The 55,015-nt window shown below is 71.9% G+C and carries 54 protein-coding genes (2 of these 54 only partly in view); 31 read left to right on the top strand and 23 right to left on the bottom strand.

The features are described from left to right. Positions 1-513 carry the 5' portion of an SDR family NAD(P)-dependent oxidoreductase gene (locus ACGFIE_RS10190; RefSeq protein WP_393293076.1) on the bottom strand. It extends 279 nt beyond the left edge of the window, so only the first 513 of its 792 coding nucleotides appear in the window; it begins with the start codon at positions 511-513; the stop codon falls past the left edge of the window. Positions 514-910: 397 nt separating this feature from the next. Here ACGFIE_RS10190 and ACGFIE_RS10185 point away from each other — a divergent pair, with 397 nt between their 5' ends. From ACGFIE_RS10185 to ACGFIE_RS10170, 4 genes are read left to right on the top strand one after another with little or no spacing between them, the layout of a single operon-like run. Continuing rightward, positions 911-3,700, top strand: coding sequence for a CHAT domain-containing protein (locus ACGFIE_RS10185; RefSeq protein WP_393293074.1), 2,790 nt, complete (start codon positions 911-913; stop codon positions 3,698-3,700). A 1-nt stretch (position 3,701) separates the two neighbouring features. Next, a complete protein-coding gene (locus tag ACGFIE_RS10180) occupies positions 3,702-3,881 on the top strand; it encodes a hypothetical protein (protein WP_393293072.1) in 180 nt (59 codons plus the stop codon). Between the two features lie 9 nt (positions 3,882-3,890). Then, positions 3,891-4,631 carry a DUF6338 family protein gene (locus ACGFIE_RS10175; RefSeq protein WP_393293069.1) on the top strand — a complete coding sequence of 247 codons (741 nt, stop codon included), beginning with the start codon at positions 3,891-3,893 and terminating at the stop codon, positions 4,629-4,631. Continuing rightward, on the top strand, positions 4,603-5,718 hold the full coding sequence (locus ACGFIE_RS10170) for a tetratricopeptide repeat protein (RefSeq protein ID WP_393293067.1): 1,116 nt from the start codon (positions 4,603-4,605) through the stop codon (positions 5,716-5,718). Before ACGFIE_RS10175 ends, ACGFIE_RS10170 begins: the two co-directional genes overlap by 29 nt. 4 nt (positions 5,719-5,722) lie before the next feature. Here the strand turns inward: ACGFIE_RS10170 and ACGFIE_RS10165 are convergent, their stop codons facing one another. Continuing rightward, positions 5,723-8,521 (bottom strand): CHAT domain-containing protein, encoded by a 2,799-nt coding sequence (locus ACGFIE_RS10165; protein WP_393293065.1) that lies wholly within the window; start codon positions 8,519-8,521, stop codon positions 5,723-5,725. A 72-nt stretch (positions 8,522-8,593) separates the two neighbouring features. Between ACGFIE_RS10165 and ACGFIE_RS10160 the strand changes: the two genes are divergently transcribed. The 6 genes from ACGFIE_RS10160 to ACGFIE_RS10135 all read left to right on the top strand — a co-directional run bounded on the left by ACGFIE_RS10160 (position 8,594) and on the right by ACGFIE_RS10135 (position 13,824). Next, complete coding sequence (locus ACGFIE_RS10160; protein WP_393293064.1) at positions 8,594-8,995, top strand: hypothetical protein; 402 nt, start codon at positions 8,594-8,596, stop codon at positions 8,993-8,995. Further along, entirely contained in the window at positions 8,992-9,894 is a 903-nt protein-coding gene (locus tag ACGFIE_RS10155) for a hypothetical protein (RefSeq protein WP_393293062.1), read from the top strand. The genes ACGFIE_RS10160 and ACGFIE_RS10155 overlap by 4 nt, the downstream gene beginning before the upstream one ends. Before the next feature lie 88 nt (positions 9,895-9,982). Further along, entirely contained in the window at positions 9,983-10,324 is a 342-nt protein-coding gene (locus ACGFIE_RS10150; protein WP_393293059.1) for a GlsB/YeaQ/YmgE family stress response membrane protein, read from the top strand. 175 nt (positions 10,325-10,499) lie between these two features. Continuing rightward, positions 10,500-11,084 carry a winged helix-turn-helix domain-containing protein gene (locus ACGFIE_RS10145; protein ID WP_393293056.1) on the top strand — a complete coding sequence of 195 codons (585 nt, stop codon included), beginning with the start codon at positions 10,500-10,502 and terminating at the stop codon, positions 11,082-11,084. Between the two features lies 1 nt (position 11,085). Next, positions 11,086-12,342, top strand: a complete 1,257-nt coding sequence (locus tag ACGFIE_RS10140) for an MFS transporter (protein ID WP_393293053.1) — start codon at positions 11,086-11,088, stop codon at positions 12,340-12,342. A 462-nt stretch (positions 12,343-12,804) separates the two neighbouring features. Further along, on the top strand, positions 12,805-13,824 hold the full coding sequence (locus ACGFIE_RS10135) for a hypothetical protein (RefSeq protein ID WP_393293051.1): 1,020 nt from the start codon (positions 12,805-12,807) through the stop codon (positions 13,822-13,824). Between the two features lie 102 nt (positions 13,825-13,926). Here the strand turns inward: ACGFIE_RS10135 and ACGFIE_RS10130 are convergent, their stop codons facing one another. Further along, positions 13,927-14,688, bottom strand: a complete 762-nt coding sequence (locus ACGFIE_RS10130) for an SCO2525 family SAM-dependent methyltransferase (RefSeq protein WP_363685751.1) — start codon at positions 14,686-14,688, stop codon at positions 13,927-13,929. A 175-nt stretch (positions 14,689-14,863) separates the two neighbouring features. On the opposite strand from ACGFIE_RS10130, the gene ACGFIE_RS10125 reads away from it, so the two are divergent. Together ACGFIE_RS10125 and ACGFIE_RS10120 are read left to right on the top strand one after the other, a co-directional pair. Continuing rightward, the gene (locus tag ACGFIE_RS10125) at positions 14,864-15,760 is read left to right on the top strand and encodes an SCO2523 family variant P-loop protein (RefSeq protein ID WP_393293049.1); all 897 of its coding nucleotides are present in this window, start codon (positions 14,864-14,866) and stop codon (positions 15,758-15,760) included. Next, on the top strand, positions 15,757-16,725 hold the full coding sequence (locus tag ACGFIE_RS10120) for an SCO2522 family protein (RefSeq protein WP_393293047.1): 969 nt from the start codon (positions 15,757-15,759) through the stop codon (positions 16,723-16,725). Before ACGFIE_RS10125 ends, ACGFIE_RS10120 begins: the two co-directional genes overlap by 4 nt. Here ACGFIE_RS10120 and ACGFIE_RS10115 read toward each other — a convergent pair. The 4 genes from ACGFIE_RS10115 to ACGFIE_RS10100 form a co-directional block, all read right to left on the bottom strand. Further along, positions 16,704-17,648, bottom strand: coding sequence for an SCO2521 family protein (locus ACGFIE_RS10115; protein WP_393293045.1), 945 nt, complete (start codon positions 17,646-17,648; stop codon positions 16,704-16,706). The two genes, ACGFIE_RS10120 and ACGFIE_RS10115, sit on opposite strands and share 22 nt — an antisense overlap. 25 nt (positions 17,649-17,673) lie before the next feature. Next, entirely contained in the window at positions 17,674-18,558 is an 885-nt protein-coding gene (locus ACGFIE_RS10110) for a S41 family peptidase (RefSeq protein ID WP_393293043.1), read from the bottom strand. 82 nt (positions 18,559-18,640) lie between these two features. Further along, complete coding sequence (locus ACGFIE_RS10105; protein WP_393293041.1) at positions 18,641-19,339, bottom strand: DUF4396 domain-containing protein; 699 nt, start codon at positions 19,337-19,339, stop codon at positions 18,641-18,643. Between the two features lie 94 nt (positions 19,340-19,433). Continuing rightward, entirely contained in the window at positions 19,434-20,525 is a 1,092-nt protein-coding gene (locus tag ACGFIE_RS10100; protein WP_393293039.1) for a winged helix DNA-binding domain-containing protein, read from the bottom strand. A 235-nt stretch (positions 20,526-20,760) separates the two neighbouring features. On the opposite strand from ACGFIE_RS10100, the gene ACGFIE_RS10095 reads away from it, so the two are divergent. After that, a complete protein-coding gene (locus tag ACGFIE_RS10095; RefSeq protein WP_393293036.1) occupies positions 20,761-21,141 on the top strand; it encodes a hypothetical protein in 381 nt (126 codons plus the stop codon). A 13-nt stretch (positions 21,142-21,154) separates the two neighbouring features. Further along, positions 21,155-22,714, top strand: a complete 1,560-nt coding sequence (locus ACGFIE_RS10090) for a hypothetical protein (protein ID WP_393293034.1) — start codon at positions 21,155-21,157, stop codon at positions 22,712-22,714. A 19-nt stretch (positions 22,715-22,733) separates the two neighbouring features. On the opposite strand, the gene ACGFIE_RS10085 is transcribed toward ACGFIE_RS10090, so the two are convergent. Further along, complete coding sequence (locus tag ACGFIE_RS10085) at positions 22,734-23,117, bottom strand: hypothetical protein (RefSeq protein ID WP_393293033.1); 384 nt, start codon at positions 23,115-23,117, stop codon at positions 22,734-22,736. 155 nt (positions 23,118-23,272) lie between these two features. On the opposite strand from ACGFIE_RS10085, the gene ACGFIE_RS10080 reads away from it, so the two are divergent. Together ACGFIE_RS10080 and ACGFIE_RS10075 are read left to right on the top strand one after the other, a co-directional pair. After that, complete coding sequence (locus ACGFIE_RS10080; protein WP_393293030.1) at positions 23,273-23,743, top strand: hypothetical protein; 471 nt, start codon at positions 23,273-23,275, stop codon at positions 23,741-23,743. 71 nt (positions 23,744-23,814) lie between these two features. Then, positions 23,815-24,258, top strand: coding sequence for a DUF5990 family protein (locus ACGFIE_RS10075; RefSeq protein WP_393293028.1), 444 nt, complete (start codon positions 23,815-23,817; stop codon positions 24,256-24,258). Positions 24,259-24,576: 318 nt separating this feature from the next. Here the strand turns inward: ACGFIE_RS10075 and ACGFIE_RS10070 are convergent, their stop codons facing one another. Continuing rightward, the gene (locus ACGFIE_RS10070) at positions 24,577-25,395 is read right to left on the bottom strand and encodes an alpha/beta fold hydrolase (RefSeq protein ID WP_393293025.1); all 819 of its coding nucleotides are present in this window, start codon (positions 25,393-25,395) and stop codon (positions 24,577-24,579) included. A 26-nt stretch (positions 25,396-25,421) separates the two neighbouring features. After that, entirely contained in the window at positions 25,422-26,087 is a 666-nt protein-coding gene (locus tag ACGFIE_RS10065) for a DUF4097 family beta strand repeat-containing protein (protein ID WP_393293022.1), read from the bottom strand. A gap of 239 nt (positions 26,088-26,326) precedes the next feature. On the opposite strand from ACGFIE_RS10065, the gene ACGFIE_RS10060 reads away from it, so the two are divergent. Next, on the top strand, positions 26,327-27,055 hold the full coding sequence (locus ACGFIE_RS10060; protein WP_393293019.1) for a helix-turn-helix domain-containing protein: 729 nt from the start codon (positions 26,327-26,329) through the stop codon (positions 27,053-27,055). Here ACGFIE_RS10060 and ACGFIE_RS10055 read toward each other — a convergent pair whose 3' ends face one another. The 4 genes from ACGFIE_RS10055 to ACGFIE_RS10040 all read right to left on the bottom strand — a co-directional run bounded on the left by ACGFIE_RS10055 (position 27,056) and on the right by ACGFIE_RS10040 (position 31,333). Beyond that, the gene (locus ACGFIE_RS10055) at positions 27,056-29,098 is read right to left on the bottom strand and encodes a glycogen debranching N-terminal domain-containing protein (protein WP_393293215.1); all 2,043 of its coding nucleotides are present in this window, start codon (positions 29,096-29,098) and stop codon (positions 27,056-27,058) included. A gap of 5 nt (positions 29,099-29,103) precedes the next feature. Continuing rightward, positions 29,104-29,475, bottom strand: coding sequence for an SCP2 sterol-binding domain-containing protein (locus tag ACGFIE_RS10050; protein ID WP_393293016.1), 372 nt, complete (start codon positions 29,473-29,475; stop codon positions 29,104-29,106). 102 nt (positions 29,476-29,577) lie between these two features. Next, positions 29,578-30,774 carry a WD40/YVTN/BNR-like repeat-containing protein gene (locus ACGFIE_RS10045; RefSeq protein ID WP_393293013.1) on the bottom strand — a complete coding sequence of 399 codons (1,197 nt, stop codon included), beginning with the start codon at positions 30,772-30,774 and terminating at the stop codon, positions 29,578-29,580. Next, positions 30,761-31,333 carry an RNA polymerase sigma factor gene (locus tag ACGFIE_RS10040; RefSeq protein ID WP_393293010.1) on the bottom strand — a complete coding sequence of 191 codons (573 nt, stop codon included), beginning with the start codon at positions 31,331-31,333 and terminating at the stop codon, positions 30,761-30,763. Before ACGFIE_RS10040 ends, ACGFIE_RS10045 begins: the two co-directional genes overlap by 14 nt. Before the next feature lie 126 nt (positions 31,334-31,459). On the opposite strand from ACGFIE_RS10040, the gene ACGFIE_RS10035 reads away from it, so the two are divergent. From ACGFIE_RS10035 to ACGFIE_RS10015, 5 genes are all read left to right on the top strand, one after another. Beyond that, positions 31,460-31,966: a DUF6584 family protein gene (locus ACGFIE_RS10035; protein WP_393293007.1), complete on the top strand. Its 507-nt coding sequence runs from the start codon at positions 31,460-31,462 to the stop codon at positions 31,964-31,966. A gap of 152 nt (positions 31,967-32,118) precedes the next feature. Next, positions 32,119-33,069, top strand: a complete 951-nt coding sequence (locus ACGFIE_RS10030) for an SRPBCC family protein (RefSeq protein WP_393293004.1) — start codon at positions 32,119-32,121, stop codon at positions 33,067-33,069. A 30-nt stretch (positions 33,070-33,099) separates the two neighbouring features. Next, complete coding sequence (locus tag ACGFIE_RS10025) at positions 33,100-34,272, top strand: zinc-dependent alcohol dehydrogenase (protein ID WP_393293001.1); 1,173 nt, start codon at positions 33,100-33,102, stop codon at positions 34,270-34,272. Positions 34,273-34,323: 51 nt separating this feature from the next. After that, positions 34,324-34,884 (top strand): GNAT family N-acetyltransferase, encoded by a 561-nt coding sequence (locus ACGFIE_RS10020; RefSeq protein WP_393292998.1) that lies wholly within the window; start codon positions 34,324-34,326, stop codon positions 34,882-34,884. A 145-nt stretch (positions 34,885-35,029) separates the two neighbouring features. Next, on the top strand, positions 35,030-35,416 hold the full coding sequence (locus ACGFIE_RS10015; RefSeq protein ID WP_363685648.1) for a DUF2267 domain-containing protein: 387 nt from the start codon (positions 35,030-35,032) through the stop codon (positions 35,414-35,416). 13 nt (positions 35,417-35,429) lie between these two features. Here ACGFIE_RS10015 and ACGFIE_RS10010 read toward each other — a convergent pair whose 3' ends face one another. Then, a complete protein-coding gene (locus tag ACGFIE_RS10010; protein WP_363685650.1) occupies positions 35,430-36,908 on the bottom strand; it encodes a glutamate--cysteine ligase in 1,479 nt (492 codons plus the stop codon). Between the two features lie 185 nt (positions 36,909-37,093). Between ACGFIE_RS10010 and ACGFIE_RS10005 the strand changes: the two genes are divergently transcribed. Beyond that, on the top strand, positions 37,094-37,432 hold the full coding sequence (locus ACGFIE_RS10005; RefSeq protein WP_393292994.1) for a DUF3817 domain-containing protein: 339 nt from the start codon (positions 37,094-37,096) through the stop codon (positions 37,430-37,432). A gap of 4 nt (positions 37,433-37,436) precedes the next feature. On the opposite strand, the gene ACGFIE_RS10000 is transcribed toward ACGFIE_RS10005, so the two are convergent. Together ACGFIE_RS10000 and ACGFIE_RS09995 are read right to left on the bottom strand one after the other, a co-directional pair. Then, a complete protein-coding gene (locus tag ACGFIE_RS10000; protein ID WP_393292992.1) occupies positions 37,437-38,297 on the bottom strand; it encodes an alpha/beta fold hydrolase in 861 nt (286 codons plus the stop codon). A gap of 48 nt (positions 38,298-38,345) precedes the next feature. Then, on the bottom strand, positions 38,346-38,894 hold the full coding sequence (locus tag ACGFIE_RS09995) for a hypothetical protein (RefSeq protein WP_363685755.1): 549 nt from the start codon (positions 38,892-38,894) through the stop codon (positions 38,346-38,348). 142 nt (positions 38,895-39,036) lie between these two features. Here ACGFIE_RS09995 and ACGFIE_RS09990 point away from each other — a divergent pair, with 142 nt between their 5' ends. From ACGFIE_RS09990 to ACGFIE_RS09980, 3 genes are read left to right on the top strand one after another with little or no spacing between them, the layout of a single operon-like run. Continuing rightward, entirely contained in the window at positions 39,037-40,161 is a 1,125-nt protein-coding gene (locus ACGFIE_RS09990) for a Vms1/Ankzf1 family peptidyl-tRNA hydrolase (protein ID WP_363685654.1), read from the top strand. Next, positions 40,154-41,908 carry a thiamine pyrophosphate-binding protein gene (locus ACGFIE_RS09985; RefSeq protein ID WP_393292989.1) on the top strand — a complete coding sequence of 585 codons (1,755 nt, stop codon included), beginning with the start codon at positions 40,154-40,156 and terminating at the stop codon, positions 41,906-41,908. The genes ACGFIE_RS09990 and ACGFIE_RS09985 overlap by 8 nt, the downstream gene beginning before the upstream one ends. Positions 41,909-41,957: 49 nt before the next feature. Beyond that, positions 41,958-43,100 (top strand): iron-containing redox enzyme family protein, encoded by a 1,143-nt coding sequence (locus tag ACGFIE_RS09980; protein ID WP_393292987.1) that lies wholly within the window; start codon positions 41,958-41,960, stop codon positions 43,098-43,100. Positions 43,101-43,175: 75 nt separating this feature from the next. On the opposite strand, the gene ACGFIE_RS09975 is transcribed toward ACGFIE_RS09980, so the two are convergent. Next, a complete protein-coding gene (locus ACGFIE_RS09975; RefSeq protein ID WP_393292984.1) occupies positions 43,176-43,463 on the bottom strand; it encodes a CDGSH iron-sulfur domain-containing protein in 288 nt (95 codons plus the stop codon). A 164-nt stretch (positions 43,464-43,627) separates the two neighbouring features. Between ACGFIE_RS09975 and ACGFIE_RS09970 the strand changes: the two genes are divergently transcribed. Together ACGFIE_RS09970 and ACGFIE_RS09965 are read left to right on the top strand one after the other, a co-directional pair. Beyond that, positions 43,628-45,040 carry a hypothetical protein gene (locus ACGFIE_RS09970; protein WP_393292982.1) on the top strand — a complete coding sequence of 471 codons (1,413 nt, stop codon included), beginning with the start codon at positions 43,628-43,630 and terminating at the stop codon, positions 45,038-45,040. A 221-nt stretch (positions 45,041-45,261) separates the two neighbouring features. Next, entirely contained in the window at positions 45,262-46,404 is a 1,143-nt protein-coding gene (locus tag ACGFIE_RS09965) for a SigB/SigF/SigG family RNA polymerase sigma factor (protein WP_393292980.1), read from the top strand. A 73-nt stretch (positions 46,405-46,477) separates the two neighbouring features. Here the strand turns inward: ACGFIE_RS09965 and ctaD are convergent, their stop codons facing one another. The 5 genes from ctaD to ACGFIE_RS09940 form a co-directional block, all read right to left on the bottom strand. Beyond that, a complete protein-coding gene (ctaD, locus tag ACGFIE_RS09960; protein WP_393292977.1) occupies positions 46,478-48,469 on the bottom strand; it encodes a cytochrome c oxidase subunit I in 1,992 nt (663 codons plus the stop codon). A gap of 125 nt (positions 48,470-48,594) precedes the next feature. Further along, positions 48,595-49,323, bottom strand: coding sequence for an ATP-binding protein (locus tag ACGFIE_RS09955; protein ID WP_393292975.1), 729 nt, complete (start codon positions 49,321-49,323; stop codon positions 48,595-48,597). A gap of 112 nt (positions 49,324-49,435) precedes the next feature. After that, positions 49,436-49,894 carry a DUF4383 domain-containing protein gene (locus ACGFIE_RS09950; protein WP_393292973.1) on the bottom strand — a complete coding sequence of 153 codons (459 nt, stop codon included), beginning with the start codon at positions 49,892-49,894 and terminating at the stop codon, positions 49,436-49,438. An 88-nt stretch (positions 49,895-49,982) separates the two neighbouring features. After that, positions 49,983-51,140, bottom strand: a complete 1,158-nt coding sequence (locus ACGFIE_RS09945) for a glycosyltransferase (RefSeq protein WP_393292970.1) — start codon at positions 51,138-51,140, stop codon at positions 49,983-49,985. Between the two features lie 25 nt (positions 51,141-51,165). Continuing rightward, a complete protein-coding gene (locus ACGFIE_RS09940) occupies positions 51,166-52,149 on the bottom strand; it encodes a glucosyl-3-phosphoglycerate synthase (RefSeq protein ID WP_393293214.1) in 984 nt (327 codons plus the stop codon). Between the two features lie 223 nt (positions 52,150-52,372). Between ACGFIE_RS09940 and ACGFIE_RS09935 the strand changes: the two genes are divergently transcribed. The 3 genes in view from ACGFIE_RS09935 to ACGFIE_RS09925 are tightly spaced (at most 49 nt apart) and all read left to right on the top strand, a layout consistent with a single transcriptional unit that may run on beyond the window. Further along, positions 52,373-53,383, top strand: coding sequence for a Gfo/Idh/MocA family protein (locus ACGFIE_RS09935; protein ID WP_393292968.1), 1,011 nt, complete (start codon positions 52,373-52,375; stop codon positions 53,381-53,383). Beyond that, entirely contained in the window at positions 53,376-54,464 is a 1,089-nt protein-coding gene (locus ACGFIE_RS09930) for a zinc-binding dehydrogenase (protein WP_393292966.1), read from the top strand. Before ACGFIE_RS09935 ends, ACGFIE_RS09930 begins: the two co-directional genes overlap by 8 nt. Before the next feature lie 49 nt (positions 54,465-54,513). Beyond that, positions 54,514-55,015 carry the 5' end (the start) of an ABC transporter ATP-binding protein gene (locus tag ACGFIE_RS09925; protein ID WP_393292963.1) on the top strand. It continues 1,277 nt past the right edge of the window, so 502 of the gene's 1,779 nt are visible here — the first part of the coding sequence; it begins with the start codon at positions 54,514-54,516; the stop codon falls past the right edge of the window.

The following is a 55,015-nucleotide window of genomic DNA, read 5'->3' as shown; positions in this document are numbered from 1 at the left end:
CAGCTTCGCCAGGCCGTTGCCCACTGCGAGCATCGCCGTCTTGGACGTGCCGTAGTGGATCATGTCGGCGGGAATGTTGACGCCCGACTCGCTGCTCACGAACACGATCCGGCCCCACCCCCGATCGAGCATTGCCGGCATGAGGTGCCGAGCGAGCCGGACCCCGCTGAGCACATTCACCTCGAAGTAGCGCCGCCACTCCTCGTCGGAGATGAGGTCGAAGGGCTTGAGCTCGAAGAGCCCGACGTTGTTGATGAGAATGTCGACGCTTGGCAGTTCGTCGCACAGCCTGTCGACGTCCTCGACAACCGAGAAGTCCGCTGGGATACCGGTGACGGACACGTTGGGCGCCTCCCGGCGCAACACGTCGACAGCCTCGGCCAGCTTCGCCGGATCGCGGCCGTTGAGGACCACGTTGACACCCTCGCCGGCCAGGGCCTTCGCGGTCGCGTAGCCGATGCCTTGACTGGATCCGCTGATGAAGGCGGTCTTGCCGCTGAGCTGCAGGTCCACGTGCTGTTCTCCTCGTGAGTGGTCGCCGATCGGTGCCCGAACGGCGTACCTGCCGGACGTCGGCAGGCGTACCTCTCGACCTTGCCGCAGCCCGATGAGCATCTGATGAGCAACGAGTCAGTGGCTGATGCTGGTGTGGGCGGGCCGCTGGCACCTGCGGCCACGGCCGATGGATCCTGACTGCGAGCCTCACCCGCTGACGGGGCGCGGTCGGCGGCCGAAACGCGCTGTCCGGGATCCGACTCTCCATCACGGAAATGCGTAAGTACGGTGCGAAAGGCGCATTGCGCGGCACGAACGTGAATGTGATGTGGCTAGGCTGTCCTACCGAACGCGACGCGCCCCAACCGGGTTTCCAGAACCTTCAGGATCGGTGCCGAGGAAGGGCGACCGCCGGATGGTCGACAACAGACCACGCGCTTACCGATTGCAGCGGCAGGACGAGGTTGGCGCAGGGCGCAAGGGATTGCTCGCCGCCCTGATCCTGGCGCAGATTGTCGTCCTGGCCTTCCTCGTGAACGCGATGCTCGGTCGGAATCAGCCCAGCATCCTGCAGCTGGTGATTCTCCTGGCCCTCGCCCAACTCTTTCGGATTCTGAACGACTGGATATATCTGCCCACTCTCGCGACCCGAGGCGACGCCGTTGTCCTGCGGGTCTACGCAAGCGCCTTCAGGCCGCTGCTCACCTGCACGATCTGGGTGGCACTGGCCTACCTCACCTGGCTTCAGTTCGGCGCGAAGGTGGCAGTCGTCGGTGCTCTGGTGCTCGTCGGCATCGGCCTGCAGACACGGATCAAACTCTGGCGGGCAACCGGCGGGCTGCTTCGCTGGCGCGACATCCAGCTGATGGATTCGCTCCTGGCGTTCGTGTCGCAGGCGGAGGGCGAGGCCCGACGCGGTGAGCTGGCGGCCGCGAGGGAGTTGCAGGACCGTGCCGCCAACCACCCGGCCGTGCGGAAGTATCCCAAGGTGCTCCACAGCATCGCCATGCAGCGCGCCGCCTGGGCGCTCGGTCAGGGCGACCACGCTCTTGCCGAGCGGCAGTTCACGGCCGCCGCCGAATACCTCCGGAAGCACCCCGACCGGTCGGCGCTGGGGGAGGCTCTGCTGGGGCTGGGAAATCTGTATCTGGCGCAGGAAAGATATGCCGAGGCCCGAGCGTCGATGACCGAGGCGATCGAGGTCGCCGGCGGGAAGATGTACCGGTTGAATCGAGTACGGATCGAATACAACCTCGCGGTCATCTGCGTCCAGACCGACGACACCGAGGCCGCGCTGTCGCACGCGCTCGAGGCGCGCACACTCAGCCGCCAATGGGGAGCGTTGACCGTTCTCGGTAACGCGTGTGACCTGCTCGCCGGCCTGGCCGCCGAGGCGGGCCGGCCGGCCGAGGCCGACACCTACCTCGCAGAGGCCGCCGAGGCATATCGGCAGGACGACGCCGGTCCCCATGTCTGGATCCGTCATCATCTGGCGCGAGCGACGGTGTTCACCCTCACCGGTGAGGAGGTGCGCGCGCTGGATGCCTACCTGCTGATGATCCGACTGCTCAGCGAGGTCAGGGCTGGCTGGGGGTGGAGGGACGCTCAGGCCCACCTCACGCGCGTCATGGGTGAGCAGGAGTTGACAGCGGTCCGGCTCGCCCACGAGCGCTACGACCGGGGCGATGATTCCGCAGTGGATTTCCTCGCCGAGGTGATGGATCTGAGCAGCCGGACCGCCCTCCGGCAGGTGCTCCGGGGCGGCATCGCCGCGGACGACCGGGCCGACGACATCCAACCGGACCTCGTCCGACTGCTGGGCGAGATCGCCAGCTACGAAGATGCGATAAGCGGTCAACAGACCGGGCAGCCCGTGGGGGACCAGCCCGACGACCTGGAGCAGAAGGAGATCGTCAGCCTGGCCGCGTACGAGCGGCTGGAGAGCCTGGTGTCGATCCGCTTCCGGCGCATGTTCCAGGGAACCGCCCCGCAGGCGTCCGGCGCACCCGCGGGCCGGCTCCCACGCGGCTCCCACCTGCTCCAGGCCCGGCTCTTCGACGACGACGGTTCGGTGGTCATCACCGGCATCTGGACGTCCCCGGACGGCGTACGCGTTCCGTACCTCCACACGGCCACGGACCGGCAAGCATCGATCATCCGGGACTTCATCGTGCAGGCACCGCGCCGGCCCGCCGCCGACGGTGTCGAGGGCGGTACGGGCGAGTCCGTCGACGGTGCCGCCGGTGCAGTGCCGACCGCATTCCGCGCGCAGGACGGAGAATGGGAGACCAGCCGACATTGCCGTCGATTGCGGACCCCGAAGTGGGGTCAGTGGTCAGAGCTCGCCGCCCTGCTCCTGCCCCCAGGGCTCCTGACCATCCTCGGCCGCAGCGACCCGGACGGGGACGTGCCGCACCTGCTGATCGTGCCGGATCCGGTGCTGTGGCGGGTCCCCTGGGCCGTCCTGGCCGTGCGGAACGACGGCGCGGACCGGTTCCTCGCCGACCACGCCATCCTGAGCTACCTACCCAGCCTCGCCCTGCTGGACGACACCGCAACCGACGTGCAGCAACAGTCGCACGGGCCGGCGGCGGCCTATCTCGCCGACGTCAATCCGGACGGGATCCGCATCGAGGAGGAGGCGTTGACAAGCGCGTACGGGGATGCGGTCGAATTCCTGACGACGCCCGAGGCGCTGCTGTCCGTGCTGCGCGACCGCGGCACACGATCACCGCTTCGACTGCTGGCGGTGACTGTGCACGGCAACGGAAGCCCGGGCCTGGCACACGCCCTCATGCTGACCGATGGCACCGAGTTGTCCGCCGCACGCATGCTCGCACTGCGGTTCCCCCCGCTGCTGCTGATCAACGCCTGTCTGTCGGCCGAGTTGGACCAACGTCAGGGCACCGACCCGCTGGGCATCCCGACCGTGGCGCTGTGCCGGGGAGCCGAGACCGTGCTCGGTGGACTGTTCCCGCTGCCGGACGGGACGGCCGAGAATCCCGAGTACAGTCATTCGACGGCGACAATCCTCAGCCACCTCTACGGTCTGCTCAGCGCTGGCGTACCCCCGTCGATCGCCCTGCGCCGGGCCCAGCGTCGATGGCGGGAGAGCCGGCCGGAAGCGCCGCCGGTGCTCTGGGCGGGGCTCGTCGCCCTCGGTGTCGACAGTCGGGTTCCCGCCGGTACGAGTGGAGGTTCATGACATGACGACGCACCAACCGTCCAATCCCGATCCCGACGGGCTCGACGATCTCGACGACCTGGGTCTGGACTGGCGTTCCTACGTCACCAAGGACGCCATCGAGAGCGACGACGACGAGGCGGGACGGCTCGTACCCCCGCCACCGGTGGCCCCACCGCCGCCCCGTCCTCCCTCGTCGTAGGCGGCGCCCATGCCCGCGAACATCGTCACGGTCGCCGTCCTGATCGCCGCCCTGGCGCCCGGCTTCTGCTTCGTGCAGACCTACCGACGTCACGTCTTCTCCGACAAGCCCAGCCCGACGAGGGAGGTCATCGAGTTCTTCGGCGCGGGGGCGCTGGCCACAGTCGTCGCCAGCCTCCTGATTCTCGCGCTGGGAAACGTGGTGCCGTGGCTGGTCTCACTTCACGACCTGGTGGGGGACACGCGCGACCTGCGGGCCTCCGCATGGCACGTCGTCGCGTCCGCCGGCCTCGTGCTGCTCCTGAGCGTGACGCTGTGCATCGTGGCCGGCGAGGTGCTGGGCCGGTGGGCCCCCGGCCGTGTCGGGCCCATCAACGCCGGAGTGATGTCGGTAGGTGTCCTCGCCACCCCGTCGCCCGGCGGACGAGAGCCCTATCTCGCCGTGGAACTCGACGACGGGCGCCTGGTCGAGGGTTATCTGCGGCAGGCGGCGATCGAGGACGACCCGGCCCGACGTGACCTTGTGCTGCAACGTCCCCTCTTCTTCAGCGGCACCGGCTACTTCGAGAGGACGCCGTCCCCGGCCGTCAAGCTCTACGTCCCCGGCTCCATGATCCGCGTCATCCACATCAGTTACCCGCCCGTCATCCGGGAGCCGGAGGATCCGGATCCGACAGCAGGGCCCGAGCGTGAGGTCGTCGACAGCGCAGGAGGTGCGCGCGATGGGCAGATGGTTCCACCGCAGCCGTAAACGCGACGACGAGCCACCGCGCGCATCGGAGCCGTCCGGGCCGGTCCTCGAGATCACCGTCAGCGGGGGCGGTCGGTCGAGCACCACGACGATCGGCGGTCCGACCGCCTACGGGTTGCAGTACCACGCCTACCACGAGCAGTACGGCGTGAGCGACCCGCGGACGTTGGAGGCGGGGACCCGCTACGCGCAGGAGTTGATGCGCAACCACGACGTCGCCGAGGCCGTGAGCGTCTACCAGGAGATCGTCGGGTTGCGCAGCTCGGCGCTCGGGCCGGAGCATCCGGACACCCTGCGCAGCAAGCACAGCCTGGCCTTCGCGCTCTGGCAGCGCGGCGGCCACGCCGAGGCGGAACGGGTGCAACGAGACGTCTACGAGGCGCGGCGTCGGGTGCTGGGCGACTCCGACGCCGAGACGTTGCGCAGTGGCAACAACCTCGGCTGGTTGCTGATCGAGCTGCGTCGGACGGACGAGGCCGAGACGCTGCTGCGCACCGTCGCCGACGGCATGGCGCGGACGCTGGGCCGCGACAGCGCGGAAACCCTTGCCTGCCAGCTGAAGCTGGCCGGGCTCCAGCACCTGCGGGGCCACAGCCAGCAGGCCGAGCGGGCCCTGCGCGACGTGGTCCGGCGGCTGACCCGGACGGTGGGCCCCACCAGCCCGGTGACGCTCCAGGCCCGCAGCAACCTGCTTGTCGTCCTGCTCGACAACGGCCGGGCGGCCGACGCGGTCGAGGCCGCCCGGGCGCTCGCCGACGACGCCGGGCGCGCCCTCAGCACCACCGACGGGGTACGCCTGCACGCCCGACACTCCCTGGCCCGAGCCCTAGCTGGGGTGGACCGACGGGCCGAGGCGATCCGGTTGCTTGCCGACACGCTGCCGGACAGCGAACGGGGCCGAGGCGTCGACCATCCGGGGACCCTGGAGATGCGGACGCTGTTCGCCCAACTGTTAATCGAGGCCGGTGATCGGCGGGCGGGTCCGGAGGCGCGCGCCGCGCTGGCCGGCTGCGAACGCGTGCACGGGCCGGGTCATCCCGACACGGAGAGGGCGCGGGCGCTGGTCCGGCTCGTCGACGGGCGTTGAAAGGTCAGCCGCCGGTGTGGATGTGCGCCGCCCACAGCGTCGGCGCCAGCGGATAGCGCTCCCGCAGCCCGCGCACGGCCGAGTGCAGCGCGTGCGCCGCCGACCCGGTCGCGTCGCCGTGCGCGTAGAAGGCGGTGGTCAGGGCCAGGGAGATCGCGTCGTCGACCTCCCACAGGGTGCCGATGACATGCCGGAACCCGGCGAGCTGGAAAGCGCCGGTGATGTGCAGCGCCTCGTCGACAAGGGTCGGCGGTGCCTGGGCGGTCGCGCAGGCCGACAGGAAGACGAACTCCGCGTCCAGGTCGAGCCGGGACAGGTCGGCCACGGTGAGCGGGCTGGCCTGGTGGTCGTGCACGAGCAGCCGGCCCTGCGCCGGGTCGTGCGGGTCGGCCACCGCGTGGCACGCGAAGTGCGCGTACGCCGAGTCGGCCAACCGGTCCAGGACCTGTTCCCGGGTGGCCGCCGCGTCCAGCCCGATCCACGCTCCGGGCAGCGCCCGCGCCGCCGACGCGGCCTCACGTTCGGCGCTGGGCAGCGCCCCCGGGCCGCCCGGGGTGGCGCGCATCGCCACGACGCACGACCGGGCGTCCGGCCGGGACCGGGGCGCTCCGGTGCGTTTGCGGGCCAGCGCGGTCACCGTCGGGGTGTAGGAGGAGACCACCCGATCGAGCGCCGACCGGCCGGCGCCGGCCTGCGCGGCGTGCAGGGGAAAGAAGGCCAGCGGACCGACCGGGCACCACCAGACGCGCGGCAGCTCGCCGGCCGCCCCGGGCGCGTCGACCCGGTCCAGCACCGGCCCGACCAGGACAGACCACAACCATTCGAGTACGCCGCTGAGCGCCGACTGGGCGCGCAGCCTGCTCCGGGCGTCCGCAGCCGGGTCGTACGCCGTGGTGGTGGCCTCCTGGAGCAGCCGCAGGTGCGTCATCGCGTCGGTGAGCGACAGGTCCGGCAGCGGCAGCACCGTCACGCGACGCCCCCGCAGGATGAGCGCGTCGCAGCGCAACTCGCTCGCGATCGGCACGACCACGGTCCCGTCGACCTGGTCGAGCAGCTGTCGGGCGCTGGGCGCGCGCAGGAAATCGCCCAGACCGGGCAGCTTGCGGATCGTCGCCAGCAGCACGTTCCACTCGGTCTCCCGGTCCCGGCCGAAGGTGGTGGGCCGCGACGTTTCGGGGGCGGGCGCTTCGAAGTCCTGGCGCATCCGCTGGAAGTCCGCCGCCAGACGCCCGTCGACGCGTTGCAGCGCCGCCCACTCGCCGTCGGCCGTCAACCGCTGGTGCAGCAGCAGGCCCCGGCCACGCTCCAGCAGCTCCAGGGCCCGCTCCGGCTGCCCGGCGCCGATCGCGCACGAGGCGGCGGTCGCCGCCAAGCCGGCCGTCGAGCCGAGATCGGCGTACTGGTCGTGTCGGGTACGCCCCCGCGACGCCAGCCGGGGCAGCAACGTGATGGCCTCGTCGAAGGCATCCGTCGCCTCCTCCCACCGGCCCAGAGCGGTAAGCGTGTAGGCCGCCTTGTCGAACGCCTGGATCCGGACCGGCACGGCCCCGGAGTCGATGCGACCGGCGGCGCGCGCCCGCTCGGCGGCCTCGGTCAGCAGCGCCTTCTCACCGGTACGCAGGTAGGTCGCCCGCAACGCCTGGGCGATGGACAACCCGGTCTCGACACGGTGCGGATCGCGCTCGGGCAGAGCGTCCAGCGCCTGGCGCAGCAGGACGAGCGCCTCCTGGAGATAGGCGGGCTCCCCGGTGGCGTCGTAGAGCAGCCGCAGGCTGTAGCCCAACTGGTCCGAGTACAACGCGTGGTTGGGCTCCCCGCGTACGGACAGCGCGAGCGCCCGGCGCAGCAGACCGATCGCCGTCTCCAGGGCCGAGATGTCCCCGGTCAGCTGGTGCGTCTTCATGCCGACCGTGGAGAGGCTGGCGAGCGCCGTCCGATGGTGCGGATGCCGCTCTCCGACGGCGCTCAGCGCGGCGGCGAACTCCTCCCAGGCCTCGCGGAGCAGCTCGGCACGGCCGGTGCGGTCGACAAGGGTGAGTAACGTCTGCCCGGCCAGGAAACGCGCGTCGACGCTCTGCGGGTTGTGCTCCCGCAGCACCGCGACGGCCCGTTCGACATCTGCCGTGTGGGTGGTCCCGGACGCCCGAGTCAGCAGGCAGCGGGCACGCAGCAGAACGATCTGCTCCTGGTTGGGCCCGGTGGCGTCCACCGAGGACACCAGCTCCAACGCCTCGTCGACGTAGTCCTCCACGCCGGTGAGCTGGTAGGCGCGCAACAGCGCCTCCGCGTGAATGCCCCGCAACGCGGGCAGATGCTCCGCGCTGATCCACTGCTCGGCCATCTTGGCGATGGCCGTGAGCCGGTAGAGCGTGTCGACCGAGCCGTCGAAGTCGTGCCGGACCCGATGGACCTGGCAGGTCTTGAGCATCAGCACCGCGCTGTTGGCGAGGTCGGCCGAGGCGTCCTCGGCGAACCGCAGATACTGCTCGGCGATGTCCAGGAGCTGCGGCTCACTCTCGATGCGGGCTCTGGACAGCAGCACATCCGTGTACGTGGCAAGCGCGCGCACACCGTGCGGCGTACCCAGATCCGCAGCCAGGAAGGAGTCGGCCATCGTGCGGATCGCCGCCTCCAGCACGACGGTGGCCTCGATCAGGTCCTGCCGCGCCTGGTCCGCGTGGTAGCGGTCGAGCAGCGCGGCCCCCAGCTCCACCTGGGCCTCGGCCCACCGCCTGTCGCCGCGCGGCCGTCCGGCCGCGGCCCGACGCCAGTGGTCAACGGCGTCCCTCGTGAAGCGACCCACCGGCGCACCTCCCCGTCGCGGTTGCCCCCAGCCTGCCAGCCGCGCGCCACATCGACAGGGGATAATCGGCCGATGAGTCAATCGGCGCCGGACCGGCAGCTCGACGACGACCGGGCCACCCGGCTGGCCCGGGTCTGCGCCGACATCGCGCAGGTGGGTGACCTGCTCGGCCCGGAACCGGCCCGGGTCCTGGCGCGGCTGCGCGACCGGTCGCTGTCCGATGAGGCCGTGGACGCGGTGCTCGCCGAGGTGACCGAGTTGATGCGCCTCGGCGGCCTGGTCGGCGGCGACACGACCGTCCGGGGCGACCGCTACCTGCCGCTGGCCGGCATCCACGGCCGCCGCCCGGAAGTGGTGCGGGTGTGCCCCGGTGACCTGTGCGACCGGGTGGAGATCCCCCGCACGGACACCGGCCCGCCGCCGCGCTGCGCCGTGTGGGACTGCCCGCTGCCGACGTTTCGGATGGACCGGTGAACGCGGTCATCGCCTCGCTCGGCGGGAAGCTGGCCGAGCGGTGGCTCTCCGGCCTGGCTCTGCCCGGTCTGGTGTTCGTGGCGATGGCTGCCGTGGCGGTGCGGCTCGGCCACGCCCACTGGTGGGACCTGCGGCTGCTGCGGCAGGAGGTGGACCGGCTCGCGCTCGGGTCACCGTCGCGGAGCACCGGGTCCGCGCTGCTGATAGTGCTCGGTGTGGTGCTCGGCAGCGTCGTCGCCGCGCTGGCCGCCCAGAGCCTGGAACGCCTGGTCACCGCCCTGTGGACCCAGGACTGGGGCCGGGCCGGCGAGGCCCTGACCCGCCGGCGGCGACGCCTGTGGAACGCCGCCATGGACCGCTACGAGAACGCCCTGCGGGACAAGGCACGCCTGTTGCGGTCCGCCGACGACACCACCGGGCCGCTGCCGGACACCCAGGCGCTCGCCCGCGCCTGCGACCGGATCGCGGTGACCGAGCCGGACCGGCCGACGTGGATCGGCGACCGCATGCTCGCCACTGCCGTACGCGTGCGCGCCTGCTACGGCCTGGACCTGGCCGCCGCCTGGCCCCGACTGTGGTTGCTGCTGCCCGAGGAGACCCGGGCCCCGCTCGCCCTCGCGCAGGCCGACTTCGCCGCCGCCGCCCGACGGGTGGGCTGGGGGCTGCTGTATCTGGCGCTCGGTCTGCTGTGGTGGCCGGCGGTGGTCGTCGGCCTCGGCCTGTGTCTGGCGGGTTGGCGACGGGGCCGCGGCACGGTGTCGGTGCTGGCGGACCTGGTGGAGGCGGTGGTCGACCTGCACGTCCGCACCCTCGGCGCCGCGCTCGGGCATCCCACCGACGGCGCCTTCGGTACGGCCGACGGGGAGGCCGTGACAGTCCTGCTGCGCAAGGACCGGTGATCCCGGGGCTCGGTGCCGCCGGCGCGGGGTTTCCCGGACCGCGCGAATCGGGCATGTAGCTCGGCACTGCTGGAGGGGAGAGACGGCAATGCTGGTAACCGGTTATCTCGGCGCGGTGCTCATCGGTGCGCTCGTCGGCCTGCTCGGTCGACTCATCCTGCCGGGCAGGCAGCGGATCGGCCTCTTCGCCACGTTCGTCATCGGCGTCGGCTCGGCGGTGCTGGGCACCGTGGTCGCCCGGGCGCTGCATGTCGACGACGGCGCCGGCGCGCGAGTGTGGGTGCTGCGCTGGGACTGGGTGGTGCTCGCGATCCAGGTCGGCCTCGCGATCATCGTCGTGGCACTGGCGAACATGCTCACCTTCACCCGGCTCGCCGGCGGCGACGACACCCCGCGCCGGCGGCCCCGACGCAGCCAGGCCAAGGGCTGACGAGCGGCTTCATGGAAGTCGGGGTGTCCCGGCTCGTTGGACACCCCGACTTCACGGAACCCGAGCTGATCTCTGGCCAGGGAGAGGTCCCGGCTCGCTCGATGCGAAAGACTTCTTGCGAAAACGTGCTCCCAGGACGTATAACCGAAAGGAGTCTTTCGTTAGGGCAGTGCTGATGGAGCGGAACGAGCCGGAACGTCGGGTACGCGTCCAGGACGCGACAAAGCTGCGCGCGCTCGCGCACCCGTTGCGCCTGCGGCTGCTGCGCTACCTGCTGGCCGCCGGCCCGAGAACCGCCGCGCAGTGCGCCGAGGCCCTGGACGACACCGGATCGAACTGCAGCTACCACCTGCGTCAACTGGCCCGCCACGGCCTCATCGAACGGGCCCCCGCCGACGACGCCAACCGGCGTGACCGACCGTGGCGCGCTGCCGCCACCGGGCTCGAACTCGTCCCGGATCCCGATGACGCCGAGGGGCAGCAGATCATCGACGCGCTGACCGCCCTGGAGCTCGACGAGGGGTTCCGATCGTTGCAGCGCTACCAACATCAGCAGCACAAACTGACCGACGAGTGGCGGGAGAGCGCCACGTTCCACAGCTACACGCTCTCGCTCACTCCCGAGGAGTTGCGACACCTCACGCTGACCCTGGACGCCGTCATCCGGCCGTACCTGCGCCCGTTGCGAAACGCGCCCCCGAGCGATGCCCGGCCGGTCAGTCTCAACCTTCAGGCGTACCTCACGCCGGAGTTCATCTGAGATGGTCACGCTGCTGCGACACCGCGGATTCGCCCTGATCTGGGCTGCCGGGCTCTTCTCCAGCGTGGCGAGCTGGCTGCTGCTCACCGGGCTGCCGATCTACGTGTTCGGGGTGACCGGTTCGGCGCTCACCACCTCCGCCGTCTTCCTCGTCGAGCTGCTGTGCGGCATCACGCTGGGATCGTTCGCCGGTGCTCTCGCCGATCGTTTCGACAGGTTCCGGCTCATGAGCGGCGTTGCCGTGCTGCAGGCCGCAGTGGTGATCCCGCTGCTCGGCCAACCCGACCACCACCTGTGGGTCATCTCCCTTGTCGCCGGGGCTCAGGCGGTACTGACGCAGACGTTCGACTCCGCCCGCAACGCCGTGCTGCCACGCCTCGTCGAGCCCGCCCACCTGGTACGCGCCAACAGCGTGATAGCGCTCAACATGAGCGTCGGACGCCTCATCGGAGGCTCGCTGGGCGGGCTCGCGATCACCCGCGACGGCACCCGCTACCTGGCCGTCGGCGCCGCCGTGGCCTTCGTGATCACGGCAACCCTGATCGCCGCCGGCCGCCGGGCCGCCCACCACGCAGCCGCGGCGCCGGCGACCCCGGACCGTACGTCTTCGTTTCTCGCCGCCTGGCGACACGGCCTCACGGCGATGCTGCGCAACCGCTCGGTACGGATGACGATCGTGAGTGTGGCGTTGGGCGGCATCGCACAGGGCCTGTTCGTGGTGCTCTTCGTGGTCTTCGTCAGCCGCGCGCTACACGCCGACGGCACCCTCACCGGTGTGCTGCGGGGCGTCCAGGCGATCGGCGGGGTGGTGGGCGGGCTCATCGTCGGCATGTTGGGTGCCCGGCTCAGCCCCCGACTGCTGATGATCCTCGGGGCGACCACCTTCTCCCTGATCAGCCTGGTCATCTGGAACGGACCGGCGGTCACCCGTCAACCCGAGTGGTACGTCGGGTTGTTCATCCTGGTCGGTGCGCCTGGCGTCGCGTACGCCAGCGGAGCGTTCGCGCAGATCCAGCAGAGCGTGCCCGACACCGAGCTGGGCCGGGCCTTCGGCGTCTACTACGCGATCTTCAACGCGTCGCAGGGGCTGGGCATGGCGGCCGCCGGTCTGCTCGGCGACGTGCTCAGCGTCGTACTCGTGCTCAACGTGCAGGCCCTGCTGTACCTGGCCGCCGGCGCGGTCGCCTACGTAGGCCTGCGTGACGTCCGGCGGCAGCGCGCCGCCGTGCGGGAGCGCGCCACCGTCGACGTCGGGTAGACCAGCACGAGCGCGGCTGAGGTTCGATACGCAGGACCGCGACCCTGTCGCCGATCCGAACGACTTCCGAGCTCATGGCAGCGGCTGGTCGCACGGGAATGGGCGGAACAGGCTCGCTGCGCTGCCGAAGCGTGTTCACGTCCTCGCCCGAATCTGTCGGAAGTCTTACTCGGACCGATCGATCGGGGCGGCGGCGGTGCGGTTGGCGGGCGACCTATAACAGACGCATTCGCCGACATAATCACGTCTCGGCGATTTGGCCGGCACGGTGGCGTTGATCACTGGTCTTTCGCTGGTGAAGCCACTCGTCGCAACTCGATCAAGCGACCGACGGCCGACGAAACGGCCGTCCGAGAATGTGGAGATCGATTCTCCGGACCTGCGGTGAGGGGTGAACGTGGCGACGACCGCTCGCCAGGCGAGTGCTTGCACTCCCTCAATTAATGCGCTGCAATTTGGGGTGTGGCGGCGGATGAGCAGGGACGACGGGGCTCTCGGGCGGGCGTTGGCACCCCGAGCGAGGCAGCCGCGACCATGGTCGCCGCGCCGTCCACCGTCACGCGCAAGATGGCCGTCACCGCCGGGACGGGTGCTGCCACCTTTCTGATCACCAATGCGTTGAAGCAGCCGGTGACGACGAGCATTACGCTGTCCATTCTCATCGGCGGAATCACGCTACTGGTGCGTTTTCTCGTGGACTTCGAGCAGCGGCTGGCCGTCGTGGAGGCCTCCTCACGCAGCGGCCAGGTACGCATGGAGAGGCTGGTCGGGGACGCGTTCGCGAAGATCAATGACGCGACCCGATTGTTTGGGTCGATCGAGGCGTCGGCCGTGCAGACCGACCTGGTGACTCAGTTCGTGCAGCACTCGACCGAGATCAGCCCCGATTCGCCTCCGCTGATCTACAACTTCGTGCGTACTCAGATCCGCGACATGTCCGACTTCATCAAGGAGATGGCGGAGGGCGGCGACGTCACCTATTACGGCGAGGACCGGGACTGGCTGCTGGGGCTGACCCGGCATGTGTGCGAGTCGATCGACGCGATCAGCCTGGCCTCGGTGGACGGGGGGCTGTGGCGCAGCGAGTTCGGCCAGCGCTATCTGGATGCGCAACGGCAGGCGGTCGAGGAGAACGAGGCCCGCATCCGGCGGATCTTCATCGTGGACGACCGCAGGGACCTGGCGCATCCCGACATGCAGCGCGCCTGCCGGCAGCAGGAGGAGTTCGGCATTCAGGTGCGGGTGCTCGACCGGGAACGGACGCCGCCGGTGCTGCGGCCGCAGGTCGTCGACTTCATCGTCTTCGACGGGGTGCTGTCCTACGAGACCACCCCGGCGTCCTCGCTGGTCAACGACGCCATGCCGGTCATCGCCGAGACGCGCCTGGTGCTGCGCACGCCCCGGGTGATGGAACGGGTGCAGGTCTTCCGTGCGCTGTGGGCCGCGGCCTACCCCATCGACGAGGAAGAACGGCCGCAATAGGTGCAGGCGGTCGGCGGCGACGCTCTCGACCGACGGCCGCGCCTCCGGCGGCACGGTGATGGCGTTCGCGCCGAGTGCGCTCCCGGGGCTACGGAAGGGGCGCTAGCTCTTTGTCGAGGCGCCCCGTGAGTGCCCGAGCGCGAGGACCATGCCGACGTTCGGGCGCAACGGGTGCTCGGAGTCGATCGGGACCACCTTGACGTCGGTGGCCAGCGGCTGCAGCGTCTGCTCGACGATCACCGCGTCGACCGGAACGGCCGGGAAGCGCACGCCATCGACGTCGTAACCGTCGGAGCCGGTCATGAAGGCCGTCGCGAACGGCGCGTCGGGCCGCAGAGCACGGGTGAAGCAGCGTACGGCCCGATCGAACTCGTCACGGTCGGCCGACAGGGAACAAGCCACGAAGAACATGGTGCCGATATCCCATCGCTGCTGTGGCAGGTCGAAGATGCTGCCCTGCGTGACCGTGGCCTTGGCCCGAAACTCCGCGAGCGGGCGACGGCCGCGCATCGCCGCGGCGTAGCGGTCCCGCTCCGCGTAGAGCTGCCAGAACTCGTCCCACCCGTGATCGAAGCGCCGCCACCGACTCTGCCGGGACCGCAGCCACCGGACGTTGGCCGGCGAGTGTTCGACGAGGTCGACGTGTTCGCAGAGAGGCATCATGGCGAAGGCGGGATAGAGGTTGGCGCCGGCACCCACGTCGAGGCCGCGGGCGGGATGCGAGGGCAGGTTCGCCGTGGCGAAGAAGTCTCTGGTGGCACGGACGATCTGAAGGTCGTCGGGACGCACCGAACGGTAGTTGTGCGCGTGATAGGCGCGTGGCTGGAACGTGTTCCAGTCGACGTCGTTGTTGCGGGTCGGCATTGGCTGCACCTCGTACACCTCGGCCTCCAGGGCGCCGGTCCGCTCCAGACAACCACGACCCGGCGCAGTCGTAGCCCGAAGGCCGCGGACTTCGTGCAATTCGCGGGAGCAGACATTTACCACTGTCATTGGGACTGTGTGGCCGGGTTAGCCTGTGCCGGGGAAGGGGGTGGCTGTGTTCATCTTCGCAACCTCCGGCAAGGGCGGGGCCGGCCGCTCGGTGGTCGGCGCCAACGTGGCCTATCGCAGCGCCCTGACCGGGCGGGACACGTGCTACCTCGATTTCAGCTTCGCGTCGCCGACTGCCGGCACTGTCTTCGCCGTGTCCGCTGTCGCGGGCGGCACGTCGCGTGGGGGGACGCAGTCGTACCTGCTCGCCGAGACCAGTGCACCCCACCGCGTCGACGTGTGGGCCGGGTCGGATCACCCGGCCCTGCGCCGTCGACCGCCGGGCGCCGGTCAGCTCGTCCTGTTCCCCGGTGACCGCAACGGCTCGGAATTCGTCACCACGCCCACGATCGACGAGCGGTGCGCCAAACTGCTCCTGTATCTGGCGGAGGAGTTCCAGGTCGTGATCGTCGATCTGAGTGCAGGCCGCTCCTTCGCCGTCGACATGGCCCTGGCCGCCACGGCGATGCCGGTAGTCCGGAAGGTCCCATCGCGGTGGCTGGTGTTCCACAAGTGGACCCGCGACCATGTGACGGCCGCCACCGGCCTCGTCCACGACGATCACGGCCTGCTCAAGGTGGCCCGCCGGCGCGGCCACGACGCCGAGGCCTTCGAGGAGGGTCTGCACTTCGTACGGACCGCGGTGATCGACCCGTACGCCGAGGGGGCGACGCTCGGCCAGGTGCAGACGGAGTTCCTGCGGGCCTGCGACCGTGATCTGACAAGGCTCGCCGACGGCATGGGCGCCGATCGGACGACTGTGCCGTTCGATGCGCTGCTGCACGGGCGTGAGCAGCTGATCTGCGACGACGACCTGCACGAGCGGAAGATCGCCGGAGCCGGCACGGTCGCCTCCTTCGTGCGGCTCCTGACGATCGTGGTCGAGGGCGAGGAGGCCGGATGATGGGTGTGGAGGTCACGTTCGCCGAGGCGACGGCCGGGCGGCGTACGGAATCCGTTCCGCTCTCGCACCTGTCCGTTGAGGTGGGTCATCTCTACGCGGAAGGTTTCGTGCCCGGCGACGGCGAGATGCTGCGGCATCTCGCTCGGAGCGAGCCGTGGCTGCGGGCGGCAGGCGAATCCTGCCGCCGCCGGTTGCCACCCCGTGTCCGACCACGCGTGAGCACCTGCATCCTCGTCGACGACTACGCGAACGAGATCCCGCCGCCGGACGAGGTGATCAAGCAGCTGCACGTCGCCTGCGAGCAGACGGGAGTCGTCATCGACTACCTCGCTCGCGAATCGGCGTGCGCCGAGGCGGACGGGGTCAGGCTCGCCCGGCTCGTCGCCGACCGCCTGGTGCCCGACCCGGCTTCCCGGGTCACCGGCGCCGGCTCGTTCACCACCGAATCAGGCTGGCTCTGCAACGGACGGCGCTCTCCGGACAAGATCCGGCCGGCCATGCGCCCGCCCGTGCCCTGGGCGCCGCCCGTGGAGAGCACCGCCCCCTGGCACAGCATCTTCGTCGACGTCGAGCTGTGGTCGCAGGACGCCGGGGTGCCGACGTGGTCGTGCGCCCTGTTGGCCTCGGTCTGGCAGCTGGTGCGGCTTGGGCTGCTCCGCCGTCACGGCGCCGTGGTGGCCCGTCCGCAGCGGTTCGATCCGGCCGCGACGCTGCCGCCCGACTGGACCACGATGCCACCGGTTCTGCAGCTCAACCCCGACGCCGAGCCGTTCACCGCCTATCAGACGTGCTCGGTGCTCCGGTCGCCGTTGCTGCCGGTGGAGCACGCGGTGCGGACCATCCTGAGCCAGATCGCCGCGGACGCCGACCTCCTGGACGAACTGCGGCACCGAAGCGTGGCGGAGGGCATCGAGCTGCCGCAGCGGATCGTTGATCGGATCGCCTACATCTTCGTCAACGACTGAACGGCGGTGGCAGCGGCGAGCTGGTCGCGGATCCACTGCACGCAGGCCGTCCACTGGCGAGTGAGGCCCGCCTGCCGGTCCAGCTCCTGCGCCAGGGCACTCATCGAACCGGGCACCCGGGCGCCGGGCATCCACAGGCGCGTGAGGTGTTCGACGAGCAGGTTGAGCCGGTGGACCCGGACCGGCGGTGGCCACGAGGTGGCGGCGAGGTCATCCACCACCGATGACACAGTGGTCACCAGCCAGTCGTGCAACGCCAGGTCCTCGCAGAGGAGTCGGGCGGCGGTCGGGTCGTGGCGGCCCAGCGTCACCTCGAGGCTGCGCGCCTGTCCGGCCCCGACCGTGAAGCTCGCCCGGTCGTCCACCGATGACCGGTCGTCCACCATGATCGACCAGCGCAGGGTCGTACGCGGAGCCCGCAGCGGCGGCCGCCGGTCCAGCAGGTCGCCACGCTGCACCCGGTCGAGCAGCTGCATGGCCACGGCGTCCAGGTCGAGGCTCGTGTGCGGGACCGCGGAGCGGCCAGCGCCGCCACGCAGGTACCCGTCGACCACGGCGGGCGCGCTCACCTTGCCGATCGCGTCCAGCTGCCCGGGCCGGCCGAGGTAGATCTGCCACGGCAGGCGAGTGCTGATCGCGGCCCGTTGCAGCCGCGTATCCACCGAGGACTGCGCGATGCGGCCACCGGTGACGCTCACCCGGCCGATGATCGTGCCGACGACCCGTACGCGACGTCCGGTGCTGCTGGGCGCGTCACAGTCGACGCCGGTGAGCATCTCGGGTGAGGTCGTGCAGGCCATCGGGCGGCGGACCGACACCACGGCGGCGCCCTCGACGAGGTCGAGCAGTTCGGCCGCACGGTCGACCGGCAGCGCACCGGAATGCTGCACAAGACCGGTGTGGACCGCCCCGAGGGTCAGCATGTGTCCATTGTGCCGCCCGATCCGGCTAGGCGCCCGCGATGGCCTTGAGGGCCGTGTCGAGCGCCTGGTCCGCCGGAACGGGCACGTCGGGGATCACTCCGACGCCCTCCCAGTTGGTGCCGGTGACGCTGTTGATGGTCCGGGCGGTCGGCACGGTCACGAGGATGTGTTCGGTGACGGGGTGGCGGGCCGTCGGATGCGCGCCGCCACGCGTCGTCTCACCGACGACGACCGCCCGACCGTGCGCCTGCAGGGTGTACGCCACGTCCTCGCCACCGGAGAACGTCATCGCGCTGGTGAGCACATGGACCGGACGGTCCGCATAGCGCGGCGCGGGAAGGTGCGCGGTCGTCCAGAACTGGCGCGTGGCGCCCGTGGACCGCTCGTAGAAGTCGTTGAGGTGCACCTGGTCGTCGCGGAAGAAGTAGCTGCACCACATCGCGGCGCCCTCCGGCGTTCCGCCGCTGCACGCGCGCAGGTCGAGGATGAGCGCGGAGCTGAGGGCCACCAACTGCATGGCCGCGCCGATCGCGGCGGCGCCGTCGTCGGCGTACGCGATGCGCCGCACGTCGACGAGCCCGACGTTCCCGTCCAGGTGCTCGACGCGGCGGATCCCCTGGTTCTCCGCGCGCAGCAGCGCGCGGAACGCGGCCTGCCCCCCGTCCTCGTCCGCCGGATCCAGCGACTGCGGCCGGTCCGACCACAGCAGCCGCAGATGCCTGTCCGGGCAGGCCTGCTGCAGGTGGGCGGTCACCGTCTCGCAGAGCGCCGGCCCGTCCAGGTCGTCGTAGTCGCCCGCCGCGAGATGGCGCCGGATCGCGGCGTCGATGTCCGCGACCCGGTCCGGAAAGACGTACCCTGCCTCGATCCGGTCCAGGGCCTGTCCGATGATCTTTTCGTTGGGGAGCACGGCGGGCACGATAGACCGCCAACGGCCTCCTGGCCACCGAATTTCGCCCAGCCGCCACGATCCACTCGCTGTCAGGTCACGGTCAGTCGTGGGAGAGGCGCCGTTCGATTCTCAGCCCCCGACCGAGCTGCCAGGAGGCGGTGGGCCACGCCGCGACGAAGCCGGCGATCAGCCCCAACTGCCCGGCGAACCAGAAGATCGGGCTGTCGGGTCGCAGGGGTGGCTCGGGAAAGACCACGCGGTGCGCGAGCGTCAGCCACCCGAACAGCGCCAACTCGAACGCGGTGATGGTCAGCAGTTCGACCCGGACGACCGTGGACATCGCGTGCCAGACCTTCGTGCCGCTGCGACCGGGCGCGCCGACGTACCGGAAGAGCACTGCTATCACCACCGCCGTCAGGTAGTCCCCGGCGTAGTCGACCCACAGGGTCTCGTGGGCCGGATCGGATCTCATCAGGTACAGGGCCACCTCGGCGACGACGAAACCGAGGGCGCAGTGGGCGCCGCAGCGCGACACCTGGGTGACGACGATGCCCCGGTGTGGACTGCGGGGCTGGTCCTCGCGCCGCCGGCGGGAGAACGCCTCGGGCCTACCCCAGTTCCAGTAGAGGCGCACGGCCGCCGGGCCGATGTAGAGGACTGTCACCAACCAGACGATCTCCATGACCCGGACCGGCTGACGGTGCCCGCGAAGGTAGGTGTCGGTGACGACGATCGCGCAGCTGACGACGCCGACCGTGAGGGAGACCCAGGCCAGTGCCAGGAGCCAGGTCGGTTGCATCCTCGCCCCTCTCCGCGCGTCGGGCGTCGGCGCGTTCCGCAGTCGAGCGCCGAGGGGTCTCCGCAGTCTCTCAGCCCGTTCGACGCGCGGGGACCTAACTGCCGAAGTCGACGCGGGTGAGGGAGACGGCGCGGTGGGCGGCGAGACGTTCGGCCTGTGCGGTGACGGCCGCGCGCGCGGTACGCGACAGCGGCTGCCAGGGCTGGACCGCGACCGTGAACGTCCTGCCGGACTTACGGGGACGCCAGGTGCCGACGAGGTCACCGTCGACCAGGACGGCGCCGGGGCGACCCAGCACCGGCCACAGCTCCTTGGCGCGGGCGGTGTCCGGCACCAGCGTCGTCCGGTCCTTGGCCTGCAGGAACAGGTCGAACGGGCCGAGGAGGCGGGCGCCCCTGGCATCGGCCGAGTCCAGCGCCTCCTCGTCGGCGGCCAGCAGCGAGCGCGCCTGCCCGTCGACAGTCACCTCGATCACGTCGTCGGGCCAGCGGGCCTTCACATCCTTGACCGGGGCGTCCAGATAGTCGGCCACGTGTTTCGGGGTGGCCGGGCCGAGCAGGCGAAGGTAGGCGCGGACGAGGTCGAAGCGGTCGCCCGCGCTGGCCGCCCTGCGGAACCCGGTGATGCGTCGCAGGACCGGTGGTGACGTGTCGAGCTCCAACTCCAGCCCGGCGCGCACGGCGGCGAGCCGGAACGGCATCTCGTAGATGTGCGTGGCGTCGCAGGGCCGGCAGAACCGCTGATACGGCTCGGGCAGCACCGCGGCCAGGCGGCCGGACACGTCACCCTTGACCGTCGGCATGGTGACGATGGCCCGCATGCGGGCTGCCACCTCGTCCAGGGCCGCGAGATTGGCGATGCCGGCCGCCTTCAACGGCTTGGCGGCGTCGTAGATGCGCTTGCCCGCGTCGGCATCGGAGAACGGTTCGAGCGCTGCCACCACGCGCCCCACGTCGGCCCGCCGGTAGAGGTGCGGGGCGCCGCGCACCGTCCACAGCAGGACCACCTGCTCGTCGGACAACGCGGTCACGTCGACCCCGCGCGCGGCCAACGCCCACCGGGCGCCGTCGGGGCCGGTGTTCTGCACACCGATGGCCAGGACGGCGGTGTCGGCGAGCGTGCCCTCACCCCTGTCGAGCTGCTGGGCCCGGACACGGAAGCGCAGCACCTGACGACTGTCAACCATGCCTGCACCCTAGGGCCTCCCGCGGCGGTGGCTGTTCCGGTCGCGCCATCGCCGCGATGGTGACCGCACCGAGCCTGTCGTCATCCGGACACCAGGTGGCGTGCCCGCCCGCCACCTGCGTGGACGGTCGCCGCCGCACCCACCAGCCGGCGCGGGGCGTCGGCGTGGGTGCCCACGCGCGGTGTCCGGATGGTGCAATAGGGGCACGTTGCTGGCGTCGCTGACGGAGGTGCTCGTGGACGGTGTGGAACTGCTTCTCTCCGCGCTGGCGCTCGGTGTGTCGACTGGCGTCACCGACGCGACAAGCGTCGCGGTCCGCGACGCCGCCGAGAGCTTCCGCAGCCTGGTCCGCCGCCGGCTGACGGGCGACGGCCAGGAGGCGCTGCGGTCGTTGGAGGCCGAGGGCACCGAATCGGACGTCTGGCAGGTACGCCTCGCCGACGAACTCACCCGAGCGGGCGTCGACCGGGACGAGCAGATCCTCCGGCTCGCGCGGGACCTGTTGGCGCGCGCCGAGGCGCCCGCTGCCCGCACCGAGATCGGGCCGGTCGACGTGCGCGGGGCACAGGGCGTCCAGTTCGGCAGCGCCAGCATCCAGCACATCACCTTCAACTGAGGCAGCCGGGCGGATGGGCGACAGCGGGCAGCCGGACGACAACCGGTCGCGCGGCATCGACGCCCGCCACGCCCGGGGCGTGCAGTTCGGCGACAACAGCCTCCAATACATCAACTTCGGCCCGGTCGTGCGATCGGCGTACCTGGCGGAGGTGCACCGGATCGCCCCGGCCGAGCTGCTCGACCGGGATGCCGAGCTGGCGCGGCTCGCGGCCTTCTGCACGGCTGACGGGCCGGGCGCGTACCAGCGGTGGGAGGCCGAGCCGGGCGCCGGGATGACCGCGCTGCTGTCCTGGTTCGTGCTCCACCCGCCCCCGAGCGTACGGGTCGTGTCGTTCTTCGCCATCGCCCGCCGCGCCGAACAGGACACCCGCGACGCGTTCGTCGACGTGGTGCTGGAGCAGTTGGTCGAGCTGACCGACGGGACCATGCCGGGTCATCTCACCAGGGCCACTGGGGAGGCGCACCTGCTGAGCCGGTACACCGACGCCGCCCGGGCATGTGAACAGCGGGGCGAACGGTTGGTGCTGGTGGTCGACGGCCTCGACGCCCGGCGCAACGCCTCGGGTGTCGCGACGCTCCTGCCCGACCGGCTGGTCGGTGAGATGCGGGTGGTGCTCGGCACCGACGTCGGATGGCGGGTCCCCGCCGACCTGCCACCGCGGCATCCGCTGCGGGAACGGACCCGCCCCCACCCGCTGCCGCCGTTCGTCGGCCCCGCCGAGCGGGCCCGGCGGAAGGCGGAGGCCGCCCGGCGGAAGGCGGACGCCGCCCGACGGGCCGACGAGCGGACCCGGCGCGAGGCGGAGGCCGCCCGACGCGCCGAAGAGCAGGCGCGACACAAGGCGGAGGCCGCGCGGTTAGCTGAGGAGCAGGCGCGACGGGAAGCGGAGGTCGCCCGGCGGAAAGCCGATGAGTCGGCCCGGCGGGAGGCGGAGCGCGAGCAGGCGGCCGCCGAGAAACGCCGCAACGTACAGCGGCAGATCGACGAGTGGCAGGCCGCCGAGGCGCAACGGGTCAGCCTGGCGGCTCGGGCGGCAGCCGTGCGTCGGGCGCTGACGTTCGTCGTCGGGTGGACGGCCCTCTTTGTCCTTCTCACCTGGCTGGCCCTGGGCTGGGCCCGTCCGGGGATCGCGGGCATCCTGAGCGCCCAGCTCGTGGCGGGCGGGCTCGCCGCCGCGATCGTGCTCGTCCCGGCCGCGTTCCGGCTCGGCGGGGCGTACGCGCCGGCGCCGGCCTCGCCCGCCGCCTGGATCGACCGATCCCGGTATGGCCTGCTGCTGCAGTTGATCGCCTTCCCGGTGCTCGTCGTCGTGGGCGGAGCTATGGCGAGCGACTACCTCGACTACCGCGACCACCGGCAACTGGAGCGTTCCCTCGGCATCGCCGGGGCCCTGCCCTCGTTCGACGAGGTGGTGGCCGCGTTCTTCCTGCTGCTCGTCGCGGGCGGCTGCGTCTGGGCCGGCTGGTGCCTCGCCGCGAGGTCCGTCCGGCCCTGGGAAGAACGGCACCGAGAGCAGCAACGCGCGTACCGGGAAGCCGTCGGCGGCCGCGGCACCCGCCCGCGCCGCTGACGGCGACCCGGACCGTCCGTCAGGTGGTCCGCGCTCCGCGCCGGGCGAGCACGTCGCGGATGGTGAAGACGACGAGCGACAGCGGCACGAAGACCCACAGCTGAAGGACGGTGTAGCGGCGGAGCTCCCGGTCCGTGTCGGCGCCGGTCAGCTCGGCGTCGAGGGCGCCGCGCCGCGTCAACATGATGGCGTACGCGGACAGCGGAGCGTAGTTGAGGCCCGCCCCGACGAGCCACAGGCCGAACGCCCGGGCGCCGAGTTCGTCGGAGGACGCCAACAGCCAGCTGCCCCACACCACCATGGCGACCACACCGACGAGGAACTCGGCCAGGATGATCCGCCGTCGGCGGGTGGTGCCCCGGCTGCCGTACATGTCGATGGCCGCCAGACGACGAACGTTCATGAGGCGATGATGCCATCGGCGAGCAACCTCCGGAGTCGGGCCGATTCCGCTCGGGCGACCCGGCCCTGAATCGGGCCGCGGGCCGGGGCATGTCCGTGGTGTCGCGCGCGGATCTCCCGAAGATGGTCCGGTGGGCGCCGGACTACAGTTCGAGGGTGATCAGTGCACCACGGGAGGCGCAGGCGCGCGTCGGTCCGGTCGGCGCGTTGCTCTTCCGACTGGTGTTCCTGGCCATCTGCCTGCCCGGCCCGCTCCTGCTCGCCGTCGCCGTGACGCTGGCGCCACCGCGGTCGTCCGCCGAGTTCTGGGGCCTTCTCGCCGGCGGCATCCTCGCGACGATCATCGGAGTCGGCTTCGGCGTCCTCGGGTTGCGGCTGGTCACCCGTTCGCGCCGCGACGCCCGTCGGCTGTCCAGCGGCGGTGTCGCGGCGACGGCGGAGATTCTCGCGGTGACGAACCAGCCGGGCGGCGAGGAGCCCGCACTGGAACTGCGCCTGCGGATCAGCGGACCCGGATTCGCGACGTTCGAGGCGGAATCGATCCGACCGGTCGACCCGGCTCTCGTGCCGGGCGCGGTGCTGGCTGCCGTCGTGCATCCGGCTGACCGCCTTTTTACGATCGTCTAGCGGCCACCCGGGATGGGTGCGCCATCCGTCGGCGCAGCAGGCGGTCGACGTCGGAGAGACCGGAGGGTGGCGTGCGCGTTCGAATCGAGGGCAGCGACCTCCCGGGTCGGCGCGGTGGCGCGGACGCCGACGCGCTGCGGCTCGGCAACGTGCACGTAGGGGTCCAGCGCAAAACCGAGGTGATCGATCGCGTGCCGGCCGACGCGATCACCGCCACCTGGACCGTCGAGGTGTCCAGCCGGGAGGTCGACGGGATGCTGGACGTCGGAGGGCCGTTCGTGCACGGCCGTGCCGGAGCGCGGTTTCTGTACCTGAGCTGGGGCACGGTGACCGAGGACGGGTTCGCGATGTTCCGACGAGCGAAGCTGATGTTCACCGACGTCCCGACCGCGCTGCTGCGCGCCGCACACGAAGACGGCGGGCTCCTGGTCGGCAGACTCGGCCTGACGGACGCGACCGGGGAGCCGGTGTGCGCCTGGGTCCAGCCTCCCGCCATCACCTGGACGGTGGAGTAACAGGCGGTCGCGGCCGCTGGCACCGGCCCGCGCGCAGCCCCCTGTCACGGCGAACGGGTGCTGGCCGGCGGCGTGGCCAGCAGGGAGGGGCGGGACAGGTGGGGACGTGCCACGAGCTGGCGCGGCGGCCGCGGCGGTGACGGTGTGGCGATGGCTGCACGATGCGGCTGCGGCTTCGGCCGTCCGGTGGTCGTGGCCGTCCGGGCCGTCCCTGGCCCGCCGGATCGTTGCGGCTGTCCCGGCGGCGCCTGCCGTCCCGGCTGCCCGGTCGCTCGAGGCGACGGGGGAGCCGGGACCGGGCGAGCGGCGGCGTGGTCGTCAGCGTTTCGTGGGGTCGAGGGCGGCGACCTCGCGTACGGCTGCGGCGACGGCCGCGAAGTCCTTCTTGAGGATGGCGCCGTGGTTGCTGGTGACCTTCGCGCCGACGCGGATGTTCGGGTTGCGGGCGGTCACCGCGTCGAGGCTGGTGCGGATGCGTTCCTGCTCGTCGCCCTTGCTGCCGAAGGACGTCCCCGACGCGACCACGTACCGCACCGGGACGGTGATGGCGTCCAGCACCGGGCCCAGCTCGTGCTCGCTGGAGAGTCGCCCCAGCTCGATGTTGCTCTCCGCCTGCTCGTCGGCGTTCATGCGCGGCGCCAGGCCCGTCGGGCGCAGCAGCGGCAGGAACCAGCGCATCCGTCGGAACAGCTTGCGAATGCGCTGCTCCATGGCCTCGTCCAGCCAGTCGTAGGGGAAGGCGCCGTCGACCAGCACCGCTCCGATGGCGCGGTGTGGGTTGCGGTGGGCCCAGTGCGCGCCGACGACCGCCCCGTAGGACCAGCCCACGAGCACCGCCCGGTCCACGCCGCGGGCGGCGAGGACGGCGTCGACGTCCCGGACGGCCGCCTCGAACGAATAGTCCGCCGAGCGTCCCGACTTTCTGCCCCGGGCTCGTTCGTCGTAGGTGATGTGCCGCCATCCGGTACCCAGGTCGGCGATGACGTGCCGCCAGTATCCCTGCGTGGCGAACTGGCCGTTGAGGAAGACCACCGGGATGCCGGGACCGCCGGTGTCCGTGACGGCCAGGGCCGTGTCGTCGACCGGCACCATGCCGGTCCACGTCGAGCTGGTCGAGGAGGGGTTGTTCGTCGTCATTGTCGTACTCCTGAGGGGTTGGGGGTTCAGAGGCTGCGGGCGGTGATGTCGCCGTGCGCGGTGGTGGCGTGGATGTCGAGGTCGGCGTTGCCGGTGTTGGTGAGGGCGTTGCGGACGCGGCCGTGACCGGTGCCGGCGTCCAGGGCGGCCGAGACGCCGCCGGCGGCGGCGACCGAGATGTCGCCGGACTGGGTACGCAGCACGACCGTGCCGCGCCAGGCCTCGGCGACGTGGATGTCGCCCCGCGTCGTGCTGATCTCGGCCGGGCCGTTGAGCCGACCGACCTCGACGTCGCCGTCGATCGCGGTGAGACGGACGCTCGCGGCCTCGTCGATCTTGATGTGGCGGTACGCGCCGTCGACTGTGACGTCGCCGAGGCGTCCGACGCCGCGCAGCTCGGCGCTGGCGGCCCGAACCTCGACGCGGGAGTCGGCGGGCAGTCGCACGGTCACCTCCACCGAGCCGGAGGGGCCCACGAGCCGGTTGGTGGGAGGCGCGGCCGTGACCCGCAGAACGCCGTCGGCGTACGCGATGGTGGTCTTCTCCGCGGCCCGGGTGTCGCGGTCCCGGCCGGGATCGGTGGGCCGGACCTCGACTGTGGTGTCCGCGCGGTCGGCGGCGATGACCTGGACGCGACCGGCGGGGAGGTCAAGGACGGCGGAGATGGGGGCGGGGGTCGGAAAGCTCTGCATGGTGTGCTCCGGTGCTCGTTCGGTGTTTCTGATATGCGAAACGCTACGTTGCTTTCCACATCACAGCAACAAGTTCGTTGCGAAGAAAGAACGTATGCCTAGCTAGAGGGCCTAAAACTGTTGCAATGGTTTATCGGATAACGCAACGCAACGGGTGGCGACCATTGCAATCGGATGCCGGTGAACGCTATGGTGGGAGCGCGCGGGCCGCTACGACAACCACCACGGAGGAGATCGCGATGCCGGGAGGCAGACTCACCCAGCAGGAACGCCAGCAGATCGCGCTGGGGCTGGCCGACAGCCTTCCCTACGCCGAGATCGCCCGGCGGCTCGACCGTCCGACGTCGACGGTCACCCGTGAGGTGCTGCGCAACGGCGGCCCGAACGCGTACCGTGCCGACCTGGCCCACCGCGCCACCGAACGTCGCGCCCGCCGACGCGCGCCCGCCTCCACCCGCGCGGCCGAGTCGGCCCCGCAGCCGCACGGCCGGGACGCCGAGGCCGTCGCCGAGTACGCGGAGACGTTCACGACAGTCCTCATGGCCTCGGGCCTCAACAAGATGTCGGCCCGCGTGCTTACCTGCCTGTTCACCACCGACACGGGCAGCCTCACCGCGTCGGAGCTCGCCCAGCGCCTCCAGGTCAGCCCGGCGTCCATCTCCAAGTCGGTCGCCTTCCTGGAGAGCCAGACCCTGGTGCGCCGCGAGCGCGACGAGCGCCGCCGCGACCGCTACGTCGTCGACAACGAGCTCTTCTACCAGGCGACGATCGCCAGCGCCCGCGCCAACGACCGGGTCGTCGAGACGGCACGCCAGGGCGCCGCCGTCCTCGGCCCGCACACACCCGCCGGCGCCCGCCTGGAGAACATCGCCCGATTCCTGGACTTCATGAGCGAGAGCATCACCCGCGCCGCCGAACAGGCCCGCGAGGTCCTGCACGCGAGGCTGGAGGCCGGCCCCACCGGCTGATCAGCGCTGCTCGGTGCGATGCCGGGCGAACGCGTCGACCCGGCCCCACCGGCCGGGGATGTCCAGCAGCGCCACCCGGGCGAAGGCGGACGGCAACGCGGGATTCACGGCGAGGTGGTCGTCGTGCGGGTCGATGCCGAGCATCGTGCGCAGCAGCAGCATGGGCGCTCCGCTGGACCACGCCTGCGGGCTGCCGGCGGTCGGGTACCGCACCGGGTACCGGGTGGTGCCGCGGTCGAACCCTCCGAACGCCTCGGGCAGCCGACCCTGGAAGTAGGTCGCGGCCGAGAGGATGCTCTCCGCGATGCGACCCGCCTCGGTGGCGAACCCGTAGCGACGCAGACCCCAGGCGATGAACGAGTTGTCGAACGGCCAGACCGTGCCGTTGTGATACCCGAGCGGGTTGTAGCGGCCCTGCCCCTCGGCGAAGGTCCGCACCCCCCAGCCGGAGAACAGCGCCGGACCCATCAGATGTTCGACCACCCGCGTCGCCCGCTCCGGTGGCACGATGCCGCTCCACAGCAGGTGCCCGATGTTGGAGGAGAGGCTGTCGACCGGAGTCCCGTCGTGGTCGAGCGCGAGGGCGTAGTAGCCCTGCTCGTCGAGCCAGAAATCGCGGTTGAAGCGGTCGTACAGCGCCGCCGCCTCGCGTTCCAGCCGGTCGGCGTAGTCCGGGTCACCCCAGAAGGCGCGCGCCATCCGCGCCCCACGGATCTTGGCGTCGTAGGCGTACCCCTGCGTCTCGCAGGTGGCCCTCGGGAACCCGGGCAACCGGCCGTCGGCGTAGGAGATGCTGTCCCAGGAGTCCTTCCAGCACTGGTTGTCCAGCCCGGTGGCGCGGTTGCGTTTCTGGTACCAGACGTAGCCTGTCGACGTCAGGTCGGCGTACGTGTCGATCCAGGTCAGTGCCGCGCGAGCCTCCTGCTCCAACTCCACCACCAGCGCGGTGTCGCCGCTCCACCGCTCGTACTCGTCGAGCAGCACCACGAACAGCGGCGACGCGTCGACCGTGCCGTAGTAGGGGGAGTGGGGCTGCTCCTCGAACGCGGCCGACTCCCCGTAGCGCAGCTCGTGCAGGATCCGGCCGGGATCCTCCTCCAGGACGTCGTCGGTCCGGGCGCCCTGCAACGACGCGAGGATCCGCAGGGTCGGCGGGGCCAACGACGGTGTGACGGGCAGGGTCTGCAGGCAGGTCAGCAGGCTGTCGCGGCCGAACAGGGTCATGAACCAGGGCAACCCGGCCGCCGGTACGGTCGCGCCGCCGAGCGAGAGCGGCGCGAAGCGCAGCGCCGCCAGGTCCACCAGGCTGCGGTGGTACACCTGCTGCAGCGCCGCGCTCTCGGTGTCCAACGTCGGGGCCTGTGCGACCCACTCCCGCACGCTGTCCGGCAGGGTCGAGTCGTCCGGCCGCTGCGCCCGCAGGGCGTCACGCAGGTCGACGCCGTCCGGGCGCAGCGTCCGCATGGAGGCCTGCAACTGCGTGGTCCACTGGTGCCCGGGCTCCAGGCGCACCGCGAACCGGAGGCCGCCCGGGTCGATGGTGGCCTTCTCGCTCGCCGACACGACGACCTCCCGGCGGTACGTGCCGCGCCGGTAGCCCAACCGCAACTCGCCCCCGTCGACCCGGGTGTAGCCGGTGCCGGCCTTGTCGTGGATGTCGAACTTGATCTCGAAGATGTCGGCGAAGTCGGCCGCCACCTCCAGGCGTACGTCCAGGTCGACAACCCCCTGGCCGTAGTTGAAGAGCGTCAGCGACTCGGTCAGGTCCGGACCGATGCGTCGCCGCCGGATGCCGGACACGTCCGCCTCGACGTAGTCGACGGCCCCGCCCGGCGCCACGAAGAACGTGACCTCGTAGTACTGGCTGTCATCCACCGACAGGGCGGCCATGCGCTCACCGTTGACGGTGAGCACCCAGCGGGACAGGAAACGCGTGTCGGCGGCGAACAGCCCGACCGGAGTCGCCGGCGAGGACTCCACGTCGCCACTGGCGTCCGACACGATGAACGTGTTCCCGTCGATACACGACACGGTGCCCGGGATGTCCCTCACGACGTGCCGCTCGGCGTCGGCTGTTCGCTCTGCCCCCCGCCGCTGTTCGCGCGGGGAAACAGCCGACCGAGCCGCAACGCCAGGCCGAGGTCACCGTCGACCAGGATCTCGCCGCGGGTGATCGCCGCCAGCCCGTTCACCTCACCCCGCGCCATCGCGTCCGCGACAGGCACGGACACCCTGATGACCGTGTCCGCGTGATCGGGGCTCCTCGTCACCTCCATGCGGCCGTGGTCGATGATCAGAAGCCACTGCTCCAGGTCGTCCCCGTCGCCGATGTCGAAGCGCACGCTCCCACACACCTTGCTGAAACGCGGATCCTGGCAGGCAGCGGCCAGTCGCGAGAAGAAGTCACTGGTCGCCGTCATCCGACCTCCCCAGCCGCTGGTAGGAGCGCATGCGGTTACCCGGTCGGCGACACTCCATTCCTCGCTCGGAAAGGCTTCCGTCGCCACCGGGCATCCGGCCCGTCACGGCGCGAGCGTGAAGCGGGCCCAGGTGGTCGCGTCAGTGGTGAGCAGCAGGTGGTCAGGCTCGCCGGCCGATCCGACGGCACGGCCGAAGAGCCAGGCGTACCCGGGGGCGACGCAGACCGACCCGACGATTGGGCCGTACTCCCGGGCGACCAGGAAGGTCCGCCCGGCGTCCCGGCTGACCAGCAGTCGCGCCGTGCGGTCGGACGCCGTGCCTCCGCCCGCGGTGATCGCCAACAGGGATCCGTCGGAACCGACAGTGAGGTCCCAGTGGGGCTGCGCCGGCAGGTCGGCGTCGGTGTCCCTCCAGGTCTTCGCGCCGTCGGTGGTCCGCAACAGCCGGATCCTGCCGCCCGCCGTCCTGGTCAGCACGTAACCCTGGCGCTGGTCGAGCCCGACCACCGCCACGAGGGTCGCGTCGCCCCCGACCTGCCAGGTGGTCCAGGTCGCACCCCGATCGGCGCTGCGGGCGACCGTCGACCCGGAGGCGCCCTCCAACTGGTAGGCCGCCCAGATGCTGCCGTCCGCGGCCGGGTAGAGGCTGACCAACGGACGCCACGATGGCGCCGTACCGGATAGCCGGTAGACGGTCCCGCTCGACGGATCCACCGCCAGCGGCTCCCGCACCGCCCCGCAGGTGAAGCCGCAGAAGACCGGTCGGGCCGTCGCCGGAAACGACGGAACGGCCACTATCGCGGCGTCCCCGTCCTGCCAGGTCCGCCCGTAGTCCGTGGAGAGGTGCTGCTGCCCCGCGTCGCGTACCAGGTAGGACCGCTCACTGAGCACCGACGCATTCAGGATTTTCGGCGCCCCTGTGGTGTCGCCCGCGCATCTGGTGCCCTCAAACCGGGCCGCGTCCCAGTCCGACCAGCTCCGGCCGCGGTCGCCGGTGTAGGCGAAACGCAGGACGCAGCCGTCCGTCCACACGTCCACCCCGGCGTCGGGGCCGGTCAGCGTGAAGTCGCCGGAATGCGTGGGCGACGGCCGGGTCGGGTCCGCCGGTTCGGCGCGGTCGCGCCCGACAGTCAGCGGTACGACCGTCAGACCCGCCAGGACGAGCAGCGCGGCCGCCACCGTCGCGACGGAGCGGTGTCGACGGGATCGGGCCGAGGACCGCAGCTCCTCGATCGGTGGTTGGCGGACAGCGACGGCGACGGCGTCGACGTCGAACCCGGAGAACTCACGACCGGACATCGATCCTCCCGGTTTCCGTAACGTCGGTGGTGCTGGTGCTGGTGCTGGTGCTGGTGCTGGTGTTGGTGCCGCGGTCGCCGCTGGCGGGCTCCGTGAGCAGCGTGGCCAGGGCCTGCCGGCCCCGGGACAGCCGGGATTTCACAGTCCCGGCCGAGACGCCCAGCGTGGCGGCGACCTCGTCCACCGGCAGGTCTACGAGGTAGTGCAGGGCCAGTGCGTGCCGCTGCCCCTCCGGCAGCATCCGCAGCGCGGCGAGCAGGGCGAGGTGCTCCGGCGAATGGTCGGCGACGGCCGGTGGTGGGCCGATCCGGCGCAGCAGCCCGTCGAGCACCCGGCGGCGTCGGTAGCGGCTGCGGGCCCAGTTCACCGCCACGCGACGCAGCCACGCCTCCGGGTTCTCCAGCCCGGCAAAGCGCCGAGGCGACACGAGTGCCCGGGTGAACGCCTCCTGGACCGCTTCCTGCGCCTCACTCAGGTCGCCGGTCACCGCGTACAGCTGGACCACCAGCCGCCGGAAACAGCCGGCGTAGAGCTCGGAGATCAGATCGCCCTCGGACACCGTCACCTCCCCTCTCCACCACTCCCACCAACGGGCCGGGGAGAAGGTTCCGGTGGCCGGTCAGAATATGGGGCTCGGCCGAATTCGAGTGTCGGCGCGGCCCGCGTACCGCTCACAATGTCGACCATGGCGCGGGAGCACGTACTGGCAAAGGTCGAGGACGACCTGCGGCGTGGGCACGTCCACCCCGCGATGCAGCGCCTGGCGAGCCTGAACGCCGCGTACCCCGACGACCTGGAGCTGCGCTCCCGGCGTGCCGCGCTGTACCGGCAGGTCGGCAACCCGGCCGAGGCCGGGCGGTGGGGGTTCCTCGAAGAGGACGCCAGCGCGCAGGAGATCGCCGCGTTCGAGAGGTCCTACCCGCAGGCATGGCAACGTCTGCGCGCACTGAGGATGATCGACGACCCCACCGACCGGCTCGGGCCGGTCGCGGGCGCGCGGCTCGCCCGCCTGGTCCGGCAGATCGAGCGGCAAGGCCCCTTCGTGGTCGCCTGGACCGAGGACGGACCCCTGGCGGGAGCGCCCACCTCGTGGCGGGAGGCGCGTGGCTGCCTGGTCACGGCGCTGAGTGGTCTGGTCCTCGCGGCGCTCACCGTCGTCGGCCTGATCACAGTGGTCCGCTGGGCGCTGTAGAACGACCCGGGGGTACGCGCCGCGAACGGCGGGTGGTGCGTTCTGTCCCGAATCGGTCTCGTGGGGTGGGCGTACCGCATAGCGTCACGAAGGCGGATCCACCGCCGATGCGCCGCGCGTCGGTGGCCACGGCCCCGCGGAAGGGACCGGACATGGATCGAGTCGACACGGTGCTCCTGCCCGAGCTGGACGGGCCGGTGCCGGCGGCCCTGCCGAGGGCGCTGGGCCTGGTGAGCCTGGCCCTGGGCGTGGGCGCCCTGGCCGCGCCCCGATCCCTCGCGCGACTGACCGGCGTGGACGACTCCCCGGCGGCGCAGGCGGTCATTCCGGCCGTCGGCGTACGCGAGCTGGTGCACGCCGTCGGCCTGCTCACCGGCCGTCGCCCCGCCGGCTGGGCGTGGACGCGGGTGGCAGGTGACGCGCTCGACCTCACCCTGCTGGGCCGAGCCATGGCCGACCGTCGGGGTGAACGACGGCGGCGCGCGGCGCTGACGACCGCCGCGATCGCCGGCATCACCGCCCTGGACACGGCCGTCGCCATCGCCGCCGGTCGCGCCCGACGGGCCCGCGCCCGGGTGATCCGGATGGAGATCGCGGTGACGGTGAACCGTTCGCCCGCCGAGGCGTACCGGTTCTGGCGCGACATGGAGAACCTGCCGAAGTTCATGGCGCACCTGGAGTCGGTACGCGCTGACGACCTGCGTCGCTCCCACTGGGTCGCGCGCGGCCCGGCCGGACGCCACGTCGAGTGGGACGCCGAGATCATCGACGACCAGCCGAACAGGTCGATCACCTGGCGCTCGTTGCCGGGCACCCGGGTGGCAAACGCCGGGCGGGTCCAGTTCGTGCCCGCGCCGGGCGACCGGGGCACCGAGGTGCGGGTGCGCCTGCGCTACGCGCCGCCGGCCGGCGCGCTCGGCCGGGCGGTGGCGAAGCTCTTCGGCGAGGAGCCCGAGCAGCAGGTCCGCGACGACCTGCGCCGGTTCAAACAGGTGCTGGAGGCCGGCGAGGTGGTCCGCTCCGAGGGCAGCCCGAACGGCATCTCCGTACGCCAGCAGGCCATGCAGCGGCCCGCGCAGCCGCTGCCGGCGTCCCGTCGCTGACCACCCACGCCGTCGAGAGGGATCCCGCAGATGAAGGCAACCGCCTGGATGGGCACCGACCGCGTCAAGGTGATCGATGTGCCCGATCCGACGATCATGAACGCCCGCGATGCGATCGTGAAGATCAGCACCACCGCGATCTGCGGCTCCGACCTGCACCTCTACCACGGCTACATCCCCGCGATGCGCAAGGGAGACATCCTCGGCCACGAGTTCATGGGCGAGGTGGTGGAGGTGGGCCCGCAGGTGCGCAACCTCAAACCCGGCGACCGGGTGGTGGTGCCGTTCCCGATCGCCTGCGGACACTGCTCCTCCTGCCAGCGCGGCCTGTACTCGGTGTGCGAGAACTCCAACCCCAACGCCGGGATCGCCGAGAAGGTCATGGGCCACTCGCCGGCCGGCATCTTCGGCTACTCCCACCTGCTCGGCGGGTACGCGGGCGGCCAGGCCGAGTACGCCCGGGTGCCGTTCGCCGACGTCGGCCCGCTCAAGGTGCCCGACGACGTCCCCGACGACCAGGCGGTCCTGCTCGCCGACGTCTTCCCGACCGGCTACATGGGCGCCGAGATGTGTGACATCAAACCGGGGCAGGTCATCGCGGTCTGGGGCGCGGGGCCGGTCGGGTTGCTCGCCGCCGCCAGCGCCCGGCTGCTCGGCGCGGAGCGGGTGATCGTCATCGACCGGTTCCCGTACCGGCTGCGGCTCGCCGAGGAGCACGCCGGCGCCGAGACGATCAACTACGACGAGGCCGACGTGCTGGACACCCTCAACGAGATGACCGCAGGCCGCGGACCGGACGCGTGCATCGACGCGGTCGGCCTGGAGGGCCACCACGGCAACACGGCCCTGTACGCGTACGACCGGGCCAAACAGGCCACGCGGACCGAGACGGAACGGCCGTTCGCGCTGCGGGAGGCGATCCTGGCCTGCCGCTCCGGCGGGGTGGTGTCGGTCATCGGCGCGTACGGGGGTGTCGTCGACAAGTTCCCGATGGGCGCGTTCATGAACCGGTCGCTGATCATGCGGACCGGCCAGTGCCACGTGCAGCGCTACACCCGGCCCCTGCTGGAGCGCATCCGGCGCGGCGAGATCGACCCGAGCTTCATCGTCAGCCACCGCCTGCCGCTGCGGGACGCCCCGAAGGGCTACAAGATCTTCCAGAAGAAGCAGGACGACTGCACGAAGGTGCTGCTGAAGGTCTGAGCGACAGGCGACCCCCCCCACGCACCGGCATCTGCGGCTAGCGTGTCGTCGATGGAGAGTGCTCACACGCCGACAACGACCACTGACGACCCCACCGTCCGGCTGCGGCCCGTGGGCGAACCCGACCTGGCGATGCTGCGGCGGTTCTGCGTCGAGCCCGGGCTGATCGGCCTCGACTGGGCGGGCTTTCGTGACCCGGGCGCACCGGCGCGGCGCTTCGCCGTCGACGGTTGGCTGGGCGCCGACGACGGGCGGCTCGTCGTCGAGGTGCAGCGGGACCAGGCCGCCGGGATCGTCAGCTACACGTCCCGGCGGTACTCGGGCCCGGCGTCGTACTGGGACATCGGGATCGCGCTGCTCCCCGAGTGGCGGGGGAGGGGTATCGGCTGGCGAGCCCAGGCGCTGCTCTGCGACTACCTGTTCACCCACACCCCGGCGCAGCGTATCCAGGCCGGCACCCATCCGGAGAACGCCGCCGAGCAGCGGGCGCTGGAGAAGGCCGGCTTCCAGCTGGAGGGTGTCGTACGGGCCTGCGAGTTCCGGGCCGGCACCTGGCGCGACGGATATCTCTACAGCCGGCTGCGCGACGATCCGCCGCCCGCTCGCCGGTGATTTCGTGCCGGTCTGCCGCCACCTGCGCGCCGTCGTCCCCGGCCACCGCTTTCCGGCCACCCCGTTTGTGCCCGGCGAGCCGGGGAAACCGCCCCGTTCGCCCGGCAGGCCGCACGGCCGGTCGAGGAGACGAAGGGAGCGGTTCATGGAGTACGAGCAGATGATCGCCACGGTCCGGCAGCGCGCCGACCTGGGGGAGAACGAGGCCGTACGTTCCGTGCAGGCCGTCCTGTCGGTGCTCGGCGAACGGCTCGCCGGACAGGAGGCCGACCACCTCGCGGCCCAGCTACCGGACCGACTGAACGGGTCGGTGACCCGCAATCCGCAGGGCCGCCGGTGGGACATCGGCGACTTCCTGAAGCACGTCGGCGACCGGGAGCAGGTCGCGAACGCCGACCAGGTGCGTCAACACGCTCAGGCGGTGCTGCGTACCGTCGCCGAGGCCCTCGACGACGACCAGCGACACGACCTGCTCGCCCAGCTCCCCGGCGGCATCACCGACCTCTTCGGTGTGCCCACGCCGCGCGGCTGACCGCGGCCTGGCGTCAGGGGATCGGCCACTCGTGCACCGGCCGGTTGCTGTGCATGAGCTCCACATAGTGCCGAACCACCTCGCGCAGCGCCTCCGGCCGGTCCAGGTGATCGGCGGACTCCAACCGGTGCAGCGTCTCCACCTGCCAGGTAGCGCCGTTGCGACTGGTCAGGCAGCGCTGCTCGATGACACCGAGCAGCCTGTCGCGCTCGACCGGGTCGAGGCCCCACCGGTCCAGGCCGTGGTGCGCCATCGGCAGCAGCCGGCGCAGCACCAGCTCGGTGACCGGCAGATAACCGAGGCCGGGCCAGAAGACCTGCGCGTCGATGCCGTGCCGGGCGCAACTGGTGAAGTTCTCCTCGGCCGCGCTGAACGACATCTGTGACCACAGTGGCCGGTCCGACTCGGCCAGGGCGCGGACCAACCCGAAGTAGAAGGCGCCGTTGGCGATGGTGTCCAGCACTGTCGGCCCGGCCGGCAGCACCCGGTTCTCCACGCGCAGGTGCGGCCGGCCGCGCGACACGTCGTACACGGGGCGGTTCCAGCGGTAGATCGTGCCGTTGTGCAGCCGCAGCTCGGCGAGGTTGGGCACCTCGCCGGCCGCCAGGGTCTGCGCCGGGTCCTGCGGGTCGCACACCGGCAGCAGCGCCGGGAAGTAGCGGACGTTCTCCTCGAACAGGTCGAACACGCTGGTGATCCACCGCTCGCCGAACCAGACTCTGGGGCGTACACCCTGGGCTTTGATTTCTTCCGACCGGGTGTCGGTGGCCTGCTGGAACAGCGGGATGCGGGTCTCGCGCCACAGTTCCCGGCCGAAGAACAGCGGCGCGTTCGCACCCAACGCCACCTGGATGCCGGCGACCGCCTGTGCGGCGTTCCAGTAGTCGGCGAACTGCGCCGGGCTGACCTGGAGGTGGAACTGGGTGCTGGTGCAGGCCGCCTCCGGGGTGATGGTGTCGGCGGTGACCGCCAGGCGCTCCACGCCGCTGATGGCGATCGGCAGGTCCTCACCCCGCGCCGCGAAGATCTGCTCGTTGAGCAGCTTGTAGCGCGGGTTGGCCGAGAGCGTCTCGGCGGTCAGGTGCTCGGGACGCAGCGTCGGCAGGATCCCGATCATGACCATGTGCGCGCCGACCGTCCGCGCCTTCTCCTCGGCGGCGTTGAGGCTGGCCCGCACGTACTCCTCGAAGCCGGCGGTCCCGGTGCCTGTCAACCGGCGCGGCGGCACGTTGATCTCGATGTTGAACTGGCCCAGCTCCGTCTGGAAACTCGGGTCCTCGATGGCCGCCAGCACGTCGGCGTTGCGCATCGCAGGGTTCGATGCCTCGTCGACGAGATTCAGCTCGATCTCCAGGCCGGTCATCGGACGGTCGATGTCGAACCGCGACTCGCGCAACATCTCGGCGAAGACGTCCAGGCAGTTGCGCACCTTCTCGCGGTACCGGGCCCGATCCTCCCGACTGAACGTCCGAACGCCGACATCCTCGCCCATGGTCACCACCCTGTCACCGCTGGTACCCCCCCAACCTCGCACGGGGCCGGCGGGCGGGGGAGGACCCGAGGGTTCTTTCCTACCCAGTAGCGAGCTCCGTGACCCCTGTCGCACGCCGCGTGGTCGGTGGGGGCGCGAACGGTCGGCACCGTTAGCATTGCCGCCCGAGAGGTGGTGGCGTCCGGATGCGCGAGAAGGTGACTCGGCTGTTCGTCGCGGCGGCGATCGCCGAGGCGTGCTCCTGGCTGGCCCTGCTGGTCGGAATGGCGGTCAAGTACGGTCCGCCGGACAACGAGTTGGGCGTCAAGATCTTCGGCCCGATCCACGGCGGTCTGTTCGTCGCGTACGGGCTGCTGGTGCTCGCGGTGGCCCGGCTGCGCCGGTGGAGCCTGCCGGTGACCATCGTGGCGCTGGCCTGCGCCGTTCCGCCGTTCGCCACCCTGGTCTTCGAGCGCTGGGCCCGCCGCCGGGGGATCCTCGGCGTCGACAGCCACCCGACCCGCGAGCCCGCCGCCGTCGGCTGAGCGCTCAGTCGGCCAGGAAGTCGCCCAGCACGGCCGCCAGGGCCTCCGGCGCCTCCTCCGCCATGTGGTGACCCGAGTCGACAGACGCGGCCCGCACGTCGTCAGCCCACTCGCGCCAGATCGCCGCCGGATCGCCGTGCAACTCCACCATGTCGTCGCGCTCGGACCAGACGAACAGCACCGGGCAGGAGATCTTCCGCCCGGCCGCCCGGTCGGCGTCGTCAGCCGCGCGGTCCGGCCCCAGACCAGCCCGGTAGTCCTCACACATCGCGTGCACCGTCGCCGGGTCGTGGATGGCCCGGTGGTAGTCCGCGTACGCCTCCTCGCCCATCTCGGCGGGGGAGCCGCCGTACCAGGCGTCCGGGTCCGCGTTGATCACCCGTTCCGCCGGCTTGTCGGTCTGGCCCAGGAAGAACCAGTGCCACCAGCGGGCGGCGAACCGGGCGTCACAGGTGGCCAGCGCCGCCCCGATCGGCACCCCGTCGAGCACACCGAGGCGACTGACCCGCTCCGGATGGTCCAGGGCGGTACGCATCGCCGCGTACGACCCGCGGTCGTGGCCGACCACCGCGGCGCGCTCGTGGCCGAGCGCGTCGAGCAGCGCGACCACGTCGCGGGCCATCGCCCGCTTCGAGTACGCGGAGTGGTCGGCCGTCTCCGCAGGCTTCGTCGAACCGCCGTACCCCCGCAGGTCCGGGCAGATCACCGTGTGCCGCTCGGCGAGCAGCGGCGCCACCCGGTGCCAGGTCGCATGGGTACGGGGATGACCGTGCAGCAGCACCACGGGCGAACCGGAGCCGCCGTGGCGCACCCGTAGGCGTACCGGGCCGACGTCGATCTCGTCCAGGGCGAATCCGGGAAACATGCGCTGCCGGTGCCCGCCGGGGCGGGCCGGGAAACGTCAGCCGGCGGCTCAGGTGAGCGTGGAGCAGGCCACCACGCCGGCGAGCAGCAGCGCGCCCAGCACCGCCTGCAACAGCAGCGGCGGGCCGAGGTGCGACCAGAGCGTCGCGGTACGCGGGGTGAGCAACTGCCCGGTGGTGAGGTTGACGATCCGCTCGATGCGGGGCGGCAACTCCGGGTCGCGCTGCGGGCGCAGGGTGAGCTGCACCTGATCGGCCGGGTGCAGGGCGCTCTGCGGCAGGTGCCCGTGCATCTCCACCTCGCAGAGCTGACCGGCGGAGTTGCGCAGCCGGACCGGGGTCACCAGATACTCCGGGCCCTGCTTCAGCTCCTTCCAGCGCCGCCGCGTGCCCCCGCCGCCGAACGAGAAGAGCGCGCGCAGCAGCAGGGCCGGCAGTCGGGCGAACGCCGCCGCGGCGAGCACCGCGACCAGCACCGGCTGGCCCACGCGTATCTCACGTGTGTAGCCGTCGAGCAGGCGGACCAGCCGCCCGGTGACGATCCGCTCCGTCGGGTGCACGATCCGTCGGGTATCGAGTCCGCTGTCCATCCCCACCACCGAGAGTCCGCTTGTGTTCACTGATCGTATCGATGTCCCCGGTTGAACGACGTGAATGAAACCTGGTCACGGGCTCACGGCCACGAGGTGACATCCCGGGCGAGCAGGGTAAGCGGGGGGCCGAGCTGGAAAGGGGTCGAGCATGCAGCTGTCCTTCCTGCGCCCGCTCTACGACCGACCCGGGCCGTGGTGCTCGGTGTACCTGGACGCCTCCGCCGACACGGAGGACGCCCACCCGGCACTGGACCTGCGCTGGCGTGCCCTGGAACGTCGCCTTGCCGAACAGGGCGCCGACGAGGCGAGCATCGCCGCGCTGGACCGGGTGATCCGGGGTCACGACCCGATGGTCGGGGACTACGGCCTGGCCGTCTTCGCCAGCCACGGGCGGGTGGTGCTCTCCGAGTACCTGTCCGCGCCGCCGCTGCGCGACCTGGCCAGTTTCGACCCGTTGCCGCACGTGATGCCGCTGCTCGCCCAGCGGGGCGAGCAGGTGGCCTGGGTCCGGGTGGTGGCCGACCGCACCGGCGGCGACGCGATGGCGGTCAGCGCGGGCGGGGTGCCCCGACGGGCGCACGTCGCCGGCCGGGACAGCTTCCCGCTGCGCCGCGTGCAGCCCGGCGGCTGGTCCCAGTCGCGCTACCAGCGGGCCGCCATGGAGGCGTGGCACCAGAACGCCGGCGACGTCACCGCCGCGACGGTGGAGCTGGCCGACAGGGTCGGCGCGGACGTGGTGGTGGTGGCCGGCGACGTCCGCGCCACCGGGATGATCGCCGCCCAGATGCCGGAGCGCTGGCAGGACCTGGTGGTGCGTACCGACGCCGGGTCCCGGGCCGGCGGCGCCGACCAGACCATGCTGGACGACCTCACCGTGCAGACCATCGCGGAGGTCGCCGACCAGCGGATCACCGCCGCGCTGGACCGGTTCGGCGTGCAGGAGGACGTCGGCGCCGGCCTCGACGCCGTCGTCTCCGCCCTGCAACGCAACCAGGTCGACACCATGCTCATCGTCGACGACCCGTCGGCGAACGGCGAGCTGTGGATCGGCCCGGAGGCGACCGAGATCGCCGTCGACCCGGCCCAGCTCAGCGCGATGTCGGTGAACGACCCGCAGCGGGTACGCGCCGACGCGGCCCTGGTGCGGGCGCTTGTCGGCACCGACGCGGCGCTGACCGTGCTGGGCGCTGACGAGGCGCCCCAGCTCACCGACGGTGTGGGCGCGGTGCTGCGCTACGTCGACGAGGGCACCCCGGGGCGCGGCAATGGTTGAGCGTCGCGTCGCGGACCTGGTGGTGGAGCGGCTGCGGGCGTGGCGGGTCCCGCGCGCCTTCGGCTACCCTGGTGCGGCGATCGCCCCGCTTGTCGAGGCGCTGGACCGCTCCGGCGGCGACCCGGCGTTCGTCCCGGCCCGGCACGAGGAGACCGCCTCGTTCATGGCCACCGGGCACGCCAAGTTCACTGGCGGCATCGGTGTCTGCCTGGCCACCCAGGGGCCCAGCGCGGTGCAACTGCTCAACGGCCTGTACGACGCGAAGCTGGACAGCAAACCGGTCGTGGCGATCGTCGGCGAGGACGTCACCGGCCCACTGGGCGGCGCGCACCAGCAGATCGGGTTGAGCCGGCTCTTCGGCGACGTGTGCAACCAGTTCGTCCAGTACGGCCGCAGCCCGGAGAGCGTACCGGCGCTGCTGGACCAGGCGTTCCGCACCGCAGCGGCGACCCGCAGCCCGACCTGCGTGGTGCTGCCGCGGCACCTGCAGGAGGCGCTGGTGCCCGACCTGGGGACGTACGCGGCCGGCGTGATCACGGCGACCCCCGGCGAGCCGCTGGCCCGGGTGTTGCCGCACGAGGCGGACCTCGACGCCGCCGCGCAGGTGCTCGGCAACGGCCAGCGCACCGCGATCCTGGTGGGTCAGGGAGGCCGGGGCGCGGCCGCCGAGATCATCGAGCTGGCCGACCGGCTCGGTGCCGGGGTGGCCACGTCACTGCTGGGCAAGCCGGTCCTCGACGAGCGGCTGCCCTTCCACACGGGCGTGCTCGGCGAGGTCGGCACGCCGGCCGCCGCCGAACTGATGGGCGGCTGCGACACGCTGCTGCTGGTCGGCACCAACGACCCGTGGACCGACTACTTCCCGATGCCCGACCAGGCCCGCACCGTGCAGATCGACATCGACGGCACCCGCATCGGCAGCCGGTACCCGGCCGACGTGCCACTTGTCGGTGACGCCGCCGAGACGCTGCGGGCGCTGCTGGCCCGGGTGCCCTCCCGACCTCAGCAGCAGTGGCGTGCCACGGTGGAGGGCGCTGTCGACAGGTGGCGTACGACCGCCGCCGACCGGGCCGCCGCGCCGGCCGAACCGATCAACCCGCAGCTCGTGCTCCAGGAACTCTCCACCCGGGTGCCGCAGAGCGGCTCGGTCGCGGTCGACGTCGGCTCGGTCCTCTACTGGTACGCCCGCCACCTCGTCCTGCCACCCGGGGTGAACGCGCAGCTCTGCGGCACCCTCGGCTCGATGGGGTGCGCCCTGCCGTACGCGGTGGCCGCCAAGCTCGCCGCGCCCGACCAGCCGGTGATCGCGCTGCTCGGCGACGGAGCCATGCAGCTCAACGGCCTCGCCGAGCTGATCACGGTGTCGCACCACTGGCAGCGGTGGACCGACCCACGGTTGGTGGTGCTCGTGCTCAACAACCGCGACCAGAACGGCATGGGCGGTGGCCGGGAGCCGTCGTCCGACCCCACCCACCGTCGCCCGGACGTGCCGTACGCCGGCTGGGCCCGGCTGCTCGGGCTGCACGGTGTCCGGGTGGACCGCCCGGAACTGGTCGGCGCCGCCTGGGACGAGGCGCTCGCCGCGGACCGCCCGTGCGTCCTGGAGGCGGTCGTCGACCCGGCGGTGTCGTTGGCGCCCCCGGAACCGGCCTTCGCCGATCTGCGCGGCCTGTACGACGAGGGGGAGCCCGCCCGGCGGGTCCGCGAGCAGGTGGAGCAGGCCGTGGCCGTCGAGGATCTCGTTTAGGCGTACCCCATCAGGGCATCAGTAGCGGCCCGACGACGCTGGAGGTCACATGCCGGAGCCCGCCGACCGCCGCTACGGTCCCGCGCGCCTGCCGCGGTCACGCGGTCCGCTGTCCGCCGCGGTGACCGACGCGCTGCGCCGACAGCCGCACGACCTGCCGCCCGACCTGGGCGTCGACCTCGACCCGGCGGACCCGTTCAGCGACGAGGACCTGCAACTGGCCCTGTTCCTCTGCTACGAGCTGCACTATCGGGGTTGGCACGGGGTGGACGAGGACTGGGAGTGGCAGCCCACGCTGCTGGCTCTGCGGGTCCGCGCCGAGCGTCCCTTCGAGGCGGCGCTGCGCCGGCTGGTCGGCACGCCGGCGGTGCCGGCCGGCGGGGTGGCGGCCGGGCTGGGTGACCTGGTCGCGGCCGACGACGGGCCGCCGCTGGCCGCCACGCTCCAGCGACGCGCCGACCTCACCCAGTTCCGCGAGTTCGTCGCCCACCGCTCCGTCTACCACCTCCGCGAGGCCGACCCGCACAGTTGGGCGCTGCCCCGTCTCGGCGGTCCCGCCAAGGCCGCCCTCGTCGAGATCCAGACCGACGAGTACGGCAACGGCAGGCTGGACCGGATGCACGCCGAGTTGTTCCGCCGCACCCTCGACCGGTTGGGCATGGACACCGGCTACGGCGCCCACCTGGACGCGGTGCCCGCCGTGACGCTGGCGACAAACAACCTGATGTCGCTGTTCGGGCTGCACCGACGGCTGCGCGGCGCGCTGCTCGGGCACCTGGCGGCCTTCGAGATGACCTCGTCCCTGCCCAACCGCCGCTACGGCAACGGCCTGCGGCGGCTCGGCTTCGACGAGGTGGCCACCCGCTTCTACGACGAGCACGTGGAGGCCGACGCGGTGCACGAGCAGATCGCCGCGCACGACCTGTGCGGCGGCCTGGTCCGTGCCGAGCCGGCACTCGCCCCCGACGTGCTGTTCGGCGCGGCGGCGGCACTCGCGGTGGACCGGCTGTTCGCGGCGCACCTGCTGGACAGTTGGGCCGCCGGCCGCAGCTCACTGCGGTCACCCGCGCCGCCGGCCGCGCCGCCGGCCGCGCCGCCGGCCGCGCCGCCGACCGTGCCGCCGACCGTCTCGCTCGCCGTGTCGGCGTCCGCCGCTGTGACGCCGCCGGCTGCCCGGCCCGTCGTCGTCTGACGGCCTGCACGGGCTCGCGGCACCCGGGCGCTCGTGCGTTCACGAGGCTGCGTCACGAGGTGCGGCGCCGTCGCGTCACGCCTCGCGGCCGGTGCCCGCGCGGAAGTTGACCACCTTGTGGGTGCCGTCGCAGAACGGCTTGAGCGCCGACTTGCCACACCGGCACAGCGCCACCGTGCCGCGGCGGGCGTCGATCCGCTCGCCGTCCGGGGTGACCAGGGAGAAGTCGCCGCGGACCAGCAGCGGTCCATCCTCGTACGGGGTGATCGTGGCGGCGGACTCGCCGGTGTCCTCGGTGTGCATGGGCCCGGAAGTGCCCGCCCCCGCGGCGACGAAACCCCGTGCGGACGCCGTGTGCCCCACCTGTCGGATCGTCCCCGCCGGCCCCCTCCCGCCGCCCGGGGCTGATCGTCGCGGAACGCCGCTGACCTGTGGATTGTTGCCGCCGGGTGGGTGATGCCCCGTTTGAACCCCATCGGGACGGGAAGCCGGGCCGCGTGGTGAGCGAACGAGGCAAGGTGGGCCCGGTGCACAAGGTGCACAAGGGGCTGACGGCCGACGGCGCCGGTCTGGCCGGCGACCGGGTCGTGGCCCAGGGCAGCCCCGCCCGGGTGCTGGTCGCCGCCACCGCCCGGGCGCTGCGCGGCGTGGACTGCGCCGACCTCGGGCACACCGGGCCCGCGTCACGGTTTCCGGGCACCCCCGAGCCGGTACGCCGCGCAGCGGTGAGCCGAGCCGCCGGGCGGGTCGCCCTCACCGTCGATCAGGTCGGCGAGGTGGATGCGGCACGCGTGGCCCGCTGGTTCGTCGACCAGTACCCGCGCCGGAGCTACCCGGGCGTGCTCATCGGTTCGCCGCACGGTGCGGTGGCCCACCTCGCGGTGGCCCTCGGGGTGCCGTGGCTGCCCGCCGGCTTCGAGATGACCGCCCACTGGAGCGACGGCGCCGTGGACCGCCCGGACGCGGCTGTCGAACACGGCGGCGCGCTCGCCGAGCGGCTGCTCGTCGGCAACCCCGACGTGCACGTGCGTCAGGTGCACTGCCCGGCCAGCCGAGGATCGCTGACCGGGGTCACCGTGTCGCTTGTCGCCCGCTGGCGGGCACTGCCGGCCGCGTACGCGCAGTTCCTGACCGACCGGCTGGACGCGGGCGCCCCGGTGCTGCTGGTACGCGACGCCCGCACCTGGCCCGTGTCGGAGCGCGGTCCGGGGCACAGCTTCCAGGTCGGCTGCCCGGCCAGTGGGCTGGACCCGGTCGACTTCCACCCCGACAGCCACGCCCTGCGGCAGGTCCTGCGCGCCATGGGCGGGGACGCCGCCGGGTGGGCGCCGCCGGAGGTGTCGGTACCGTCCGGCGACGCCGAGCACGGCATGGAGTCCGGCTTCGAACTGGCGGCGCGGGGCTTCGCGACCCGGCACGGGCACGCCTTGCACCGGGTGCTGACGCCCCGGCCGGCGGCGCTGAGCGCGGGTGTGGCCGACCTGTACCGGCGGTGGCTGCGGGCCGCCGGCAAGACCGGTGACCGGTTGGTGGTGGAATGCGGCCGACTGCTCGATCCGTGGCAGGTGGTACGGGCGGGGATGGTGCCGTACTGGTGTGAGAACGCCACCCGGCGCACTGTCGACGAGGCCGAGTGGTGGCTGGCCGGCAGCGAGGCGTTCAGCTCGGTGGACGTGCTGCCCGAACCTCCCGGGATGCGCTCACCCGCCCTGGCCGGGCTGCCGCAGTGGTTGGCCGTCGCGGGCTTCGGCAGGCGGCGGCGGGCGCTGGACCGGACCTCCGCCCGGGGTTATCCGGTGACGTCCGTGCCGACGCGCCGGGCCACCGAGGTCCTGCGCGCCCAGCCGTACGACCTGCCCGTTCCGCCCCCGCTGGGGGCCGTCGAGGCCCTGTCGGTGCTCCGCGACAGTGGCGGCCACCAGGGGTTGCTCGTCTCCTGAGGGGAGGACGCCGAAACTTCCTCGCGAACCCGGGGTCCCGTGATTGAGTACCTACGGAGCGGGAACATCGCTGGCTGCGACGGCCTGATTGCGCCGCGTACATGCGTTGTCGCCCGCTGGCATCCCAGTCACTGACCCACTTTCCGGCCCGGTGCGTGGCTCGACCACGCGCACGACCGGTTTCCCGATCCGGGCGGGGGACCTTCCTGAGGGAGGCGCGGATGTTCGGACAGACGAGCACGACCACGACCACACCACCACCCACCGAGCGCGGTCTGGAGGATCTGGACGCGGCGGCGCTGGCGTACGCGGCCCGCATCGCGGGGCTGCCGCCGGAGCGGCGGGGGGAGGCCCGGGACGACCTGGTGCGCTTCGCGCTGCCGTTCGCCGGGCGACTGGCCCGCCGCTACCGGGGCCGGGGGGAGCCGCTGGAGGACCTGGAGCAGGTGGCCCGCCTCGGGCTGGTCAACGCCGTCGACAGGTACGACCCGGAACGGGGTTCGTTCACCGCGTACGCGGCGATCACCATCGTCGGGGAGATCAAGCGGCACTTCCGGGACCGCACCTGGGGCGTGCACGTGCCCCGGCGGCTGCGCGACCTGATCCTCGAGGTGGGGCAGGCCACCGCCGCGCTGACCAGCGAGCTGTCCCGGGCGCCGTCGGTGGCCGAGCTGTCGGCCCGACTGGAGACGCCGCAGGAGGAGATCCTCGCGGCGCTGGAGTCGGCGGCCGGGTACAGCCCGGCGTCCCTGAACGCGCCGGTCGGTGGGGAGAGCTCCGCGGAGTTCGGTGACCTGGTCGGCGAGTCGGACAACGCCCTCGAATCGGTCGACGACCGGGTGACGGTGAGCGGCCTGCTGCACCGGCTGCCGTGGCGCGAACGCCGCATCCTCGCCATGCGTTTCTACGGCAACCAGACCCAGGCGGAGATCGCCGCGCGGTTCGGCATCTCGCAGATGCACGTCTCCCGACTGCTGTCGCGGGCGCTGACCTGGCTGCGGCAGGCGATGCTCGCCGACGCGCCGCCGCCGTGGCAGAACGGGGCCGCCGAACCGGACCCGGGCAAGACCCGCATCTCGATACGGCAGGACGGCGACGGGGTCGTCGTCGAGGTCGGCGGTGAGATCGACCGGGACGGTGCGGACCAGCTGCGCCGCGCGATGCTGGAGGCCGTCAACGGCCAGCCGAGCGAGGTCGTCGTCGACCTGGTCGGCGCGGGTGGCTTCGACGCCGGCGGGATCGCGGCGCTGATGGCGGGGCGGGACGCGGCGGAGCGTACCGGCGTGCCGCTGCGGTTGACCCGGGTGCAGCCCGCGGTGCGCCGCTCGCTCACCGCCGCCGGCCTGGCGCCCGCCCGGGACTGACCGCACACGAACGACTGAGTAACGAAAGGGCCGACACCCCGCGGGGTGTCGGCCCTTTCGCGCGTACCGGAGGTCAGTGTTCTTCGGTTTCGCCGTCGCTGTGCGGGTGCCGCCAGCGTTCGTGCGGCTTCGGCGCGTCCTCGGCGTCCTTCGGCGCGTCGCTCTGCTCGAAGCTCGGCCGGCGTACGCCCTCGGGCTCCGGCACGTCGACCGGACGGGCGCCGGACTCCGGCGCCGGCTGGTACGCGACCGCGTCCCGGGCGCCGTGCGCGCCCTCGGCGGAGGGTGACTCCGGCGCGTGGTGCTCCATGTGTATCTCGTCGCCGAAGTGCTGCGGCGGCTTCGTGGTGCGCTGCGGCAGGTCCCGGCCCAGGTCGGCGACGAGGGGGCCGTACTTCAGGTCGAACGCCGGGCGCTCCGAGCGGATGCGGGGCATCTTGTCGAAGTTGCGCAGCGGCGGCGGGCAGGTGGTCGCCCATTCGAGGGAGTTGCCGAAGCCCCACGGGTCGTCCACCGTGACGATGGCCCCGTACCGCCAGGACTTCCAGGCGTTGTAGATGAAGAAGAGCGTGGACAGGCCCAGGATGAACGCGAAGATGCTGGAGACGGTGTTGAGCGTGGTGAATCCGTCGCTCGGCAGGTAGTCGGCGTACCGCCGCGGCATGCCCTCGTTGCCCAGCCAGTGGTGCACCAGGAAGGTGCCGTGGAAGCCGATGAACAGGGTCCAGAAGTGCGCCTTGCCGAGCCGCTCGTCGAGCAGTCGCCCGGTCATCTTCGGCCACCAGAAGTAGAAGCCGCCGAACAGGGAGAAGACCACCGTCCCGAAGACCACGTAGTGGAAGTGCGCCACCACGAAGTACGTGTCGGTCACGTGGAAGTCGACCGGCGGGCTGGCCAGCAGCACCCCGGTGAGGCCGCCGAAGAGGAAGGTGACCAGGAAGCCGATGGCGAACAGCATCGGCGTCTCGAAGGTCAGCTGCCCCTTCCACATGGTGCCGATCCAGTTGAAGAACTTCACGCCGGTGGGCACCGCGATCAGGTAACTCAGGATGCTGAAGAACGGCAGCAGCACCTGGCCGGTGGCGAACATGTGGTGCGCCCAGACCGTCATGGAGAGCACCGTGATCGCGACCGTGGCGAGCACGATCCCGGTGTAGCCGAACAGCGGCTTGCGGGAGAAGACCGGGATGATCTCGGTGATGATGCCGAAGAACGGCAGCGCGATGATGTAGACCTCGGGATGGCCGAAGAACCAGAAGAGGTGCTGGTAGAGCATCGGACCGCCGGTGGCGGCGTCGTACACGTGCGCGTTGATCAGCCGGTCGGCCGCCAGGGCCAGCAGCGCGGCGGCCAGCAGCGGGAACACCAGGATCACCAGGAGGCTGGTGAACAGCATGTTCCAGGTGAAGATCGGCATCCGGAACATGGTCATCCCGGGCGCGCGCAGGGTGAGGATCGTGGTGATCAGGTTGACCGCGCCGAGGATGGTCCCCAGCCCGGAGACGACCAGGCCGACGACCCACATGTTCGCGCCCACGCCGGGGCTGTTCTCGACGCTGCTCAGTGGGGGGTAGGCGGTCCAGCCGAAGTCCGCCGAGCCGCCCGGCGCGAGGAACCCGCCGACCACCATCAGCCCGCCGAACAGGTACAGCCAGTAGGCAAGCGCGTTGAGCCGGGGGAACGATACGTCCGGCGCGCCGATCTGGATCGGCACGATGAAGTTGGCGAAGCCGAACGCCGCAGGCGTGGCGAAGAACAGCAGCATGACGATGCCGTGTGAGGTGAAGAGCTGGTTGTACTGCTCCGAGGAGAGGAACTGCATCCCCGGTCGGGCCAGCTCGGCGCGCATCACCATCGCCTGCAGACCGGCCAGCAGGAAGAACCCGAAGGAGGTCAGCAGATACAGCAGGCCGATCTGTTTGTGGTCGGTCGTGCCGAGGAACTTGATCAGGGAGTTGCCGGGGACCGGCGCCCGCAGGGCTCCGGGGAAGCCCCCGAAGCGGGCCGGTGCCAGGATCGCCGGACCCCGATCGCGACCGGGTTCCGTGGTTACCCGCTTGGGCATGGCTGCTCACCCCGTCGTTACGGCAGAAAGGACGGGCGTGCCTACCCGACCCTCGCACCATGTAACCAGGCTGAAGCGGTAATTTCGGTCAGATCGCCGGTACCGGTTGAAGTCGCCCCGTGTGTTCAGGTCGCCGGCAGCATCGCCCAGACGGCCTTGCCCTGACCCGCGGGCACGCTGCCCCACCGCTGCGCCAGCTCGCGGACCAGTAGCAGCCCACGGCCACCCTCGGCCCGCAGATCCAGACCGGCGGGCTGGGCGGCGGCCTGACTGCCGTCCACCACGGCCAGGTGCAGGTACGGCCGGCGCAGCGTCAACGTCACCTGCATGGGGGTGCCCGCATGTCGGACCACGTTGCCGACCAGCTCGCTGAGCACCAGCGCGGCCGGGCCTGCCGCGACGGGCAGGTTCCACCGGGCGCAGGCTTCGCCGACCAGCTCCCGGGCTCGCCGGCAGGCCCCGGCCACCGGCTCCAGCCGGGCCCGCATCCGCAGCGTCCCTGTCGCGCCGGCCATCCGGGTCGCCTCCGCGCAGTCCTGCGACACCGGCACCACCCGGCACGTCGTCGACTCGGCAAGCCAGCGCGCGGCGACCGGCGGCGGCGCGCACAGCACCACCGGCACGGCCGGCCACTCCTCGGCCCGGCGGGCCGTCGCCGCGAACACCGACAGCGCCAGCCGGTCCCGCACTGTCACCTGCGCGAGGTCGACCACCAGCGCCTCCGGCTGCGTGGCCAGGGCCCCGTCCAGCGCATGGTGCACCGAGCGCATCGTGCCCAGGTCGAGGGCGCCGGTGAGCCGGACGACCGCCACCGGTGCGGCCTCGCGCACCTCGCAGGTGATCCGGCTGGTCATCGGCGGGCCCTCGATTCGCTGGTCGGCTCGGGATCTGCCCACTACCCGAGCCCTCGCGCCACCAAACCGCAGCGGTCGGACGGGGGACGCAGGTCACGCCCCGACGCGCAGGTCAGCGGCGTGCCCGCCCGGTCAGCAGACCCAGCGCGATCAGGCCCAGGCCGAGGCCGAGGTGCAGCCAGCCGTCGGCGGCGTTGACCGGCAGGACGTTCGCGCCGGTGTCGTGGTCCACCGCCAGGCCGTAGAGCCAGAGCACCAGGTAGACGGCGCCGCCGCCGACGAGGAAGGTCCGGGCGCCGCTGACCGTGCGCGCCAGCGCGAGGCCGACCATCCCGAACAGCAGGTGTACGAGGTTGTGCAGCACCGATACCTGGAAGACGCCGAAGAGGAACGCGCCCGAGGCGTGCCCCGCGAAGCGCAGACCGTCCGTCCCGCTGGTGATCCCCGGGACGAAGCCCAGCACGCCGACCAGTAGGAAGAGCACCGACGCGGAGCTCGCCGCCCGGCGTACCGGTGGCTTGCCGTCGGCCGGGTTGGCCCGGGCCCGGGAGTGCGCCATCGGTCCGACCATCACCGGCTCCTCGCTGCGCGACGGGCGTGAGCGACGCGTCTACCCGTTGCCGCCGACGCGAAACGCGCCGACGGCAACGGGTGCGCGCTCAGACCGGTTGCAGGCGGGGCGCGGTGTCCAGGTCGCGGACCCGCTGGTACAGCTCGACGTAGCGCTCGGCCATCACCGCGGGCGTGAACCGCTGCGCGGCGACCCGTCGGCACTCGTCCGGGTCGAGCAGGTCGGCGGCGAGCACGAGGTCGTCCAACTCGGCCTCGTCGGCGGTGAGCAGGCCGGTGCGGCCGTGCTCGATCAACTCCGGCAGGCAGCCCCGACCGGTGGCCACCACAGGCGTGCCCAGGGCCAGCGACTCGACCACCGCCGTGCCGCCCGGCTCCTCCCAGCGCAGCGGGAACAGTGACGCGCGGGCGCTGGCCAGCAGGTCGTCACGCTCCTGCCCGGCCACGGTGCCGATCCAGCGCACCAGATCACCGTCGACGTGCGGCGCCACCTCGTCGAGGTAGAACCGCACGTCCGGGTTCTGCCGGGCCTCGTCGCCGGCCGCGGCCAGGTCGGCCGGGCGGTGATACGGACCCACCGGGCCGGCCAGCACCAGCGGTACGCCGATCCGCCGCGCGAGCCGCGCGCCCACGTCCTGCCCCTTGCCCGGGTTGATCCGCCCGAGGATGAGCAGGTGCTCGCCCTTCTCCGGGCGGGGCCGGCGGTCGGCGTCCACCGCGAGGGGCGTGGACAGGTGCACGTGACCGACGGAGTGCTCCCGCAGCGCGAGCGGCGCCCGAGCCAGCTGCGACGCCGAGACGCCGTTGACCCGGACCCGGTCGCCGCCGTCCAGGCTGCCGTACAGCGCGGGGTGCTTGGCCAGGTCCCAGTGCAGGGTGTGCAGGGTCGGTGGCCCGGACGGGCCCATCGCGGTGAGGGTGGCCAGCCCGACCGCCTCCACGTGGTCGTGGACCAGGTCGATGTCGTCGCGGGAGTGCAGCTCGCGGACCACCCCGGCCAGGTGCGCCTGGGCGATCCCGCAGACCTGGTTGTACGGCCGTTGCAACGCCGCGAACTGCCCGTCGGCGAAGACCGACACCTTCTCGTCCACCGGCAGGTCGCTGCTGGCCACCGAGGCGAGCACCACTCGTACGCCGAGTCGCCGCAGCTCCGGCACCAGGGTGGCGATGACGTTCTCGATGCCGCCGTAGCCGGGCGGGGGCACCGACAGCCACGGTCCGGCGTTCATCAACACGGTGAGGCTCATCGGGGGCACTCCTGTACCTCGGCGCTCACGCCGCGGCCACCCGTCGGCGGGGGACCCGGTGGCGCAGCTCGGCCAGCGGGGGACGCTCCTCGATGGAGACGTCGCTGACCACGATCTCTCGGTCCAGGTTCGGCAGCGTGTCCGATCCGCCGCGGCGGAACTGTGTGAGCAGCGCCTCCGGCATCATGCCCGGGCTCGCCCAGCCGCGTCGTTGCAGCCGGGACCAGGCGGTCAGCATGATCTGCGCGGACATCCTGCCGAGCGCCGCCGTGTCCTGGTGGCGGTGCTTGCGCTCGCCCAGGTCGACCTGCGCCAACGCGTCCAAGCCGACCAGGTCCAGCAGGTCGATCATCATCGCCGTCTCCACGCCGTACCCGGAGACGAACGGCACCTGCGACAGCACCTCGCGGCGACCGGCGTACTCGCCGGCGAGCGGCTGCACGAAGCCGGCCAGCTCGGGCCAGAAGAGGTTGAGCAGCGGTCGGGCCATCAGCTCGGTCACCCGGCCACCGCCGTCCTGCTCCACGCTGGCGGTTCCCACCAGGGGCCGGTGATAGAAGCCCTTCACGAAGTCCACCGACGGATCGGTGAGCAGCGGCCCCAGCAGACCGGTGACGAAGTGCGGGCGGAACTCCCGCAGGTCGGCGTCGATGAACGCCACCACGTCGCCCTCGGCGGCGGCCAGCCCAGCCCAGAGCGCGTCGCCCTTTCCGGTGAGCCGGGGCAGGCCCCGGGTCATCGCGTCCTGGCTGACCACCTCCGCGCCGGCGGCGCGGGCCACCTGCGCGGTGCGGTCGGTCGACCGTGAATCCACCACGATCAGTTCGTCGACGAGAGCGACCCGATCCATCAGGTGTTCCCGGATGGTCGACACGATCGCGCCGACAGTCGCCTCCTCGTTGCGTGCCGGCAGCACCACGCTGACCCGGCTCTCTCCCTTGGCGCGCAGCAGCCGGCGTGCCGGCCAGTCCGACGCCGAGGTGGTCCGGTACGTGGCCCACGCCTCCACCACCGGTGACACGGTCGTATCCCGCACGGGCACCCCTCCGTTTCGTGCGTGGAACAAGCGGAGCCTCTAATTCCCACTCGCCACCACGCGCTAACCGTTCCCAGCGCAACAGCTTGATCACGATGGTGACATCCTGGCGTTCCCAGGGGATGAACGTTTGATTGCGCGCACCCCAGGGGACTGCTCCCAGCGAAGCCGAAACGTTCTCGAAAGAGGTTGTCGAATGGGTCGATGCCGGGTGGGTCTCGTGGGAGCCGGCGGGGTGGCACAACGTCATGCGCGGGTGCTGTCCGGGTTCGACGACGTCGAACTGGTCGGGGTGACCGACGTGGTGCCGGAGGCGGCGTCCGCGCTGGCCGCCCAGCACGGCGGTCAGACCTTCCGCGACGTCACCGAGCTGCTGGCCGCCGCCCCCGACGCGGTGTACGTCTGCGTGCCGCCCTTCGCGCACGGTCCCGCCGAGGAGGCGGTGATCGACGCCGGTGTGCCGATGTTCGTGGAGAAGCCCGTCGCCGTCGACCTGGTCACCGCCGAGCGCGTCGCCGACCTCGTGGCCCGGCGTGGGCTGCGGACCGCGGTCGGGCACCACTGGCGCTACCTGAGCGTGCTCGACCAGGCCCGCGAGCTGCTCGCCGACCGTCCGGTGCGGATGGTCAGCGGCGCCTGGCTGGACAAGGTGCCGCCGGTCGCCTGGTGGGCGCGCCGCGACCGCTCCGGAGGCCCGGTGGTCGAGCAGGCCGCCCACGTGCTGGACCTGATCCGGGTGCTGGCCGGCGAGGTCACCGAGGTCACCGCGTACGGCAACGGCACGCCACCGCCTGTCGACGGCGCCGACATCGACTCGGTGACCACCGCCGCGCTGCGCTTCGCCGACGGGGCGGTCGGCACGCTCAGCGCGGCCTGCGTGCTGGGCTGGAAGCACCGGGCCGGGCTGGAGATCCTGGCCGACGGGCTGGCCCTGGCGCTGACCGAGGACGGCCTGCTGATCCGCGACGCCGACGGCGAGCGACACGTCCCCGCCGATCCGGAGGCCGCCCGGGTGGCGGTGGACCGCGCCTTCGTCGACGCGGTACGCGGCGTCGGCGACGACGTCCGTGTCCCGTACGCCGAGGCGCTGAAGACCCAGCGACTGGCCCTCGCGGTGGCCGACTCGGCCCGCACCGGTCAGACGGTACGCCTCGACGCGTCCGCCGAGTCGGTCGCGCTGACCAGCGGGGTGAGCGTCGATGCGTGATCGGGTGGTCACGGTCGCCGCCCCCGGCCGGGTGGAACTCGTCGAGCAGGAGGCCGCGGCGCTGCGCCCCGGCACCTTCCGCGTCGAGACACTGTTCAGCGGCGTGTCCGCCGGCACCGAGCTGAGCTACGTCAAGGGCACGAACCCCTACCTGAACGTCACCTGGAACGCCGACCTGGGGCTCTTCCAGCCCGGGGAGGCCAGCACCCCGTACCCGGTGACCCGACTGGGGTACATGCAGGTCGGCCGGGTGGTGGAGAGCGCCACGCCAGCGGTCCCGGTGGGCGCCGTCGGCGCGATGACCTACGGCCACCGCACCGGCTGGCTTGCCGACCCGGTGGCCGAGCGGTTCGTGCCGCTGCCCGACGACCTGGACCCGCTGCTCGGCGTCTACGTCGCGCACATGGGTCCGATCTGCGCCAACGGCCTGCTGCACGCCGCCGCCGACCTGCACGGCGCGGACGTCCGCTCGCTCGGCGACGGTGTACGCGGCCGGCGGGTCGCCGTGGTCGGCGCCGGCGTGGTGGGTCTGCTGACCGCGCTGCTGGCCCAGCGGCACGGCGCCGCCTCGGTGGTGGTGCTCGACCCCACCCCGCGCCGCCGCCAGGTCGCCGAGGCGCTCGGCCTGGAGACCCTCGACCCGGACGCGGACGACCCGGCAGTGGTGCTCAAGACCCGGTGGGCCCACACCGCCGGTGACCGGGGCGCCGACGTCGTGTTCCAGTGCCGGGGGCAGGCGTGGGCGCTGCAGCTCGCGCTGCGGACGCTGCGCCCGCAGGGCACCGTGATCGACCTGGCGTTCTACCAGGGCGGCGCGGACGCGGTCCGCCTCGGTGAGGAGTTCCACCACAACGGGCTGGCGCTGCGCTGCGCCCAGATCGGGCGGGTGCCGCGCGGGCTCGCGCCCACCTGGGACCGGGAACGGCTCTCCGCCGAGACCATCGACCTGCTGCGGGCGTACGGGGACGTGATCCGCAAGCATCTCGTCTCGGCGGTGGTGCCGTTCGACGAGGCGCCCACCCTGCTCACCGACCTGGCCGAGCGCCGCCGCCAGGAGTTGCAGGTCGTCCTGGCCACGTGAGCCGCCGGAGCGCGCCCGCCGGGTGACACGGCGGGCTACCGTTCCCGCCATGAGCACCCCGAAGGACCGGCCGGTCGGCGACGCACCCGCGAGCCGACCGGTCGGTCTGAGCGCGTTGCTGCCGTACCTGCGGGAGCACCGCGGCACCCTCGTCGCGGTGGGCGCGCTGTCGCTGGCCGGCTCGGCGGCGTCGCTGGCCCAGCCTCTGCTCACCCGCTCGGTGCTCGACCGGATCGGCGCCGCGCACCCGGCGTCCGCGCTGGTGGCGGTGCTGGTGGCGCTCGTGGTGCTCGGGGCGGCGATCGGCGGGCTGCGCGACTACCTGCTGCAACGCACCGCCGAGGGGCTGGTGCTGGGCACCCGGCGACGGCTGGCCGATCACCTGCTGCGGCTACCCATCGCCGAGTACGACAAGCGGCGCACCGGCGACCTGCTCTCCCGCGTCGGGTCGGACACCACCCTACTGCGGGCGGTCGTCACCTCCGGGCTGTTCGAGACGGTCACCGGGGCGGTGATGGTGCTCGGCGCCGGCACCGCGATGGTGCTGCTCG

Source organism: Micromonospora sp. NPDC049275, from assembly GCF_043197115.1.
In the GTDB taxonomy this organism is placed as follows: domain Bacteria; phylum Actinomycetota; class Actinomycetes; order Mycobacteriales; family Micromonosporaceae; genus Micromonospora.
Note: the sequence above shows the minus strand (reverse complement) of the source record. Positions and strands in the feature narration are given on the sequence as shown.

Bases quoted from the DNA above. Each gene is read 5' to 3' on its own strand.
- ACGFIE_RS10065 (WP_393293022.1), bottom strand. From the start codon at position 26,087: ATGCAGAGCTTTCCGACCCCCGCCCCCATCTCCGCCGTCCTTGACCTC.
- ACGFIE_RS10115 (WP_393293045.1), bottom strand. From the start codon at position 17,648: ATGCTGACCCTCGGGGCGGTCCACACCGGTCTTGTGCAGCATTCCGGT.
- ACGFIE_RS09950 (WP_393292973.1), bottom strand. From the start codon at position 49,894: ATGGTCGGACCGATGGCGCACTCCCGGGCCCGGGCCAACCCGGCCGAC.
- ACGFIE_RS10090 (WP_393293034.1), top strand. From the start codon at position 21,155: ATGGGCGACAGCGGGCAGCCGGACGACAACCGGTCGCGCGGCATCGAC.
- ACGFIE_RS09930 (WP_393292966.1), top strand. From the start codon at position 53,376: ATGCGTGATCGGGTGGTCACGGTCGCCGCCCCCGGCCGGGTGGAACTC.
- ACGFIE_RS09990 (WP_363685654.1), top strand. From the start codon at position 39,037: ATGCAGCTGTCCTTCCTGCGCCCGCTCTACGACCGACCCGGGCCGTGG.
- ACGFIE_RS09945 (WP_393292970.1), bottom strand. From the start codon at position 51,140: ATGAGCCTCACCGTGTTGATGAACGCCGGACCGTGGCTGTCGGTGCCC.
- ctaD (WP_393292977.1), bottom strand. From the start codon at position 48,469: ATGCCCAAGCGGGTAACCACGGAACCCGGTCGCGATCGGGGTCCGGCG.
- ACGFIE_RS10005 (WP_393292994.1), top strand. From the start codon at position 37,094: ATGCGCGAGAAGGTGACTCGGCTGTTCGTCGCGGCGGCGATCGCCGAG.
- ACGFIE_RS10100 (WP_393293039.1), bottom strand. From the start codon at position 20,525: ATGGTTGACAGTCGTCAGGTGCTGCGCTTCCGTGTCCGGGCCCAGCAG.
- ACGFIE_RS10000 (WP_393292992.1), bottom strand. From the start codon at position 38,297: ATGTTTCCCGGATTCGCCCTGGACGAGATCGACGTCGGCCCGGTACGC.
- ACGFIE_RS10140 (WP_393293053.1), top strand. From the start codon at position 11,086: ATGGTCACGCTGCTGCGACACCGCGGATTCGCCCTGATCTGGGCTGCC.
- ACGFIE_RS10060 (WP_393293019.1), top strand. From the start codon at position 26,327: ATGCCGGGAGGCAGACTCACCCAGCAGGAACGCCAGCAGATCGCGCTG.
- ACGFIE_RS10015 (WP_363685648.1), top strand. From the start codon at position 35,030: ATGGAGTACGAGCAGATGATCGCCACGGTCCGGCAGCGCGCCGACCTG.
- ACGFIE_RS10145 (WP_393293056.1), top strand. From the start codon at position 10,500: ATGGAGCGGAACGAGCCGGAACGTCGGGTACGCGTCCAGGACGCGACA.
- ACGFIE_RS10070 (WP_393293025.1), bottom strand. From the start codon at position 25,395: ATGACGACGAACAACCCCTCCTCGACCAGCTCGACGTGGACCGGCATG.
- ACGFIE_RS10175 (WP_393293069.1), top strand. From the start codon at position 3,891: ATGCCCGCGAACATCGTCACGGTCGCCGTCCTGATCGCCGCCCTGGCG.
- ACGFIE_RS09935 (WP_393292968.1), top strand. From the start codon at position 52,373: ATGGGTCGATGCCGGGTGGGTCTCGTGGGAGCCGGCGGGGTGGCACAA.
- ACGFIE_RS10180 (WP_393293072.1), top strand. From the start codon at position 3,702: ATGACGACGCACCAACCGTCCAATCCCGATCCCGACGGGCTCGACGAT.
- ACGFIE_RS10045 (WP_393293013.1), bottom strand. From the start codon at position 30,774: ATGTCCGGTCGTGAGTTCTCCGGGTTCGACGTCGACGCCGTCGCCGTC.
- ACGFIE_RS10010 (WP_363685650.1), bottom strand. From the start codon at position 36,908: ATGGGCGAGGATGTCGGCGTTCGGACGTTCAGTCGGGAGGATCGGGCC.
- ACGFIE_RS09955 (WP_393292975.1), bottom strand. From the start codon at position 49,323: ATGACCAGCCGGATCACCTGCGAGGTGCGCGAGGCCGCACCGGTGGCG.
- ACGFIE_RS10185 (WP_393293074.1), top strand. From the start codon at position 911: ATGGTCGACAACAGACCACGCGCTTACCGATTGCAGCGGCAGGACGAG.
- ACGFIE_RS10105 (WP_393293041.1), bottom strand. From the start codon at position 19,339: ATGCAACCGACCTGGCTCCTGGCACTGGCCTGGGTCTCCCTCACGGTC.
- ACGFIE_RS10035 (WP_393293007.1), top strand. From the start codon at position 31,460: ATGGCGCGGGAGCACGTACTGGCAAAGGTCGAGGACGACCTGCGGCGT.
- ACGFIE_RS10025 (WP_393293001.1), top strand. From the start codon at position 33,100: ATGAAGGCAACCGCCTGGATGGGCACCGACCGCGTCAAGGTGATCGAT.
- ACGFIE_RS10030 (WP_393293004.1), top strand. From the start codon at position 32,119: ATGGATCGAGTCGACACGGTGCTCCTGCCCGAGCTGGACGGGCCGGTG.
- ACGFIE_RS10130 (WP_363685751.1), bottom strand. From the start codon at position 14,688: ATGCCGACCCGCAACAACGACGTCGACTGGAACACGTTCCAGCCACGC.
- ACGFIE_RS10050 (WP_393293016.1), bottom strand. From the start codon at position 29,475: ATGACGGCGACCAGTGACTTCTTCTCGCGACTGGCCGCTGCCTGCCAG.
- ACGFIE_RS10160 (WP_393293064.1), top strand. From the start codon at position 8,594: ATGAGTCAATCGGCGCCGGACCGGCAGCTCGACGACGACCGGGCCACC.
- ACGFIE_RS10085 (WP_393293033.1), bottom strand. From the start codon at position 23,117: ATGAACGTTCGTCGTCTGGCGGCCATCGACATGTACGGCAGCCGGGGC.
- ACGFIE_RS10020 (WP_393292998.1), top strand. From the start codon at position 34,324: ATGGAGAGTGCTCACACGCCGACAACGACCACTGACGACCCCACCGTC.
- ACGFIE_RS10150 (WP_393293059.1), top strand. From the start codon at position 9,983: ATGCTGGTAACCGGTTATCTCGGCGCGGTGCTCATCGGTGCGCTCGTC.
- ACGFIE_RS09980 (WP_393292987.1), top strand. From the start codon at position 41,958: ATGCCGGAGCCCGCCGACCGCCGCTACGGTCCCGCGCGCCTGCCGCGG.
- ACGFIE_RS10120 (WP_393293047.1), top strand. From the start codon at position 15,757: ATGATGGGTGTGGAGGTCACGTTCGCCGAGGCGACGGCCGGGCGGCGT.
- ACGFIE_RS09985 (WP_393292989.1), top strand. From the start codon at position 40,154: ATGGTTGAGCGTCGCGTCGCGGACCTGGTGGTGGAGCGGCTGCGGGCG.
- ACGFIE_RS10170 (WP_393293067.1), top strand. From the start codon at position 4,603: ATGGGCAGATGGTTCCACCGCAGCCGTAAACGCGACGACGAGCCACCG.
- ACGFIE_RS09965 (WP_393292980.1), top strand. From the start codon at position 45,262: ATGTTCGGACAGACGAGCACGACCACGACCACACCACCACCCACCGAG.